A 57671-nucleotide genomic window follows, 5' to 3' on the forward strand; every position below is an offset into this window, starting at 1 on the left:
CAGGTAATGAACGGATGATTCGGGTTGGAGAAAAGCTTGGTATGACAATGGAGGCGCGAATTCGCAAAGTACGCTTATATAATGGTGTTTACTATGACTCCATTCGAATGGGTATTTTAAGAGAAGAATGGGAAAAGACACAAGCAACAATTTTATAGCCCATCATAAAGTACTAAAAAAACACTTGACAGTTATCAGAATTAATTGTAAATTCTCTATAATAAGTTAATGCGATGAAGAGAAAAAGTAAAATGGGTAGATTTCTCCATAGAGAGCTTCGGTAGCTGAAAAGAAGCAGAAAACACCATTTGAACAATGGCCTCTGAGCACTACATTGAACGTGCAGTTAGTTACCTGCGCCTGAGATGCTAGCGGGATTGGTACCCGTTATCCACACCACAGTCTAGGATCCATCTTAATAGGATTCTGCACTAGCTGAGGCTGCTTATGTGAGTAAGTAGTGAATAAAGGTGGTAACACGAGTATCTCGTCCTTTTCAATCCAATGATTGAGGAGGGCGAGTTTTTTAATTCGCTCTCCTCCACAAAAATAATAAGGAGAGTGTTTAAACATGACAGAGGGATTATTAGTATTTCAATCAGATTTTGGTATTAACGACGGGGCAGTAAGCGCTATGCATGGGGTAGCCAATAGCGTGAAGCGTGGGCTGCCGTTATTCGATTTAACTCATCAGATTCCTCAGTACAATATTTGGGAGGCATCCTATCGTCTCCTACAAACCATCAACTATTGGCCAAGTGACACAGTGTTCGTTTCCATAGTAGACCCAGGCGTTGGATCAGATCGAAGAAGTGTAGTTGTGAAAACAGTGAAGGATCAGTATATTGTCACTCCGGACAATGGGACATTAACGCACGTTAACCGATTTATTGGTATTAAAGAAGTAAGAGAAATTGATGAAAGCAAGAATCGCCTACCAAAATCTGGAGAATCACATACATTTCATGGTAGAGATATATTTGCTTATACAGGAGCGCGTTTAGCAGCAGGAGAAATAAGTTTGGAGGATATTGGACCATCTATCCCCCTTTCTCTTATCGTGGAGCTACCACTTAAGGAAACAATTATTGAAGATAACTGCATTACGGGTGTTATTGACGTCATTGATCGACCGTTCGGCAATCTCTGGACCAATATTCGCCGACTTCAATTTAAACAGCTGGACGTTACCTATGGAGATGCCTTTGAAGTTTCTCTCACCATAGACGGAGAACTTGTTTATGAGGGAATAGTCACCTATGGTCGCTCCTTCGCTGCGGCAGGGATCGGAGAAGCTCTCATGTACGTGAATTCTCTGGATAATATCGGAATTGCATTAAACCAAGGTTCCTTTGCCGATACCTACCAAGTTCTCACTGGTTCTAGCACAGAAATAACTATTCGAAAAGCTGCTATTGCAATCAATTAACAAGGATGACTGGTTTAAAAATATAAATACGGGGAGAAATGAAGAATGAAAAAGTCTATCTTTTCAACAAAGACTGTTGTAGCGATAGGTATTGGAACGGCGGTGTTCTTGATACTAGCCAAATTTGCAGCAGTCCCTACAGGAATACCGAACACAACGATTCAAACATCCTATGGTTTTCTAGCACTTATTTCAGCTATTTTTGGACCAATAGCAGGTTTATTTGTCGGGTTATTTGGTCATGCTTTAAACGACCTTACTTCTTACGGTTCTATTTGGTGGAGCTGGGTCATTTCATCCGCAATTGTAGGATTAGGTATCGGGTTATATTTTAAAAGGTTTTCTTTTGAGGATGGAGAATTTGGTAAAAAGCATATTATTTTATTTAATATCGTTCAAATCATAGTTCAGGCTATTGCATGGGCTTTAGTAGCTCCATTACTAGATATTATCATTTATGCAGAGCCTGCAAACAAGGTATTTACACAAGGAATCGTAGCCGCTATTTCTAATATTGGTACTGTTGCAATACTTGGCACACTCTTGCTTACTGCTTATGCAAAGACAAGAACCAAAAAAGGAAGCCTGAGCTACGAGGAATAAGTAGATAAGGAGATTCACATGAAAAAGCCAGTCATCGAGTTTAAACACTTTAGCTTTCAATATAATAGTCAATCCGAGCCTACTTTACATGACATTAATTTAACAATTTATGAAGGAGAAAAAGTAGCAATCGTTGGACCATCTGGCTCCGGAAAGAGCACGCTCGTTCATTGCTTGAACGGGCTTGTTCCTTTTGCTTATAAAGGTGAAATTACAGGAAATCTTACCATTCAAGAAAAAGAAACAAGGGAACTTGATCTATTTACTATCTCGCAGGAAGTAGGGACTGTTCTACAGGACACAGATGGACAGTTTATCGGCCTTACAGTTGGAGAGGATATAGCCTTTGCTTTGGAAAATAATTCAGTTCCTATGCAAAAGATGCATGAACGTGTTCAAAAAGCCGCTGCACTAGTAAAAATGTCTGAGCACTTAAACTCTCGAATTCATGAACTTTCCGGCGGGCAAAAACAGCGCGTGGCTCTTGCTGGTGTTTTAGTAAATGACGTTAATATTCTTTTGTTTGATGAACCTCTTGCCAACCTTGATCCGGCATCTGGAAAGGATGCAATGAAGCTGATTCACCAGCTTCAAGTGGATTCTAATAAAACGATTATTATTGTCGAGCATAGACTAGAGGATGTTTTGTCTGAGCCTATCGACCGGATTATATTAATGAATCACGGTCGTATTATAGCGGATGGTACCCCTAATGAGCTTCTGACAGGGTCATTATTGACGGATAACTGGATACGAGAGCCACTCTATATTAAAGCTTTGAAATATGCCGGCTGTGAACTGAATGATCAGATTAACTTAACTCAGGTAGACTCCATCGTGAATGATTCCTTTCATCAAAAACTAAAAGCATTTAGTGATGCAAGATGCTCGCCTATTCAGTTAGGTTTTAAAAATGAGCCTGTACTGACATTAGATAATATTAGCTTCCACTATGGGAACGGCCTAGACATTATTAAAAATGTTTCCTTTCAATTACATAAAGGTGAAATGATCAGTCTTATTGGAGCAAATGGAACCGGTAAGTCTACACTCTCCTCTCTTATCTGTGGATTTGAACGTCCTACAGAAGGTACTATTTATTTTGAAGGATTCAATGCGATTAACGACTCTATAATGGAACGTGCACATCGCGTAGGCTTTGTTCTGCAAAACCCCAATCATATGTTTTCAAAACAAAATGTCCTTGATGAGGTTGCATTTGGGCTTGCTCAATTCGAGTTATCCGATAAAGAGACGAGAAGACGTGTGGAGGAGACATTAAAAATTTGTGGTTTGTACCCATTGAGAAATTGGCCAATTGCTGCTTTAAGCTATGGGCAGAAAAAACGTTTATCCATTGCCTCTATCCTTGTAATGGAACCTCCAATTATTTTATTGGATGAACCAACTGCGGGGCAGGATTACAAGCATACTACAGAGTTAATGATGTTCTTAGAAAATTTAGCGAAAAATGGTACAGCAATTATACTAATCACCCATGATATGCACCTAATGACGGAATACACAGATCGAGCCATTGTCCTATCAAACGGAAGAATTTTAGTCGATGATTCCCCTGCACATATTTTATCTAACCCTACCTTAATCCAGGAGGCAAACTTAAAAGAATCCTCCTTATACGAAATTGCAAAACAGCTCAAGAGGGAGCATCCCTCTGATTTTGTAGAGCAATTTATACAATACGATCGGGAGGTGCGCTTTAATGGGCAACGAACTGCTAAGCTATCTTGACCGTGATTCTATTATCCATCGCCTGACAGGTTCCACCAAGCTGATATGTTTTCTGCTTTGGTCCACTGCGGCTATGTTAACCTATGACACAAGAGTGTTAATGGTGTTGCTACTTGGGAGCTTTATATTGTTTTATGTATCCGATATTAAATTAAAGGATATCAGCTTTGTCCTCGGTTTCATCTTAGTCTTTTTATTGTTAAACAATATAGCTATATTTTTGTTTGCCCCCCAGCATGGGACAACTATTTACGGCACTTCCCATCCACTCACAGGATCTCTGGGACGTTACTCACTAACGCAGGAGCAATTATTTTATCAGCTTAATATTACATTGAAGTATTTTGCCGTCATCCCTCCCGCTCTTTTGTTCTTAGTCACTACACATCCAAGTGAGTTCGCAGCCTCATTAAACCGAATTGGTGTAAGCTATCGTCTTGCCTACTCTGTTTCTATTGCCCTTCGCTATATCCCAGATATACAAAGGGATTTTAAAACAATTTCTCGTTCGAAGCAGGCACGCGGTGTGGACATGTCTCGCAACGAAAGATTATATACCCGTATTAAAAATGCTGGATCTATTATAATGCCGCTTATTTTCTCTAGCCTAGAGCGAATAGAAACTGTCAGTAACACAATGGATCTGCGAGGTTTTGGGAAATTTAAAACAAGATCATGGTTCAGTTTAAAAGAGTTCAGAAGAAGAGATTTAATAGCTATTCTGTTATCTTTCATGCTATTTTTATTAATGGTTTTATTTATTTTTATAAATAATGGACGATTTTATAATCCATTTATATAAAATCCGATTGAAAAGGGCCACCTCTTAAAGGTAGCCCTTTTCTTTATTATTTTATCTGAAAATAAGTATTGACTGTATATAAAAATTATATTAATATTATAACAATTTAACGGTTTAGAATAACATTTATTTGTTATTCAAATATAATGTATTGCTGTAGTCCATTAAGGACTTTTTATTTTTTCTTTTTCAACAATATATTTCATGCGATATATTATATAATTAGGGGGATTCACTATGAAACAGGCAACTAAGACGTACTTAATCAATCGAATGTATAAAGGCTCACAAGGACTTGCAAATGCCGTACTTGTAACATTAGGAATTGGACTACTTATCGAGACAATTGGTACGTTTACAGGCTGGGATGGTTTTACAGCTATTGGAAAAACAGCTCAATTGATGCTTGCTCCCGCAATAGGGGCAGGTATAGCTTATCAGCTCGGTGGTAATACATTAGTTATTTTTAGTGCTATGGCTTGTAGTACTATAGGGGCCAATGCTTTAATACTCCAAGATGGAATTTGGGTTCTGACAACAGGGCAACCGATTAGTGCAGTATTAGCAGCAATTGTTGCTATATGGGTCGGAAAACGTATTGCAGGGAAAACAAAACTGGATATGCTAGCCATTCCTTTTGCAGCAATTCTTATAGGCGGGGTTGTCGGGGTCGGCTTGGCCGCTGTAACTACTCCTCTTTTAGAACAATTAAGTCGATTTATAGCAAGCTCTGTATCAGGATCACCTCTGGTTGGATCCATTGTTATTGCTCTCGTTTGGAGTATTTTTCTTATGTCGCCTGCTTCCTCCGCAGCAATTGCCATTGCCTTACAGCTGGATCCAGTTTCAAGTGCTGCAGCATTAATAGGATGTACAGCTCAATTTGCAGGATGGACAGCTATGTCCTTTAAAGAAAATGATTTAGGAGCCAACATTGCACAATCATTCCTAACTCCTAAAGTACAAGTTCCAAATTTGGTGAAAAATCCATGCTTAGTAATAGGTCCGTTTCTATCCTCTGTGATTTGCGCTCCAATTGCTATTTTATTATTTAATTTTGAGGTACCTTACACATTAGCTGGACTCGGGCTAAATTCATTTATTGCTCCACTAAATGTTCTAGCAAACCAAGGAATTGGAGTATTGCTGATGTATATAGTATTAGGAGTAATTTTACCTGCAGTTATTTCTTTGACCGCTTATCATTTGTTAAAAGCACGAGGATTAGCTAAAACTGGAGATTTACATATGGAAGTTCAGTAATAGAAAAAGGTCATGACCACTTGTCATGACTTTTTTTATTTATGGTAGGAAAGAAAAATATTTTCGTTAGAAAGTGGTCTCCTCTCTTTCTCCCGTTTTAAGTCATTTTCCTTCTATATGCCTCCTCCATTACGGAGTTTAACTTTTCACTTCTTTTAGAAATATACGTTGTCCAAAATTTTTCCCCTATATTAGCAAGCTCTTCAGGGGTGTAATGATCCTTTTCAAATTTCCCCCAACATCCGTCCGCAGTTAGCTTGTCCCAGAAAATATAATCGGCAAATTTGTTGTTTTCTGTAGGAACGTCCGATCCCATGGATTCTAATTTTACTAACTCAGGACAAAGCCACATGGCTGTACAAACAGATAGCAGACCTCCATGAGTCTCATTAAGTCCTTCTATCCCCGCTTCCTTCAGGGCCTCTTCCCATGCTAAATGTCGATGAGTAGTAATGACGAGCAACTCTGGATATTTAAAATTAATATACTTTACGAATGCTGATTCCCAGTAGGCTCCTCCATGACCATTACAAATCACAAATTTTTTAAAACCTTGTCTATGTAAATTTGTAATTATCTCTTCAATCATAGCTGTCAAAATGTTAGGACTAACAGTAACAGTTCCTATACAGTTGGCATGTTCTTCAGAGGTGTTAAAAGGTATAGTTGGCAACACATACGCCTGTAAAGCTTCTCCAAAGGAATTAGCATAGACTTCTGCTATTAATGTATCTAAGTGCATGGGCAAATATGGACCAAACTGCTCCGTTGCCCCAAGCGATATGATTGCTGTTTCTGTACCGCTGTCCTTGATCTCTTTAGTTGAATTTTTATAACTTAACATGGGTTTCTCCTTTTAATCTATTTTATGTATAAGCAGAGCAACTGATAAACCATGACAAATGACACGATTGCTGTAATGATAGCTTATCAATTACCCCACTGAACGTAAGCCAATAGGAAAATCAATTTATGAAGTATTTTTGTTCTTTTCTATATGTTCATACCTTTTATTTCATTACTTATTTGAGTTGACTAAATTTAACAACATAAACGTATTATACGATTTTTTTAAACTAGAAAAGGAACTAGAGATTAATTGTATTACCACTTGCTATTGCTAGCAGGTATCATCTACAAAAGATTACTGATTATACCTCTATCCGTATAGATCGTTACTGGCGATTCAATTGATTTTTTGTGTGAAAAAAACCACGTTCTTCCTACTGGTCCAAGCAGGATATATGCTCCATCTTCTTGTTCGCCCATGAAGTTCAAATAATCTACCTCGTCTACTATTTTTCCATCTTGGGGAGGTATACCTAAATGTAATATTTGCTCAGCACTATTAAGGATGTTCTTTGTTGTTAAACCAATTTCACTAATTTCAATAACGTTTCGTGTGGAAAAATGTGTGGATTCCGATGATGGGGCAATACCATCTCTTGCTATATATTCTACTATATTCCCTGCAGGATCCTCAAAATAGCAGGATGTCGCTTTAAATCTACCGGCAAATTCTACCTCATCCTCCCCATCCTCTGTCGATAAAGTAACACGTTCTTGAAGCCACGATTTGGCCTTTTGAAACATATTAGCATGGATATTAAATGCAAAGTGGTAGTAATAATTCCTCGCTTCCAAATCCTTTATTAGTTTAAGTACACTATTTCCGACCTGAAATGTAGCCTCTGTCTCATTCCAGGACTTTAAAGGAAGCTCCAATGTATGCTGATAAAAAGCGACTGTTTCTTCATAGTTAGATATCCACAAGTCAATTTGCATTATCTTCATTTCTATCCTCCCTGTAATTTCTACTATCAATATATACAATTCGTAAAAGAGACAACTCGGCCAATAGCATGAATAGGTTAAATTTCAATCAATAGTCTCATAGCTCCTTTTTAACTTTTTCTAGTTGAATATGGTAAAATTAAGTCACATTAAATAATGCAAGATAAGGGGGTATTTCATGAACATTTCCGTTAATTACTCAGAGGACTATCAGGGTCTGGTTTCAGCTGAACTACATGAAAAATTACAGGCTATTCATGAGGGTATTCAAACAAAAACGAGTACGGGATCAGATTTTCTAGGCTGGGTGAATTGGCCAAGCTCCCTAACTCCAGAGTTCCTTCAAGATATTAAAGTAACAGCAGATCGAATACGCTCAAACTCTGAGGTATTAGTTGTAATTGGAATCGGAGGATCCTATCTTGGTTCAAAGGCAGTGCTTGAGGCACTTTCTACTCCCTTCCAAAAGGATGACCATTTAGAGGTCATCTTCGCAGGACAATTGGTAAGTGGGTCTTATTTAAAGCAATTGATTGCCTACCTAGACTCTAAGGAAGTAACTCTAAACGTTATTTCTAAGTCTGGCACAACAACTGAGCCAGCTATAGCTTTCCGTTTTCTCCGCCAATACATGGAGGAACGTTATGGAGAGGAATCAGCATCTCGTATCATTGTGACTACGGATGAGGAAAAAGGCGCTTTATTATCACTTGCTAAGGAAAAGGGCTATAAACGATATGTGGTACCAGGTGACATTGGTGGCCGCTATTCTGTTTTTACAGCGGTTGGTCTACTACCAATCGCAGCAGCTGGGCATGATATTGAGCAATTGATAGCTGGAGCTAAAAAAGCAGAAGAGGAGTTACAAGTATTTGATATTAAATCAAATGCTGCAGTTAAATATGCTGTAATACGAAAGCATTTATATGATAAGGGTTATCCAGTAGAAATCATGGCAACCTTTGATGAAAAGCTGACGTATGTCCAAGAATGGTGGAAGCAGTTATTTGGTGAGAGTGAAGGAAAAGAAGGAAAAGGTATTTTCCCAGCCTCTGTTCTATATTCAACGGATCTGCATTCCTTAGGACAATACATCCAAGATGGTAAACGTATGCTGTTTGAAACGTTTCTAATGGTAGAAAAAGCATCAGATGACCTGACTGTCTTTGAGGCAGAAGATAATCGTGATGAACTAAATTACTTAAGCGGCTTGACTTTACACGACTTCAACAAAGCATGTCACGAAGCAACAGCATCTGCTCATTTAGCCGGAGGCGTTCCTCAAATAACGTTAATGATGGAACAACTGGACGAAAAGCATATCGGTCACTTATTATACTTTTACATGATGGCTTGTGCTTATAGTGCTTACTTGCTAGATATTAATCCTTTTGATCAGCCAGGTGTAGAAGACTATAAACGCAATATCTTTAAAATCCTTAAAAAGCCTGGATATTAAAAATGTAGCCCCTGTTTGGGGCTACATTTTTATTTTTGGGGTCGTGTTGTGCGTTTTTTTCGCTATTCCACCCGAATATTGATACCGATCGATTATTGGGTAAAACCGACTGCTTGTCAATTTTTCACTATAAAGCAAACCGTTTTTATACTACAAGCATTGCAGCTCCAAGCATGCCTGCTTCGTTACCGAAGGCTGCTCGTTTAATTTCTACTGGTTTTATCAATAATGGCTTAACTTTTTCTAGAAGCAAGTCCCACCATTCATCAGCTGATTCCGAAACGCCTCCACCGATCACAATACAATCCATATCTAGAACCGCTTGAAGGGTAGAAATGATAATAGCAAAGTCTGCTAAAAAGCGATCTCTTGCAAGCTTCGCACTTTCTATATTCTGAGAAGCCAACTTAAATAAAGTATGTGGTTTCGCCAATTCACCTGTTGTCGGGTCTACCACATCTTCTTCTTTGATTAACCTCTTTAGTGCAGTTCCCGACACATATTGTTCACTGCAGCCCGGTCTACCACAACCACAAACTAACCCATTTGGATATAAGATCAAATGACCGATTTCTCCTGATCCACCGTTTGCACCATTCATAACTTGTCCATCAAAAACAAAGCCCCCGCCTAACCCGGTGCCTACTGTAATACAGACAACCCTAGAAAATCCCTGTCCTGCGCCAATACGTGCTTCTGCAAGAGCTGCACAATTAGCATCGTTATTCAATTCTACTCGCAGTCCCGTAGCAGCTTCTAATAGAGGTTTGGCAGGTGTACCTTCCCAACCTGGAAGCTCCTTCTCAAACGTCACGGTCCCAGTATCCGCATCTACAATTCCTCTAGTCCCAATACCAACCCCTGTGATGTCTGGAAACTCAGCCTTGACCTTTAAAACTTGTTCCTCTAAATAAGGGTATAATGGCAGCTCGGTTGGTACTGTAATATCTGCTAACACTTCGCCAGCTTCATTGACAACACCCATCCGTATCTTTGTTCCACCAATATCTACTCCAAGTACCTTCTTCACTTTATAATCTCCTCTCAAAAGCTAATACCAATGCCTCATAGGGACGTACATTCATCCCTTGTTCTCCCAATTCTTGAGAGTCATAGTTAGCTATTATTACTTTTCCATCTAGTCCATCCACTTCACAGCTTGTCCATTCAAGCTTCTCCGTATTATCTGAGAAATTCGTGATGACAAGCCATTCTTCCTTCTCAGTTTTTCGCTTATACACAAAAAGGCTTGGATTATTGGGTAATAGCAAATGGAAGCTACCATACGTGATGATGTCGTGTTCTTTTCTCAACTCAATAAGCTTCTGATACGTATAAAAAACAGACGTTTTATCATCTAATGCCTGATCTACATTAATCTCGTTAGTATTTGGGTTCATTTGAATCCAGGGAATCCCCGTTGTAAATCCGCCATCCTTCGTCCACTGTATAGGGGTACGAGCGTTATCTCTTCCTTTTGCATAAATGCCCCTCATAATATCTTTCTCTAAAACTCCCTGTTCTATTTTACTGTTATACATATTAATAGTTTCAATATCCTTGTAATCTTCTATTCTATCAAATTTTACGTTAGTCATACCTAGCTCTTCCCCTTGATAAATATAAGGGGTTCCCTGAAGCATATGGAGACAGATAGCCAACATTTTTGCAGAAGTTACTCGAAATTCCTGATCGTTACCAAAACGAGAAACTATGCGAGGCTGATCATGATTATTCCAATATAAACTATTCCATCCTACCTCATGAAGTGCATGTTGCCACTTTTGGAAGTTTTGCTTCAATGCTACTAAATCTAGTGGCTTCACGTCCCACTTTTCAAAAGGTCCACTATCGATATCCATGTGCTCAAAGGTGAATACCATATTCACCTCTTTGTTCGCTGGATTTGTATAGAGCTGCGCATCCTTTGGTGTAGCTCCTGGCATCTCCCCAACTGTTAGCACATCATAGTTTTGGAGTACTCGTTCATTCATTTCTTTTAAATGAGTATGAATTTTAGGTCCATTTATAAAATATGGACTTCCGTCTCCATACGCCTGACCCGGATTCACTTTTCCATCCGGCAGACCTTCCACTTTGGAAATGAAATTAATTACATCCATTCGGAATCCACCTATTCCTTTATCCAACCAATAGGTCATCATCTCATATATATCGTCACGAAGAGCCTTATTCTCCCAGTTTAAATCTGGTTGTTTTTTTGAAAATAAATGTAAGTAATAAGACTCTGTTACCTCATCCTTTTCCCATGCAGAGCCTGAAAACACAGAGCCCCAGTTATTTGGTGGCTGATCGTTTTTTCCCTCTTTCCAAATATAATAGTCTCGATACTTAGAGTCCTTCGAGGATTTCGATTCCACAAACCAGGCGTGTTCATCGGAGGTATGGTTTACGACAAGATCCATTACGATACGTAATCCTCTTGCATCTGCTTCCTGTATTAATCTATCAAAGTCTTCCATTGTTCCAAACTCATCCAATATAGTACGGTAATCTCTAATGTCATAGCCATTGTCGTCATTCGGAGAATCAAAAACAGGGCTCAACCAAATAACATCTACGCCAAGTCTCTGTAAATAATCTAATTTAGATATAATCCCTGGTAAATCTCCAATCCCATCTCCATTAGAGTCCATAAAACTCCGTGGATAGATTTGGTAGACCACACTTCGTTTCCACCAAGGCTCTTTATTTGTTTTCATGCTTCTCCGACCCCCATCAGAAATATTTGATATATTCATTATAATGCAAACGCTTGCATAAAGTGATATCTTTTTTGAAAAACTTCAATCTATTCTTTCTATCTTTTTTATTAAATATCTTAATAACAACATTTTATAAAGAAAAAACCCTTCCACTTGGAAAGGGTGCAAATCAACTCTTTTTTACAAATTCGGATTTTAACTTCATAGCTCCGAATCCATCAATTTTACAATCAATATTATGGTCTCCGTCTACTAGGCGAATGCTCTTTACCTTGGTACCAATTTTTAATGTAGAGGAGCTTCCTTTTACTTTTAAATCTTTAATAACGGTTACAGAATCTCCATCTTGGAGGATATTGCCGTTAGCATCCTTTACTTCTAACTCGTCTACTACTTCTGCTCTTTCTTCTATCAATGACCATTCATATGCACATTCAGGACAAACTAGAAGAGAGCCATCCTCATATGTATATTCAGAACTACACTTCGGGCAATTCGGCAAAGCTGTCGTCATTATATTACCTCCATTTACTCTTCATTTTAATATAGTAATCTAAGCCATTCAACACATTTCAATATGAGGAAGGTTTATCCAGATTTCTTTGTGGGTAACTAATTATTAACCTTCCTAATTAAAATATATTCAAAAATACGGCGAGAGGAGGAATGGGACATGGATGAAGAAAAACGAGTAGAAGTACATCGTGAAGAACGAACAGATTCTGGGATGGTAGGAGCAACTTTCATCAAGTATGCTGCTTACTTAATAATATTCTTTGGTATCCTTTGGTTCCTAATCTCTTACGTATTTCCAATGTTTTAATTGGTATTAAGATCCACGTCTGACCACATGCGGACGTGGATTTTCCCTTTTAAAAATCCCTTTACCTCTCACCCTTCTTATATTTCAACTACATTTGCCTTACTTAAAAGTTCTATTGCACATTCCACGTTGCCTGCACCTTCACTTTATTTTTAGGAGCTAAAGTTATTTACTTTCATATAAAAAAAGAAGCCCTATTAATAAGGACTTCTTTATACGGTTATTCTGTCTCTAGGAAGAATGCTTGTTCTGTGTATATATCCACCAATGTTGGCCCTTTTGTTTGAAGGGCTTGACTTAGTAACTCTTCTAAATTTTCATCACTCTCAACTCGAAACCCTTTCCATCCACAGGCTTCTGCCACCTGAACAAAATTTGGGTTGGTAAGTTGTGTACCTAGCTCTTCATTGCCGGACGCTTGAATTTTATCACTTTCCATTTGAAGTGCTCCATTATTAAAAACGACTACCGTGATATCTAGCCCATAGCGAGTAGCAGTCAATAGGTCGGCTAACGTCATTTCAAGACCGCCATCACCCACCACAGCTACCACTTGTTTTTCTGGTTGCTCCAGCTTTACAGCCATTGCTGCTGGAAGCCCAAAGCCCATGGAACGCCAATAGCCTGAAAAGAGTACCTTTTGGTTGGTTTGTCGGAAGTTCCTGTTCATCCAGACTGTTACATCTCCTGTATCTAAAGTGATGACCGCATCGTCTGCCACCGTTTGTTCTAGACCTCTAGCTATTCGAGATGGATGGACTGGCGCCCCTTCTATTTGGCCTTCCTGTTCATTTTGATCTGCCCATTTTTCTTTTATTGTCTCTATACGATTAAGCCACTCATCATTTTTTTTGTGTCCATTCACACTTTGTTGCAGTAAAGGAACAACTTGCTCGGCTCTTCCCTTTATCCCAAAATCTGCAGCAACTCTCTTCTTGGCATGCTCTAGATTTAGATCAATGTGAATGATAGTCGCATTTTCAGGAACATATCCCTCTGGCCACCAGGTTGCACCTACTATTAAAACAACATCAGCTTCCTTAAAAACTTTTGGCGCATGAGGATTTCCACCTTCCCCAATTCCCTGAAGAAGATGAGGCGTAGAATCTTTAAAGATTCCTTTACCTCCTAGACTTATTAAAATTCCTGCTCCCCAGGTCATAGCAAGCTCTTCTAAATCCCCAGCAGCCTTTCTTGCTCCTGCACCAGCTAAGATCATTGGCTGACGAGCCTGCTTCATCACCTTGGATACCTCTTCTAAATCGTTCAGTTCAAAGGAGCCTGTCCCCTCTAAAATACGAGGGAGCTGTCGTGCCCTTGCTTTAGTTTCTTTTTCAAATAAATCCTTAGGAACTGATATATGTGTAACGGTACTCTGTTGAAGAGAAATTTCAGCTGCCTTCTGAAGCAAATCTACAATAGCACTTTCACTGTTTAGATTTGCAGAATAGGTCGCGAATGGCTTGAACAACTCCTGCTGATCGACATACTGCTGAAAGTCCGTTCCCATATCTTTTTGAGCAGCCTGTCCAGTTAAGGCTAAGACAGGAGCCTTGTCTGAGTATGCGTCACCTAGCCCATTTAAAAGATTTGCCGCTCCTGGTCCCATTGTGGATGTACATACTGCCAATCTTCCTGTCAATTTTGCTTCCGCCGAAGCCATGAAAGCCGCTACTGATTCATGCTTTACTGCGATAAACTCGATTTTATCCTGTTTGGCCATCGCATCTAACAATCCAATAATGGTATCACCTGTCACACCATAAATGCGCTTAACCCCTAGAAGCGACAGCTGGTCTAATATAACCTCTGCGACGTTTTTACTCATAGAAATCCTCTCCTTTAAAAAAAGTTTGTTACCAATTAAATTCCCTTATACAAATGGGTTAAACAAATTACTTTTAGAAGAGGGAATTATAATACTTACTATTAACATTCTTGTATAGTAAACGTTTGGCAATTACTGAGCAGACAAAGAGGGGTTTTCTAGAAAATATGCTATATTAACTCTATAAAAAGGAAGGTTGGGTGAGATCATGAAAATTGAAGTATGGTCTGATTTTGTTTGTCCATTTTGTTATATAGGAAAGCGTCGTTTAGAGCAAGCTTTAGAGGAATTTGACCACAAAAACAAGGTAGAGGTTAGCTATAAAAGCTTTGAGCTTCAGCCTCATCTACCAAGTGATAAAAATGTAACTATTCATGAAATGCTTGCCAAAAAGATGAATACGACACCTGAGCAGGCTAAAGCGATGAATCAACAAATTATTGCTAGTGCAGCAACAGTAGGGTTAGCTTACCAATTTGACGAGATGAAACAAACAAATACGCTAGATGCACATCGTTTAGTTAAATATGCGGAAACAAAAGGAAAAGGTAGCGAGTTAACAGAACGCCTTTTAAGCGCACATTTCTTGGAATCTCAATTTCTTGGAGAGCAGGAAACTCTTTTAAGCTTAGCTACTGATGTAGGCTTAAATCGTGAGGAAGCAAGCAAAGTACTTTCTGGCTCCGAATATTTAGATGATGTCCGTATGGATCAACAGGAAGGCCAACAGCTTGGTGTTCAAGGTGTACCTTTCTTTGTTTTCAACCGAAAATATGCTATTTCTGGAGCACAACCACATGAAGCTTTTGTCCAAACACTGAAAAAGGTATGGGAAGAAGAGAATCAGTCCTCTCCTCTGCAACATATCCATTCGGATTCGGAAGCAACTTGTACCGACGATGGCTGTGAAATAACCGAGACAAATAAAGAGGCTTAAATCTTGAAAGTTCAAGAATTAGCATAGTAGGATAGAAATCGTTAAAACATGAAAAACCATCAAAAAGGCCATAAGCTGAGTAATACTCAGCTTATGGCCTTTTTTTATTTTATTTCTAATAGAACTTTATAGATTTCACTTATCGTTGGTAGCTTTAGTAATTTTCGTTCACTGTAAATATTAATCAGTTCCTTTTGAATAATCTCCCCAGCAAATTGCTCTCGATTCTCAGCCTTAAACATATTACGTAACAATTTAGGGATTTTGTATTTCGACTTAAATATATCTAAAAGCTTCTGTAGCTCCAACTCATTCAATAAATGATCATAGACGTGCTGCTCCAGCTCTACTTCAAATATATCTAGCATTTCTTTTGCATCATCTTCAATAAAACGATCTAAAATTCTACCGGCAATTTTAGAGGTGAGGATACTACCAATGATTAAACCAACTATACCACCGACCAAAGCGCCCGTGCTTGTGCTTCCCCAAGGAACGAGAACGCCGATGCTGGCACCGATTGCCATACCACCTATACTACCCGCTACATTTGCCGCTGTTTTCGTTATATTCTTAAATAATTGGGTTTTAGACATTTCGCCCTTAACAGCACGTGAAATATCTAATGTTGAAAGCACACCAGTTACAAGCGCTCCCGTAACTACGTTGGCATTGAGCAACAAAATTGTTTTTTTGGCTGCTAGAGAACTGATCATTGCCTTGTGAGTGAACTTCCCCGCAGCTTTCTTTGCTACAACCTTCGCTCCATTTTTTTGAATGGCACCTCTAACCCCACCCCCTAATTCAAAGGCATCATCTAGCTCAATATCCTGCATATCATTTGCCAGTATCTCATCCACTACGGCCTCTCCTACTATATTTAAGCCTGTGTAGACGGCATTTTCTACTGCTTCCTCACGCGTAGCACCATTCCAAGCACTTTGTGCAAAAGCGATAGCAGCACTCATTCCTAAGGACTCATTCTGTAGCTGAACACGTCCGCTTTCCTCCAAGATTAGTCCCTCTATTAAGCCCGCCTCTGCTATATAGCGTACTTGCCTATATGTAAAAGCACCTTGCTTCACGGTATCTTTCGCAAGTTCCGAGTTTTGCAAACGTACTGTTAGCTGAGCCACAACCTCATCGTATTGATCAAAAGGTACCTCTAATTTAATAGCACCCAGTTGGTTAACATATAGTAACTGCTCATCTGACAGACTTGACTCAACCGTTTCTTTCACCGTAGAGCAATAAATATTTTGTAAAAAATGCTCATTCTTAATATATTCAATATTTTCCACTTTCGTCTTGCCTCCACTAGTTTCCTCTAACAAATAAGGAAACCATAGATCGAAGGAGTTGTACAGATAAAAAGAAATAACAACACTAATTTGTCACACGTTTTTGTGAAAGGTTATAGCGATGGGGATAACTTTATATTTGTTGTTTAAGAATGGATAATCTGTGTATAAGTGCATAACTTTTGGAGTAAGATGTTAATTTTACTCTGATGAAGATATTTAGCATGGGATATGTGAGTAACTTTGTGGAGAACACCTAAGTTTAGATGTATTTAATACAATATAAACTTTACACTGGGGAAAAGTTGTTTATAAATATAAATACATAAGATAAGAGCATGGACTGTTCCCATTTACCATATCTAAATTGAAATACCTTCTTGCTCAAAAAAAGAGATACTCTTGTATCTCTCAGACTGTAGACAAACACCATGAATTTTGGCGTTTTGCCTACAGTCTTTTTTTCTTTTAAGAGATAAAGCTAGAAATGCTAATCTCCGCTGCGAGCGGACGCTTTCCGCGGGCACGGCTTCAGCTCGCGCTATTCCCGCTGGAGTCGCCGCTCTCCGCTCTCATCACCAGTGCTTCCTATTAAAGGAATGAGGGGATGGATAATGTAGCTGAGGACTTGCGACACAACTTTTAAGAAATATATGGAAAGAGTATAGAAAACATGGTATGCGATGGACAACCCTAATGGAATAAAAAAATTGTCCATGCAGGCGATGCTTACATTTGCTGACTTAAATCTTAAGAAACTAGCCAGATTAAACCTAGATTAATTGGAAAATGGTTGGAAATCGAAATGGTTTCCAACCATTTTGTCTACACTGTGAGAGATACTCTTGTATCTCTTACAGCATTTTGTTGGTTTGTTGTTTTTTTTGCTTATGTAGAATATGGGCAGTTCCCCATTCATGCATCGCATTTAAAATTGGTTCTAAGCTTTTTCCATATTCGGTAATGGAATACTCTACCTTTGGAGGGACTTGAGGGTATACCTTTCTCGCAATAATATCCTCTTTCTCTAGTTCACGTAACTGGTTGGTTAACATCTTCTGTGTAATACCTGGTACTTTTCGTTTTAAATCACTAAATCTCTGAGTACCTTCCTGTAATAACGTCAATAAGATGATAGGTTTCCATTTTCCTACCAATATCCCAAGTGCATCGTCTACTCTACATAGTTCAGGCTGTAAGTCCATATTGCACACCACCTTAAGTATCTTTAAGTATACTATACCACTTTTAAGTGCGTACTTACCCTAATTTAAAAGATGCGTCATACTCATAATATAAGCTCATCTCTACTTCAAACTTTAAAACAAAGAATAAACACTAAGAGAGGTTGAAGATACATGCAAAACTATAGAATAGACCCAAGCAAAGGCTTAGAATTTGGACTTTATACGCTGGGTGACCACATTCCCAATCCACATACCGGTGAGCGTATTTCCTCTGCTCAACGTATTCAAGAAATAATAGAGATAGCAAAGTTAGCAGAGCAAGCTGGGCTAGACTTTTTTAGTGTAGGAGAAAGTCATCAGGAGTACTTTACAACACAAGCACATTCTGTTGTATTGGCTGCAATTGCACAAGCCACAAGCAAGATTAAAATCGCTAGTTCCTCAACAATAATAAGTACGTCAGATCCAGTACGAGTTTATGAGGATTTTGCAACGATTGACTTAATATCTAAAGGACGCGCAGAGATTATTGCTGGACGAGCTTCTAGAGTTGGTCTTTTCGATTTATTAGGCTACAACGTAAGAGATTATGAGGAGTTATTTGAGGAAAAATTTGAGCTGCTTCTTAAAATCAATGAAGAAGATATAGTGAATTGGAATGGTGAATTTCGTGCACCATTAAGGAACGCCCAGGTTCTGCCGCGTCCTGATAACGGCTTCATCCCAATTTGGCGAGCAGTTGGCGGACCACCAGCAAGTGCTATTAAAGCGGGTTATGCAGGCGTACCAATGTTTATCGCAACGTTAGGCGGTCCTGCAACCAGCTTTAAGATTTCCATAGATGCATACCGAGATGCCGCTAAGGAAAATGGTCATGATCCGGCAACACTTCCAGTTGCAACAGCAGGGTTCTTTTATGCTGCCGAAACGACTCAGCAGGCACAACGAGAAATTTATCCATATTTGAATCAGGGGCTACAGTTGATAAACGGGCATGGGTATCCTAAGCAACAATTTGCACAAGGCGCCGATCCTCGTAATGTGATGAATATTGGTAGCCCTCAACAAATTATTGAGAAAATTCTCTATCAGCATGAAGTTTTCGGACATCAGCGCTATATTGCACAAATGGATTTCGGAGGAGTCCCTTATGAGTATTTAGTGAAAAATATTGAATTAATTGGTAATGAAATCCTGCCTGCCATAAAAAAATATACCTCTAAATAGGAGTGTCTTAAGATGAAAATTGTTGGATTATCTGGATCCAGAGTTGGATCTAAAACCCGAACGGCTATGAATTATACAATTAAAGAAATATCAGAGAAGTATCCTGAGGTAGAGATAACTTTAATCGATTTAGCAGATTATGATATTCAATTTAGTGATGGTCGAAATTTTTTAGAGTATGAAGGGGATACAGGATTCGTAACGACAAAGATTATGGAGGCAGATGCCATCATTATAGGTACGCCTATCTTTCAGGCTTCTATCCCTGCCACTCTTAAGAATATCTTTGACTTACTCCCTGTTAGTGCATTTAGAGATAAAATCGTGAGCATGATTGTTACTGCTGGTTCTGCTAAGCATTACTTAATAGTTGAACAACAATTAAAGCCAATCTTGGCTTATATGAAAGCACAAATAGTTCAGACGTATGTCTTCATAGAAGAAAAAGACTTTCACCGCAAGGAAATTGTAAATGATGATGTGATTTTTCGGATTCAACGTTTAGTAGAAGATACCTTTGTCTTAACAGAGACCTACAAGGCAATCAAAGAGAAGAAGGAGGCAGAATACGACTTTTAACGAATCGTCTATACTACACTTTTAGAAGAATAATGGTTGTGTTTAAAGTCTAAGAGGAGCATCTCAACATATTGAGAGCTCCTCTTTCTGCCATTTATTTTAGCTTTGGCATCCTAACCTCTAGTTGGCCATTTTGGTAATTCACTGACAAGCCTTCCTTAGAAACAGGGCTCGGTAGTGACACGGAACGATGGAAACTGCTCATGTACTGTGCATTTCGATCGATTGTATGTGCAAAATGGTTAATAACACCATTAATCGTTAACATATTATTTATGACATCAATCTTTATATCACTATTTTTCTCCAGACCTGGCATATCACATATGGCGACCACTTCATGTTCTGTTTCTTGGACATTCATACGCAAACTTCCGATTGGCAGTTCTTTAAAAAGAGGAATTTCCGCAAAAAAGCGTTCTATTTCTTTAAATATATTATTTGTTAGCTGATTAAATGGATCAGATGGCAGTAATGACATTGATTTGCCTCCTTATTTATTTCATGGTGATTATTTCGAGCAATTGGTTTGTACAATAACCATAAATAGTCTCACCATTTGTATATGCAAATCCATTACGTCCATCTAGGCGAACCATCTAATCGAATGAAGAGAAGTTATTCTTGCCTCACCCTTCATTCCCCTAATTTCTAGCTCTCATAAACTCTCATTAGAAGAATATTAACAATAGTATACCGACGATGAAGCAATAATAAGTAAAATAATGCAGCCTTCCATTTTTCATAATTCCCATAAACCATCTCATAGCAAAATAGGACATGATAAATGTACTTATAAATGCTGCTAGATAAGGAACTGCCAGATCTGCCTTGTTAGGCTCATTGATAAAATCTGATAGACCAAGCACAACTCCTCCCAAGCTTATCGGAATATAGAGCATAAAGGAGAATCGTAACGCGGTCTCCTGTTTCATCCCAACTGCAATGGAAGAAATAATGGTAGCTCCTGACCTACTAATACCTGGTGTTAAAGCAACAGCTTGGCCAAGACCGACAATCCAAGCATCCTTAGTTGTTAGATCTTTCTCCCCTTTTGTCCCCTTCATATTACGAATGGTCCATAAAGCTAAACCCGTAATGAAAAGCATGATTGCGATTACCGTCATACTGATACTTTCAGCTATCCAATCACTCAATAAAACTCCTAATACGCCTGCGGGAATGGTTCCTATAACGATAAAAAGTACAAATCGAAAATCACTTTTGTAACGTGTGTCTTTCTTTTTTACATAATAAATTGAGTTCGTTGCTAGCCTCATAATATCATGTCTATAAATTAATAGAATGGCTAGCAAAGAGGCTGTATTCGTTAGTATTGCAAAGGTGAAGCCTTGCTCTCCAAGTCCTAATAGCTCACTTGCAATCATCACATGTCCACTGGATGAAACCGGGATTGGCTCTGTAAAGCCTTGAACAAGACCAATAACAATCATTTTTAAAGTAAATAGTAAATCTTCCATTTTACCCCCTATAAAACGTTTTATAATTTATACAGACGCCTTAAAATATAGATTGTTTCCATTGTATGCTAGGTAACACAAGGAAAGTAATATTGATTACAAAATAAAAAACTCTCTAGAAGCTATCTAGAGAGTTTTTATGATTAATAAGCGCTCCAGCCACCATCAGCTGTTACTACAATACCATTGATAAGTGAAGATTCGTCAGAAGCCAGGAACAGAGCAATATTGGATATATCAGTAACCTGCCCAGCTCTAGTCATCATTCCGACACCACGTGTAGATTGCTTCATACCGAATGGGTCGATATTATTCATAGCAGCTGAGAATCCTGTTTCAACGTGACCTGGTGCAATTGCATTAGAACGAATACCAAGTGGACCATAATGAGAAGCTACATTTTTAGTCATTCCCACAACTGCGTGCTTCGCCGCAGTATAAGTTAGACCACCGCGTCCTCCCATTACGCCTGCTAAAGATGCCATATTAACAATCGTACCGCTCCCGTTCTTTTCAAAATGAGGGAGTACTTGTCGTATACAACGCATAACTCCCGTTACATTAATATTCATCACTCGATTCCATACATCGTCCTCAACATTAGCAGCAGCCTGCATATTGTCTCCAACACCTGCATTATTCACTAAAATATCAATGCGTCCAAAATGTTCAATTGTAGAGGAAACCATTTTTTGAACATCTTCCTCGTTAGCAATATTCACTTTTACGCCAAAAGCAGAATAACCCGATTCCGTTAATTCACTTACAGTAGATTGCAGAGCTTCTTCGTTGAAGTCAGCAATCACTACACTAGCTCCTTCTTTTGCATAAGCAGTTGCTATTTCCTTGCCAATTCCTGCTCCGCTTCCTGTAATTATGGCAACTTTGTTCTGTAATCTATTCATCTTTAATCTTCCTTTCTATATTACATTTTTGGTACAGGTTGTCCTGATAACAAATTTACTACATTTCACGTGAGTAGTATATCTAAAAACAGTTACTCCATTATCTCCATTCATTAACTAGCTTTAAACCCAGTAACCTGAATCTGTTTTATATTTATACAAAAAAGTTTTTTGTAGACTGCCTACACAATATAAAAAAATAAAAATAAAGTACTATATATGTTATAATTCGTAATACATTAGTGTATTATATACAGTATAGAAAAAGAGGTGAGTACAATTGGTTAATTTGTTGGATTCATACATGACTGAGCTTAGAAGAGGAACTCTTCCTTTAGCCGTCCTAAGTCAATTGCGAAAGCCCCAGTACGGATATTCTTTAGTTCAAGGATTAGAAAGTGCAGGGGTTTCTATTGAACAAAGTACACTATATCCTTTACTTCGTCGTTTAGAGAAACAAAATCTTTTAACAAGCAGCTGGGATACAACAGAAAGCAGACCAAGAAAGTATTATGTATTAAGTGATTATGGCATAGAAGTTTTTGAACAATTAAAAGGAGAGTGGGAGAAAATGACATTAGAATTGAAGTCACTTCTAGAGGGGGATGAACGCAGTGAATTTGATTGATGCTTATGTATATGAGGTAACACGAAGGCTTCCAAAGAAATCACGAGATGATATTGCAATGGAGCTTAGATTTTCAATTGAAGATATGCTTCCAGAGAACTACACCGAAAAGGAAGTTAAAGAAGCATTAGCTAAAATGGATGACCCTGCTGTTTTAGCAGCAAGCTATCGTGACAAGCCAATGTATTTAATCGGTCCTAAGGTTTACGATGCTTATATAGAGACACTAAAAATGATTTTTCCTTGGGCGATCCTTATATGTATCATCGTAAGTGTTGTTGCAAGCATTGGACTGTTCAATGGAGAAGATGCAGTATTAACGGTAATAATTAATACTTTTACAGACATTATCGTCAATGTCATATACGTTATTTCACAAATATTTATCTGGGTCACTATAGTATTTGTCATTGTAGAAAGAGTTGGTCTATCCAAAAATGACCTACCTTTAACGAAGAAAGGTACTCCTTGGACTCCTGAGGATTTAAAGAATGTTCAAATCATCCCAGCAAAAAAAATTATATCTACCGGAGAAATAGTGTTTAGTATCATGTGGACTGTAATCTGGGCAGTAATTTATTGGAACGCTGATCACCTCGTTGGAATATACAGATCAACTGAAGGTACCGGCTTACAGCTAGTAATGCCTATTTTTGACCATCCGATGTTACTATCCTATTGGCCTTTAGTAGTAGCATTTATTGTGCTGGAGATTGGGTTGGCTCTTTACAAGTGGAACGTTGGTCAATGGACAAAGAATGTTGCTATAGTAAATGGAATCATCCATACGATGAGTATTATTACTTTTATCATCATTACAAGTAATGCTAATTTATATAACGAGGCTACGATTCCTTATATGGCAAAAGTTTTAGAAATGAACATCCCCTCGTTGCTATCTGTAATTGAAATAATATGGATTATCATTGTGGTATCTGTAGTCATTTCTACAATTATGGAGCTAGTAGACAGCTATAAAAAGGCTAAAATTTAAAAATTAATACTCTTCCTCCAAGCAAATAATGTTTGGAGGATTAACTATTTTCTCGAACACTTATACTTTATGACCATTTTAGAAGTATACGTTCTTCTCCTTCCCAAACAAGACCAATTTCCCTCGTTCTGCACACCATTGAACATTCTTATTCAATCTTAAATGTGTCTTAAATGTGAACGCCATGAAATTTAGTAGAAAAAAAACACTTACACCACTCGAAATTATTTTGTTATAGTAACAACTAGACCGGTCGAAGCAAAAGGAAAAATGGTAAAAAGAAATGTTAAAATCGCTTATAGTCGACATATAGTGATTACTTTTTTTATTTGAAGAGGGAATATGAATAGAGCTCTCTAACTATTATTTCAAATTTTTAATACATCGTATAGATAAGAGTATGTGTTGTTTCTAGCTAGCTGTACAGTAATGGTGAATAACATATTTCTCTAAAATGGAACGGAAAGTACAAACAGCGAGTTTCAATAGAATTGCATTTTCATGAATGAATTCGATATAGCTCCTGTCAATTATACTTAAGTTTACAAAACAAAGAAGTATTCCCCTACAGATTATGTCTAGGGGGATTATCTATTTTTAGAGGGAGTTTCAAACAAAGATGAATAAACAGATCAAGACAGGACCGATAATGGCTGCTCTTTTAGTTGCAGGATTTGTCGGGCTTTTTAGTGAAACGGCATTAAATATTGCTTTAGGAGACTTAAGTTCATTATTTGATGTTAAACCAACAACCATCCAATGGTTAGCCACGGGCTACTTTTTAACTTTAGGTATTTTAGTGCCAGTAACGGGTATTCTGATGCAAAAATTCACAACGCGACAAATGTTCCTTACTTCTATTTCTTTATCAATTATCGGAACAATTCTAGCCGCTCTATCACCGACATTTAGCATTTTATTGGTTGGACGTATTATTCAAGCAGCAGGATTAGCGATTAATTTACCACTAACTCAAAATGTAATCTTCACCATCTTCCCTCCTAACAAACGTGGTGCTGCAATGGGTGTTATGGGCTTAGTTATGTTAGCAGGACCAGCTTTAGGGCCAACAATCGCTGGACTTATTTTAGATACATTATCATGGGAGTGGATCTTCTGGGTAACCCTTCCTTTCTTAGTGTTCTCTGCCGTATTCGGCTATCTATTCTTGCCTAACGTTAACGAAATACGTAAAGTTTCTATCGATATTCTATCTGTAATTCTTTCAACTATTGGATTTGGTGGAGTTGTTTATGGAGTGAGTGTCGCTGGAGAGCATGGTTGGACAAGTACAATTGTTATTACCTCGATTATTGTCGGGATTATTGCATTAATACTTTTCTCCATACGTCAAATGAAAATGGAAAATCCAATGCTGAATTTAAAAGCATTTAAATACCCTCTTTTCATCCTTGGAGTAGTAATGAGTTTTATCACATTCTTTAATATGCTGTCATTACTAGTTGTTTTACCGATGTATATGCAAATGGGATTATTAATGCTTGCCTTCACTACTGGCCTTGTTTTATTGCCGGGTAGCTTATTAAATTGTATTTTAGCACCTACAATTGGACGTATGTTTGATAAGTTTGGTCCAAAAGCTGTTATAACACCAGGTACTATTTTTGTTGTCATTGGATATATTCTTTATGCTTCATTTGGTACTGATACGGCTACTTGGTTAATAGTTGTCACACATATTATCATGATGCTTGGTATTGGTATGGTACTAGCTTCTACGCAAACAAATACACTAAATTCTTTACCAAGAGAATATTATCCAGACGGCATTGCATTGACTCAAACTGTTCAGCAGGTAGCGGGGGCAATGGGTATCGCTATTATGGTTTCTCTGTTATCAGCAAAACAAGACAGTTACTTATCAACTGTTAATGATAACTTAGCAGAAGCAACTGCTTCCGGGTCATCATTCGTATTCACGCTTGGGTTGATCTTAGCAATCGTAAACCTTGTTCTTTCTCTATTCATGAAAAAGCCAGGAGAAGTAAAGCTAAAAGCTTAATAGAAAAAGCTGAAAACTCCCGTAAAATGAACTTTTTACGGGAGTTTTTAATATTTATATATAAAATACAGATAATCAAAGTATATATTTTGTCTTTCATTAGAGCTTTTTCATCCATCAAACCATTCTGCTCCCTGTAAGATACTTCCTTCATCTCCGCAGATGATAGATCTACATTCGTTCGGGATTGTCTAATATGTTCTTGGAATACCTAGTCGTATCACATGTCGTATTACGTTATCGCCCAATTTGAAACCAAAGAGGCAGCAGAAACGTTTGCCTTTGCTCAAAAGGACACACAAATGGAGGTCGTCGAAAGAGACCGTCATGACAACCAACACAGATACGAGGACGTACAAGTCGTTGTTGACGCCTATGCGGACTTGACAGATGAACAGCGCAATCAGATTCATGTGGCAAAAATCGTCGAACAGCTATCGGACTTCGATTATTCCGACTACAACGAATACATCGAATCGCTGATTGACACCCAACTTAACCCAAAATATAACGCTTCGGCATAGCGCCGTGGGGGTTCTTTTTTTTATAAACGTGTAGAGAAGGAATAATCGCAAAAAACAGGAGCATACTGAACAGCACAAGATGAAAAATCATCTTGATGATGCACACAAAGGAGACATAAATAATGGCTACCTCTAACTCAAACCAACTCGTTGTTCCCGGTGCAAAGCAAGCGCTAGATAGCATGAAGGCAGAAATTGCATCAGAATTCGGTGTAACACTCGGCGCAGTCGCATCGTCTCGTCAAAACGGCTCTGTGGGTGGAGAAATAACGAAACGTTTAGTGCGTCAAGCACAAACGCAACTACGCGGTAAATAAGAAGACTCACGCCCCGTTTATGACGGGGCTTTTTTTGTTTTTATGTAAATATGTGGTTTAAAAATCCGATACATAGTCTGTGTCCAAGTGATTAAGACCTACTTTTTTTAAAAGTGGAGTGGTTTTTTTCTCCCACCTAAAGATGACCTGATGCGATACTTTGTACCGCCATGTCCGATAAAAGGCATGAATATAAATAAACCAAAAATTAAAAGATGAATGAGGACGATAAAAATGATGGGATTATCGAGAGTATTATTTACCAGTATTTTAGCAATTATTATGGTGCTGACTATTGGTGTCAGTGCAGATGTGAAAGTGAACGCGGAATCCCATGATATCAATACGTTAGGAAAAGAAATATCAGAAAAGGCTAAACTTGGACTTGAACTTGGCATTTCAGATAGTAATAAAGACAAAGTTGTACTTGTAGAAACTGCGGATGAGATTGAAAGACTACAAGATGCATTGAACCTCGGAGCCGGTAAAATTGTTGTATTACCATATGGTAGTTCGTTTAAGGTGAGCGGATTAAAAGTTCCTGATAATACAACTATTATTGGTTATGGTTCTAAAATTTATAATGATAAAAAGCACACGACACTGCTAACGATAGGTAGCGGGGTGAAGATATACGGTTTAGAAATACAGGGCGCAGGCAACAAAGATGCTGGTGTAAAGGGTATCGGAATAAACATTAATGGCGCGAATTCAGCGAATTATGCTAAAAATATTGTTATTCATGATAGCTTTATTCATGACATCGGTTTTTATGGCATTAAAGCCGAATTTGCAGACAATGTGACTGTTACAAATACAAACATTGAGGACATCGGCTATGCAGGCATTGGCGGATTCTCTGTTAGTAATTTCAACGTAGATAAGAGCCATGTTAAAGCTATTGCTCCGGGAACCAACGGAAATGCATATGGTGTGTTCTTTTCTAGGCGAGGTTCTAAGAGTGACCTGATACAATATCCACGAAGCAAAGACAGCTCGGTAACAAATAGCACCATAGAAGATATCCCATTATGGGAAGCGTTAGACACGCATGGTGGAGAAAATATTACGTTTAACCATAATAAAATAAGAAACGCGAAAGTCGGTATAGCGTTTGTTAATGCGACAGGTGATGGCAAAAAAGGAATATTTGGTACACAGCGCTCAACGGCAAAAGGTAACCAAATCGAAGGAATCGGCAAAGGTTGTGGCATTATTGTTGCCGGATCAACGTCAGATTATGCCAGTGGTTTTACGATAAGCGGTAACCAATTAACAAATGCAGGGAAAGAAGGAAGCAGTATCTCGGGTGCAATCTGTGCCAAGTTTACGAAAGATTTAATAATAAAAGAAAATACCTTGAAGAATAGCTTCGCTAATGGTATTAGTATCAACACCCATAATAATCAGTTTTTAATTACTAAAAATAAAATTCAGGATGTACAGGACAAGAAGTACGTAGTACCTGCTGCTATTGCAATACGCTCTACTAATAACGAAGGAACCATCTCACAAAACGTCCTAACTGGTGATGGTAAGTTATCAAACAAATATGTATCTGTCCGTGGGATTAACATATCCACTAAAATTAATGTAAAGCTGAAAATTGGCACGAATACAAATACCTTTAAACTACCTATTGCTGGTGGAACTGGTAGTCATGTTACGTATGTAAAATAATAAAACAAATAGCCAATTGATACATGAAGGTTTCACCGAAGAACAAGAGACGCACAGTGCAAATAGCGTCGGACTATAATAAACCAAAAATTAAAAGGTAAAAGAGGTGAATACAATGATGCTTAACCTAAATATCAGAGACATCAAATTAGAGAACAAAAAGAACAATCGCCACACAAAACATAGACGTGTTGCGCGTCCGGGACTCAAAATGGGAGTCAATTTTCAAACAAGTATTCCGATGATCGTGTGGACTTTCATCCGAAACAGCGTGTGGCACATGACGCCTGCACTATTCCTTCACGGCTTACTGTTCGTTATCCACAGCATTGCGAAAGAGTTAATCGACGGTTACACGGTTCCAAACCGTGGCATTCTATTGCTATTCACCGTCTACGCCATCTGTTTATTCTTCACTATACGCAAAATCAGTGACCATATGGCATACTTCAACGTCAAAACATTGGTGACGCACTACAATATCAACCAGAAGACAATTGCTATTATCAATCTATCGGCGAACCCGAAGCATGACAAAGCATTCATCATGATGGATCACTACCGTACACGAGTCAACCGATTCAGCCTGTTCCCTAGCGTGAAAGAGCTGGCAGTTGAGGACCAAATGTACAAAAATGCATACAAATCAGGCAGCCAAGCCATGAAAACCAATGCAGAGGCGCGCAGACTTCGTTTAGACCTAGAAGCAAAGCACGCGGAGCATATCGCTGCGAAACGAATTGCAGACTGGAAACAGTCCGAGTTCGGCGGCTTAAACGAGTACTATGAACTGGTGAAAAAGTACAGCCATCGCACGATTCCAGCAGTAAGAGACATCATCAGCGATGTGAAAAATTAAGTCATCGCACACAAAAAACCTCACTATTCGATATAGTGAGGTTTTACATATTAATGCTTTGCATGATCCACTGCCTGGTGTAGTAAATTCATCACATGATCATCATCACTTGAATAATACAAGGTAGTCCCCTCACGTCTAAATTTTACTAAGCGTAAATTTTTTAAAAATCGTAGCTGGTGAGAAACGGTTGTTTGCCCTAAATTTAATGCCTCTGCGATTTCGTTTACTGAATGTTCCTCACAGCATAAAAAATTTAATATACGAATACGAGTGGGATCACTTAATGCTTTAAAAGTCTGAGATACGACGAATAGCGTTTCATCGTCTAACTCATGCTGTAATTTTTCCTCCATTTCATACCCTCCTATTTATGATTAATGATGATGGTGGTGATGTGCACCTGTGTCCTCAGCTTTAGTTGTACAAAGAATGGAACAATCATGCTTATGGAATTCTGTTTCCAATTGAATAGTGACATGCTGTATATTTTGATGGGCTAGATCATGCTCTATTTTCTGCAGTAGTTTTTCACCCTCAGCAACTGTCATGTCTTCACTAACTACCGCATGGCAAGAAAGTGCATTCAGTCCACTAGTAATGGACCAAGTGTGTAAATCATGAACCCCTTTTATCTCAGAGTTTTGCTCAATCGTTTGAACAATAACATTCATATCTACGTTTTGTGGCGTTCCTTCCATTAGAACATGAAGAGAAGCTTTTGTTACAAAGTATCCACTTCTTAAAACAAGTGCTGCTACAATCACACTTGCTAATGGATCAGCCCATCCCCAACCAAAGAACATGATAAGTAAGGCAGCTATAATAGCACCGACCGAGCCTAGCATATCGCTGATAACATGTAGAAATGCTCCTCGCATATTTAAGTTGTCTTCCGTGTCACCGCCTCGCATCATAAACCATGCTACAAAAATATTAACTGCTAATCCAATACAACTAATAATTAGCATTCCGGTTGTAGCTACCTCCGGAGGATTGGCAAATCTAACAATTGCCTCGTAAAAGATAAAGAATGCGATTGCCATTAGAGTAATGCCGTTTAACACAGCTGCTAAAATCTCAAAACGCTTATAGCCATACGTTTTGTTCATATTTGCTGCTTTTTCTCCAAAAGTAAAAGCTAATAAAGCAATAGCCAAAGAAACTGCATCGCTTAGCATATGTCCCGCATCCGACAGCAGGGCCAAGCTATTGGTCAGATATCCTCCTACTGCCTCAATAATCATATAGGTGAAGATAACAAAGAATGAAATGAGCAATACCTTTTTGTTGGAACTATGTGTGTGATTATGTTGATCGGCCATAATAAATCCTCTCCTTCCCCTTAATATAAACAATAAAACTAATATATGATTATATATTCATATATACATAGTATACTATCTTCAATATTTTGTAAACGGGTTGAATTAATCAAAGAAGAAAATTTAATTATGGGATAAATCTCCTTTCTAGAGTGACGCATTCGTAGGGTGAGCCATAAACCATCACCGTTGCTGAAGCCAAATAAAACCAAGGAGTTGCCAAAAAAAAGAAACCTTTACTAATGAAGTATCTGCTCCTTTGCTTTATCGGTATTTCATTTTGCGCCTATATTGGCCTCTCCCTTTTGTTATCAAATATCTGCTCAGCAAAAAAAGTAATAGAGAATATAAGGTTACACCGGCTATAAACAATAAGGCAGGTGCATTGAGGCTGACTTCCTTCAACCCACTATGTTCGTTCCTATGTGCTTCTTCTGCTTTAAACATTGACCATACACATGAAATAGTAAAGTTGTATAGCACAAATAATAACGTATTCTTAAGGGTTATACTTGTTAAAGCGTTGTTGCGTCTCTTATTTTTTGTACTGAAAACTGTCGATAAATATATAAATAAACCGCCATAAACTAAAGAAATAATCAGTATTTCTGAAATACTCATAAGGAAATCTCCAATTTAGTTTGTAATTTCTTTATTATTGTTTTTAATAACGAATGTAAGTGAAATAACAACAGCTAAGATACCTAATAATAAAGAGGTATTAAAAAGCATTTTTAAACCCGTCGTTGGTGAACCTGATACTAAACTACACAGGACCAAGGACATAATCCCAACACAAGCTAAAAAATAATAAAATGGCCGAGTATTACCCTTAAATAAAACGAAACCAATAAGGATAAGTAAGTACGTTCCACTTACAAGCATAGCCAAAGGGTAGGCAGGAGCGAATTTAGCAGCATATATAAAATAATCTATTGTCAAAATATCATTCGCATGGTTTACAGATCCATTGATCCACTTCGAAAAAATAGCAGTATGCTTCCATTCCCATGTAGAGTGTATAAGCGTACTCCCTTCATACCAAGCTGCGATTGTAGAAAATACTAAAACCATTATAGCTAAACCTGCTTGAATCAATTGTTTCAAAAACTTCTCACCTCCATTTTAATCTATATTAACATTATTTCCCTTATAATGAATAAAAAAACTGCCCAATAAGTCTAAACAGCTTTTTATCCAAGTATTATAAAATTTTTGGCTTACTAATCACTACTTCTTGTTAGTTGCGATATACCAACCACAATTGCTAAAATTACAAAACCAACTAGAACAACCGTATTTGTTATTGGTTCGGTAATCCTTGGAATAGAGTCTTGAAAAATCTTTAAAAGTATTACAAATAATATCACTATGGAATAAATAAAGCCATTCTTCTCCAATTCATACGCCCGCTTAGTTGTAATAACGCTAATGTCTAAATCCTTTGCAAGCTGTCGCATAGAAGGTAGGGACTGCCCTTTCTTTAATTCACCTGTAAGGATTAGTTTTTTAATCTGCAAGTAAATTTGCTCGTAAATTGGTTCCTTTGAATTGTTTGAAATAATAATTTGTATGCAAAAAACCATAAATGTATTTCATAAGAAAAAGGGTTATTCAGCCATTTCCATAGCTGAATAACCCTTATTTTATATTTCATTTCTTTCAATTCTTTTAATTAACTCCTCGAGCCAATACGTAGTATGCTCTTTTTTACTTGAAAAATATTCTCCAAGATACTTTACTAAATGCTCTTTTTCTTCCGATAACTGTACTTTAATTTCCAAATCCTTAATATGAGCCCAATGTTCTTTGATTCTAGCTAGTTTTTGATAAAGTAACTCAATCACTTTTTCTCGATCCACGTATTCAATGTTCGCTAACGCAATAACCATTCCGCTAATTGTATCGGCATTCCCAAATAATTGATAAATCTTTTGTGGTAAGGCTTCTCTACCTTTATCAGTAATAGCAAATACTTGTTTATCTGGTCGATGTTCTTCCTTAATAATTTCTACTGGCTCTATTAGCCCTTGCTTTACTAACGATTCAAAGTGATAGTACAGTTTGCTTTCTGTAACTCCGCCTAATTGGTCAAAGGGGATAGGCTCTGAAAGCTCTTTTTTTAATTTATATGGATAGTTATTATCCTGCATTAATTTACCCAAAATATATATTTGAATTGCCATATAGTACCGCTCCTTTGGCAAGAATTATATTCATTGTAGCAAAATCATACAGTAATTTCAGTATTATTTATAACATCCTTTGTATCCTCTACCAAAGAAGCTTCTAATGGAACTTTTTTATGGACGAAGGCAACAAGCAAAATATTAATTAGCATTGCTCCTAAACCTACTGCAATCATACCCCATACAAAAGGCGCTGGACTAATACTACTATACATATTAGCAAAGTATGCTTGGACAGAGTAATACATAGGCGAAATATAACTTACCCATTCATACGGACCATACATCATGTCTCTTGTAATTGTAGCGCCATTAGCAATTGTTTGTACAAGAAGCACTGGTATGTTGAGAATCATACCACCCTCTCCAACAAGGAATATAAACATTGCTGTAAAGTTGAAGGCAACCATGTAGTTTAAAACTTGCTGTCCGAAAAGACTTAAGAATAGTTCTCCACTTGGTTCATTTACTAGATAAGCAATACCCATTGATGCTAATCCTGCTAATACTGCGATTATTAACGCAGTCAATTGCACATATACGAATAAACGAGTTTTACTCGCTTTCCCACGACTTTCGTTAAAGGAAGCTACTAATTGCATTGCTGCAATCATTGCCCCTACATAACCAGCCATCGTTAAGAACATAGGCAACATATTGTTATGCATACCATCTGGAATGTCATTTATAGTCACTACGTTTCCAACATAAGAAGTTTCAATCATTTTTGCCATATCAGCAGCTTGCTCCTCCGGCACATTAAAGTTCATTAATACTCCCTGTGCTGTTTGCTGAGAAAACTGAGCGCTTAACTGATTGTTTATTTGCGTAATAATAGATGTCATAGAGGATGAAACAACCGTTGCTCCTGCTTCATTTACAGTGAAATCAATACTGGATGATACTTCACCGTTTTCCATATCTGCTGAAAATGTTTTTGGAATGTGCACTACTAGAGTAATTTCATTCTCTTCTAATTGTTCTAATGCTCTTTTATTGGTTAAATCTGTTTTAACCTCTTCAAAAGGTAAATTTTCTTTTAGCTGATCGGCAATCATCGTACCGTATTCCCCAGCATCATCATTAACGATCGCTATAGGTAGTTTATCGATATTACCTGGAATAGCCGTATACCCAGGTAAAAAGATACCTAGCATTGCAACTGCATAAAATATCCCCATAAAAATAGAAGCAATAGCTCCCTTTGTTTTCAAAAATTGTGTAAACTTCATGTGTTTAATTTTCCTTCTTTCAAATAAAATTAATTTCTTATATACTTTAAATAAAGTACTTTAATTAGAGTACTTTGTTTATATAACTTTGTTAGTATAATCCTTTATTTTTAGATAGGCAAATGAAAAAGCTCTCTTTTACATATTCTTGCGATAAACTTGTCCAAAATAAGACGAAATCAACATATCACAGCATAATGTAGATAATGTCTTAAATTAAATTAACTATATAAAGAGCTGAAGGATAATCGTTCTTAGTAGTAAGACCCCAGTTTCTCAACTCCGGGTTATGCCTCCAATAGCTGAATGGTGTATCAAAGATATAAAAAAAATAAGAGCCCTGCCTGAACAAAATTTGTTCAGGCAGGGCTCTCTCTATTTTCGTATTAATTAGGCACTTACTACTTTATTTGCTTTGTTTTGATGCATTTTTTTCATAACAAATCTTGCAATAGGCTGTGCAACAATCAATTCAATCCAAAATGCGATAGCGAAGTTTCTCGGCCAAATATGAAGAAAGTTTTTAAAAGGATCTAGAGTAACTTCACCCATGCCAATCCATGTGCCGATTATAGATAAACAGATAGACAAAACGGTTACATTTAATACAGTATTCAATAAAATACGAGCATTAAAGCCATCAGTTTGTCCAACAAACTTTGGCATTATTTTACCTACAAGTGGTCCTGCAACTAGTCTAACTAATAATACTACGACGACCCACATAATAGGAATAATCTTTAGTGTATCTATATAAACTTCTTTGCTAAATTCACGTTCCAACCCCATAATAATTGGAGCAATCGTGTTGACGGAAATAATTGAAATGATTAATAAAAACAAAATACCTTCTTTTGCATTTTGAGGTAGACGATTCTCTCTGTATTGCATAAATTTCATCTCCATACTGTAATATTTCAGATGGCAGATACCTGCAAACAAAAAAAATTGTGCAAAAACGGCACAAAAAAAGCAAGACCATACAGATGGCCCTACTTATTGCTGCACACTGATATTTAAATTATAACACAATTCTTAAAGCTAAGGAGAACTATTTATCCTTTTTTTAACAAATTAAATGATTCAGTTAATATGAGTTATAAAATAGTTGATGGTAAAGTATATTTTCTTTCTTCTTATAATAGTTCCATTAAAAGTCTAATTCTATAAAGCATACTGCCATATATTATAGATAGGTTACTCTGTTAGGAGGTGAGCATATGCCACTTTTTTCACCAGTTCCGGGAAGATCTTTTCCCCCAAGAAATAGACAAGTATTTGGCCCTCCATATCAGGGGCAACAGTTTGGCGGCCCTTATCAGGGACAACAGTTTGGTCCTCCTTATCAGGGACAACAGTTTGGTCCTCCTTATCAAGGACAACAATTTGGCCCCCCTTATCAAGGGCAACAGTTTGGTCCTCCTTATCAAGGACAACAGTTTGGAGCCCCTTATCAAGGACAGCAGTTTGGCCCTCCTTATAATAATAGAGGGAACCAATCTTCTCCAGGTGTTTTAGGAAACCTACCAAATCACATCAACACACTTATGGGTCATGCAGGTACGATACGGAATGGTTATACTATGATGAGACAATTAGGGTCTGTTATAGGTTTGTTTAGATAGTGAAAAGCCGATGTTCTTTTACATATGGGACATCGGCTTTTTCTAATAATACTACTCCCATGCAAAAATTATGAGAGGCTAGTAAAGTAAACCAATAAAATTTGATTAGTTTAAAAATGATTGAGAATACAGAGATCGGATTAATTTGGCCTCAATCGTTACATTCACTGTTGTCTGATTTCTCCTCTAATAGAGCTTGGTAGACTTATGTTCTGGTTAATAAAATCTAGTAATTTTACTGTATAAGGCTTACAATTTTCACCTACTCCAAACGTGATGCTTAAATCTTGTGGGGAATAGATAACTGTGTGTAATGTACCAAAATATTGTTTGTAATAATTAAAAAAGAGTGGAGATTTTCCGTCATTAAATTGATGGTACAACTGATTTTTAGATAGTGTTTTTGTTAATAGTTCATTTAAGTACGTTTTACGCAAAATAGAACTCTGTATATCTTTTCTATTTTTTTCTTTTAATCTATGCGCTTCAAAATGATTAGTACAAGTGATTTGTTTATCTATATTGATATGTATGTTGTTAGAAGCAGCTTCTACAACAACCCCTTTTCCACTACTATCTGTCATTGAATAATTATAACAATAGGCATGAGGAATTTTTTCTATCAGTTCAATTGCTTCCTCTACGTTTTTACAGTTATCCAAGAGAATACGGACTATTGTAGTGGCCATAAAACCTTCTTTACGTTCTTCATTGTTTACAAAATGTAATCCTACAACTAGACCTTTTTCATTCATCCCATCGAGCCTACCAATGATTTGTTGACTAAAACCAACGGATGCATACCCACCTTTTGGTTTCATAAAAACTAATCTTGAGTCATAAAAGTCTGGACTAAAATCGTAATTCCGTACGTACATGCCATTACTAACAAAAGACGTGCAGCCCATTGTTGGGAATTCCATATCATATCCACTATATAATCGAATTGCATGAGGAATATTCATTCGAGCACCTTTTGCAAGTCCTTTGATTTCTTCTAAAATACTTGGGGAGATTTGCTCCAGCCATTTTTCACTTTTCTCGTATTTTGAATGTGCTGTCATCTTCTTTAACATTTCTTGATTTTCAGATGCTACCGAAGTAAGTAATTCCTCACCTTGCTGTACACCAATTTCGAAATAGCTTCCTTGCAATTTTACTAACTTCAATATTAGCTCTTCATTGGACAATTACTTCCTCTCCTCTTCCTCTAAATGAAATACAGGCAAAATAATTTCCATTTCCATAAAATCATTTCCGTAATAGCATTCCATTATAGAACCAACTGGAATCCACTCATTTTCATTTGCGTATTCCAATAATTTCAAATACCCATATTTAACCATCTTAATAGACTCTTTAAATGGAAGTGCAAGTACAATACAAGGCTGCATAATTTCTATTGTAAAAGGTCTCTCTATTTGCTCTAAATCTACTTTGGAGTCTATTACAAAACCAATCCTTACCTTTAAAAAATGATCTCCAGATAAATACCTTAAATAACAATTCTCAAATGTAATGTTCCTCCTTTTTAACAGCTTTGCCTTCGCTTTAATATGCTCACCAAATTCACCAACTTCGCCCTCACTATCAAACCAAATAATTACTTCTTCAGATTTTTCCTTTAAATAAATTGGCTCATTTAAGGAATTGCTATCTAAAAAACGATAGCTAACATCTAATAATTTTCTTTGCTTCTCAAGATTGCTCTTCCATACAGTTACCATCTCGTGCTTTCGAAAATTATCTTTTTCTAGGAGATATCTTTGAATATCTTTTAGAGGCACATTTATAAGTCGCAAGCTGGCTATTAACTTTAACATTTCTATCTGATCATCTTCATATACTCTGTAGCCGCTCATATTTCTATTGGAACGAATTAAATCTTTTGTTTCATAAAATCTGATTGCGCTTGGGGAAATACCGGTCTTTTTAGATAATTCTTTAATAGTAATAGAATGCTTCAAATAATTACCTCCTTAAATACATCATAAACCTTAAAGTAACTTGAACCTCAAGAAAAATAAATGACAGAATTCCTCGTAATTCACATCTTACAATCCTTTACATTTTTCTAATTAATTCAAGTATAAAAGAAATGAAAGATGACACGCATTTTTATGTATTTAAATTTTTGCATATGCTAACTTTTATTGTAGATGCTAAAAAAAATCGACTAGCTCACTTAAGAGGAAGTCGACTTTTTTAGAAAAGAGATACAAAATGGGAATGTATCATTATAACCTAATTGATTCTTTTTTTTTCTTTTTAAAGATCGTGTAGAAAACTGACAAATAAAATGACCCACGACCAAAAGTCGTGTAGTCAAAGCTGAAACACTACCTTATTCTCCACCATGCTTAATAAATAAAGCTTGCTCCTACAATAATAAGTAGGATAAACAGTACTACAAGCAAAACGAAGCCCGATCCACTATTACCGTAACCGCCGCCACCTTGACCTTCATATCCAGACATCATATATACCCCCTTTCCTACTGATACTTACAGAATATGAAAAAGTAAGCATGTGGATAAGGTAATATAACACGTATCAAATAAATAATTTATTGAGCACTGATAATAAATTGTTTATTGCCCGTTAGCAATAGGTAAGCTTTTGAAGCTATCTTGGATTTTAACTGGCTCTTTCTTTTTTTATATGCACATTTATTTTTCCTTCTTTTTATTTTGGAAATAAAAAACAAGGTTTAGATAAAATTACCCAACGGAGTAAAACCAGTTAACCTTTTCAATATCAATTTGTGATGACTTGTCTGTCTCACTCATCCCACAAGAGGCGCAATTGCTTTACTTTTTGATTTAAAGGAAGGAGCCGCCATTATATGTTCCCTATTTGTTTCCATAGATAGGGAACATTTTGCATTTGAAAGGACAATATAAAAAGTAGCGAACACTCAAGTTCTATACATAAGATTGATTTGATCAGCAATATATGCTGAATCTAAATGTAAGCCATATTTTAACCACCACATAATGACGCCGACAATAGAAGCAGTTTTAATATCTTTGTCTACAAAGGTTTTTCTTCCTATATTTTTAGATTGATTTCTCCGGGTTACAATCAAATCCTTCATCAAAAAAAGTAAATGTTTTTCAACTTGTTCAAACTGCACTAACGCAAGTATATGATTTCTTTGCTCACGCAGATAATCCAATAGCTGTATTAAGTTCTCTTTTCTATTCCTATCAAAAACGGCAGTCAAATTTTCTATTTTGTCTGTTAGCACTTGTAAAATGTCATATGTTAAATGTTCCTTTAATTCATTAATATTTTGATAGTGTAAATAAAAGGTGGTTCGGTTTAAATTTGCTCTCTTCGTTAATTCTTGAATAGAAATTTGGTGTAGAGAGTGACCTTCTTGTAACAGTTCAAGTAGGGTAGCTTTAAGCATTTCCTGTGTACGAATGGCACGAGGATCTTCTTTAAAAGACATTTAAATCATTCCTTTTATATATTAAATTTCTACTAATCGACAGAAATGACTTGATTGTATATGGACGTTTTAATTCTTCTGCTATGATATTTTTCAGACACTATGTCGATAATATGTATTATATGGGAAGGAAATTAATATGCAAAATGAAATATCAAATAGTACTAAAAAGTTACTAATTATTATAATGATAACTGGAACCTTTTTTTCTACATTAAATCAAACATTGTTAAATGTTGCATTTAGTGATTTAATGGTTGTTTTTGATGTAAGCACGGCAACGATTCAATGGTTAGCAACAGGATTTATGCTTGTAAATGGTGTGTTAGTACCTATCACAGCTTACTTAATGAAACGTTTTTCCACACGTCAGTTATTTATTAGCTCAATGCTATTTTTACTAATAGGCTCTATTATCTCAGCATGTGCAAATAATTTCGGCATACTATTAACAGGTAGAATGGTTCAAGCAGTAGGTGCTGGAATTATCATTCCTTTAATGATGACTGTAATTGTTTATTTATATCCGGCTGAAAAACGCGGAGCAATGATGGGGAAGATTGGCTTTGCAATTATTTTTGCACCAGCAATTGCACCAACATTAGCAGGCTTTATTTTAGAGTACTTATCTTGGCGATGGTTATTTATCATCATGGTTCCATTCGCAGCATTGATTATTATTCTAGCAAGTAAATATTTAATTAATGTAGCTGAAACATCAAAAGTAAAGCTCGACATAATCAGTGTTATATATTCAACTGTTGGCTTTGGACTTGTACTTTTTGGCTTTAGTAGTGCAGGCAGCAAAGGATGGGATGATCTTATCGTCATTACATCAATTATTGCCGGTTTGCTTGTAACAATATTATTCTGTCATCGACAAATAAAGGCTACTGAACCTTTATTGAATTTAAATGTATTCAGATTTAAAATTTTTACGATGACGTCGATAGTCAATATTGCGATTACAATATTAATGTATGCCGATTTAATATTACTGCCGATTTATTTGCAAGATGGCCGAGGTTTTACAGCACTTGAAGCAGGATTATTATTATTACCTGGCGCCATTATCAATGCTATGCTTTCCCCAGTAACCGGTAAGCTATTCGATAAATTTGGAGCAAAACCTTTATTCATTCTAGGAACAGGTTTAATCGCTTTATCCATGCTTGCAGTGATTGATTTATCACCAGAAACAACAACAGCATATATTTTAGTTCGTACAATTTTATTACGTATAGGTTTGGCGTTTATTACGATGCCATTAAACACAGCCGCGTTAAATTCATTACCAAAAGAATTAGCCTCTCACGGATCTGCGATCAATAATACAGTTCGCCAACTGGCTGGAGCGATTGGTACAGCAGTTATCATGACAATTTATTCTATTCAATTATTGAATGTCTCTTTAGAATCTACGACAGGTTATATTGGTGCAACAAGTAACACATACTTATATATGTTTGTTATCTCTATGATAGCGTTCATTATCACATGGTTTACCCCGAAAAAGACAAATTAAAATAATTTTAATACACTTCGATAGAGGCTGGGACAAAACCCACCTTAGAAAACCAAAAGCCCCGAAAATTTTACGACATGTAAAATTACCGGGGCTTTTTTGTCTTCTCCAAGGTCTTTGTTCTCCGCTATGACGGACGGGGCACGGGTCGAGCCTGTAGTCTCTCCCCCGTGCTTGTCCCCTAGGAGTCGCCGCCTTCGCTCCGAACAAATAGAAGGAGCCTATTTTGAGAAAACTCAATAAAAAAGGCTCCTAATACTTATTGTATAATAATATCTATATCTTAATATTACATCTCTAAATCTGTGAATGCGTAAGGTAATAATTCTCTTAAGGTCAATTCTAATATATCTTTCTTTTCATTAGTTAAATAAACTGGCATTTCAGGTAAACAAAATTCAGCTAAAACTTGTCTGCAAATGCTACATGGTGGAAGAAAATCAACCGTATCGCCTGCTACAGCTATAGCTTGGAAATCACCTTTTTTATAACCATTCGCTACTGCAGTATATATAGCTGTTCTCTCAGCACAATTAGTTGCACCTAATGAAACGTTTTCCACGTTTACTCCATTAATTACAGTACCATCTTTTAATAATAATGCTACTCCAACCGGGAATTTGGAATACGGTACATATGCTTTTACTTTCATGTTACGTGCACTTTCCATTAACATTTCTTTATTCATTTTATCCATCCTCTTTCAAATAAGAATGAACTTTTCACAGTCCCCTTTACGCCAACGTTTGTTGGCAGGACTTCTAATATAATATTTCTACAATGTTTTTGTCAATGTCGTTAGTTATTATAGTAATCATATATCTATGAAACTGGAAATTTAAATGTATTTTTTTCTATATAAACTGTGTCATTAGAATTTTTGATAATGATATCAAAATGCTTACTGTACGGATGCATAAACACTTCGTACTGAATTCTTCTTTCATCATGAGATTGTGTTAAGTAATTCAGATCGGCACCCCTTTCAACAATATCACGGCCCGACCTTCTCATTAATTCTGTTTCACCATCTGTATAGAAGTAAATTTTTAAATCAAATAAATCTGGATTAATAAATCCTACACTCATTCCTTCTACAATCGTAATTTTGTTTTTCGAAGATATTAGCTCGCTTTTCATATAATCTGTATCAATCGTATATAAATCTAAACCATCTCTAACCATTTGAATATCTCTTTCTAAAGAAATTAAATGATGAGCTGATGGATGGCATGCCGTCATTTTATACCGATGATTTTCGTTTTGGTATGTATAGTCGATAATGGCATGTTTTCGAATGTTTGAGGTAATAATATATGGATCTGTATTAATATAATTCACTTCATTTTCATTTAGTAGGCTTATTAATCTATTGGCAAACGTTGTTTTTCCCGCAGCACCATGTCCTGAAACACCAATAATAATTTGTTCATTCGTCATTCTAACCCAATATATAATTTCTTGTAATAGCTTATCCATCATTATCTCCTTTTATTAATGAGCTGTATTTCACAACGATCTGCTCACCTTAGGAAAGTAAATCTCAGTCATTCCTTTTGGCTGTAAAGAATCATTAAATGTTTCGAGCCTAGCTTTTCCTATATCGAGATCGTATTTCTTTTGATTATCCTGGGAACTAAAATACCGCCAGAAAGAACAAATATGTTTTTCTTCAAATCTAAAAACTACATATTCTTCCGCGGACAGGCTTAAAGATACCATCCCTTCCGGTACTTCTTCGATTTTATTAACCATTAATCCTACAGTCATTTTTGATCCATTGTCATGTATCACCATAAAGGTGTTACTAGTCAATGTTTGTTCCATTATTTCGTTTTTTCTCGCTTCAACTCTTGCAAAGAGTTCCTGTTCTTCTTCATAAGACTGTGGTAATTGTTTTTGTAGTCCAATTAAAAATATTTTTTTGAATTGCTCCGTACGAATTGTCCAAAGTGCTTCCATGTCTATAGTATTTTGTTCCATCGTACACATCACCTTTCTTCTATTTTTCTCTACTTTTATTTGTTTGTTACTGTTTTAATACGGCATGGCAATATAAAAAAATCGTTCGCTTATATGAATTATAAGCAAGCGAGTTTAACATTTCCATATTTAAACATTAATTTATAAACTTAATCTTTGCTAAAAACTTAAACAAAATGAATATGATTGGATAGGTTATCAACTATAAGTTGTTCTCATTATGAGTTATATTTTTAGTCCTATTGAAGTTATACTACCGGCTATCCTAGTTTAAGATTAGTTTTTGAAAGAGGTTTTTAGGGTAAATTCAATTGAAGAAGATAAACAAAAAAGAAGAGAGGGATTACGCTGAAAAAGCTAATAATACTACCTTTTATTTTTGTAATGATGACTGCTTGTGGAAATGAAGATAATAAAGCTTTACAAAAGGATGATCCTGAACAAATAGTAGACGATGTTGAAATAAATAATGGTCAGTCAGAAGAGCTAGGAACAGAATATAAAGAACCAGTTAAATCGAATGAAAACGTAACAAGTGATAGTAATGCTAGAAATACAAATTTCGAAAGTATTATCCCGAGTGACTGGGACATTCAGTTACCAACAGATTTCCCTGTGACAAAAGGAAAACATTTAACGGCTATTGCTTCTTCAAAACAGAATGTTGTAACTTTTGAATTTTATCAAACAGACAAACAACTAGAGATGAACGATCCTAAGATAAAAGAAAGTGGGCAATTAGTTGGGCAGTTAGTAATTACTAAACATGCCACGGCAAAATCCGCAGGTGAAGAAATAGATAAAACGGTTTTCAGTGATGGGGAAGCTGTTGATTTAGGGCATGGTATAACTGGGTATCAAGATGCAGGAGCAGGCTCAATATTTACAAGTTGGAATGAAGGGCGCTGGGCCATTATTGCACGTTCAACAACAGAAAAATCAGAGGAAAGCTTAACGATAGCAAAAGAAACTGTGGAATTTTTGGAAACACATATGATGCCAATTCCAGAGCAATATGGCCATCTGCATATTGATGCAAATGATCAAGGTAGCCTTGCAACATGGCAAAAAGAAAAATTTGTCTATACGCTAACAAATTTTGGTGACAACACGCTTAATTGGCTTATAACTTTTGAATAAATACAACAGAAATCCTAGTTGGTTGAAAGATTCACTTTTTCGGTATAAATACACTAGAATCCACCACAAGGCATGGGTTATATGGGGAAGAAGAAAGTGATTACAACGATTTTCATCAATAAAAAGAACTCATTCTTCTCAATATTAATCCTTCTTTTAGGACAAGCCACTCATTAGAAAAAACCTGTTCAGTTACAACATAGTTGCTAACTCCAAAATTCAATATTCTCTCTCTTAATATGTCTGAAGAGTGCTTCACCTTCTGAATTGCCGATATTCACCTAACAACTAAAAAAGCCAAGGAAGCTGTGATTTCCTTGGCTAACCATTACATTTATTTCCTTAACAGCTAAATATTCTGGAACATTATAGCTGTTATAGTAATTCCAAACGGATTCTGCATCCTCTTTGAAGTCTGCTTCACAATTTGTCACACTGGAAATACGATAAGACCCTGAAGATAGAGCCTATATAATTAGGGCGTTTGATCATTTATGTGAGAGCAACGCATCAAGATATTTTTCTCTAGTTGTTCTGGATCCTCGCTTTCAACCACTATTTTGTCAAATTCAAATCCTTTCAAACCAAGGATAGCTACTTTATTTGCGTCATGATAGGATAAGAAATATTTCTTTTTATCAATAATGAAAATCCCAGCTTTATAGCCAATTGTAGTAATACCTGTTCTTTTTACAGCTGTCAAAGGAAACTTGAAATTACTAATTTGTACTTCTTCAACCGAATTGTAAGGAATTTCTATCTTTTTTCTTAATGTAGTAACCATTGTCTTGCCTGATATATTCAATATTAAAGAAGTATCACCAAATTCAATTTGAACACTCACCTTTTATCACCTCCTTTACAATGTCAGAATCGTTTCTCCACACATCTTTAAAGTTCAATATGTCAAAATATTTTAATAATACATACGATTTAATAACCACTTGGTTTCATCATACTGTTCCGTTGGTTCAAGTGAAAATTTTTGCAATCAGCTATTTTAATATAATTATCCAATAAAAAAACACCACTCAGTAAACTAGAGAGGTGATTTAAATATCAGTTGCCAACTATGATCTAACTGGATGTCCAGTTACATTATAGTCGGTATCTCAAAAATTCAATAACAGCAACAAAATACGGGTTTTTCGTAATATTTAATTTTAGTTGGTAACCCATCTAATTGCACCATAAGGTTTTTACATTATAGTTAGTAACTCAATGTTATGGTTTTAACTTTAAAGTACGCATTAATATTATTAATTATTTCGGCTAGCGAATATTTAACTAAGCACCCGTTAGTTGAAGAGTGCTTATTTGACTTTCTTGGCAATATACATAATATGTTCTGCTAAACCCAGCATATCTTCGCGTTCGCATACTTGCTCTGCTAAGTCTAGCCACGCAGACACCACTTCAGGCGGTCGGCTAAGGAGTTCTGCCTCACGTAGATATAAAAAACTTTCGAATTAAGCAAATGTAGTTTTTCAAGACTAAACTGTTCGAAAAATGGAAGTACATCTTTAGGACGAATAAAGAAATTATCGGTAAACCCGTGACCTTTAAAATTCACATCATCCAGCATGATATTTAGTTGTGATTTTTGCTCGTCAGATGGGGAGAAAATCACCAATAGCGAGTCAAATAGCAACCGATTTTGCATATGTTTTAGACATTGATTAACAATAAAATAAGCTAGAAAAAACGCACAGATTTTTGTGCCTGTGCGTTTTATTACTTACCATATTTCTTAATAAATCACGTATCACTTGTTCAACCATCGTGCCCGTTTGTAGCACGATAAATCGCTTCTAATTTGTAGTGTTTATTAATGCTCCCATTAATTCAGTGAGGTTGCGTAGGTAGCTAACAACACGGAAACTATTAAGGGCAAGAATTAATAATGAGATGGCGATTATAAACTTTAATACCTTTTCCATATGATACTCCTTTTGAAAATAAAAATGTTAAAGAAATCCTCTGCAAAATGGCTGTAGGTTTGAAATAAAGTTTGATTAAAAGTATGCTTCAACCATTGATTTTTTTAAAGAAGAAACTCACTCATTTTGAAAAAAGATTGATCAAATGAGTGGGTTTGGTTTTGCAGGGAATTTAGTTTTTATAAAAAAGATTGATTAAAATCACATCCAAATAGCCTGACCTATTACACTTTTAATCCTTCCAAGCCAATAATAGCTTATTCCTTCTAATTTTAAAATTTCATTATCATTAGCATTGAATAAATCTTTTACCGATTCATACCCAGCATTTTTTAATATTGATATTTTATAATCTGTTAATCCGTATGGATAGGCATTAGACTTCTCTAAAATTTTAATATCTGACGATAAGATACCTAACTCTTTAAACTCATCTAATTCCGGCAATTCCACTTCATCTAATTTACTTTTTTTGAAAATTTGAGTGTACTCTTTCTCATGAGTTAACCACTTTTTAAGAAGATCATTTGTTAATCTCCCATGAGGAATAACCTCTAATAAATTACATAGATTGAGTGTATATCGAGCTCCTCTTCCACCACTTTTCATAGCCCTTGAAGATTCTCGTTTAACTATAAAGCCCGCATATTCTAATATCTCAATTTCTAACAAGTACTATATAACATTTAAATAAAAGAAAAAGGATTAAAACGAACGGGTAAACATTACGTATTCCAGTTTTCATCATTAGTAGTGGTGTATAGTTGACTAAAAATTATAGTAAAGTCATTAATTATCTCTTTTCGTTTTAACATTCTATAATACCCTTCAAATGTACCTACAATATCTATACGTCCTTTTACTGTTAATTTAACGATGAAATCCTCAACCTCAATTGTTTCGGTAAGTATACTACCTAATAAATATTTATTATCAAAGCCAAATTCACTTTGTCTATCTAAATAAGTCAATATATCCTGCTTAGATTTAAAGATAATTGTACAAGACAATTCTCTAGTTTTATTACTTAGCTTTTGACTTCTTTTGGCTTGCTTTATTTGCTTTCTTTTCAAATCAAGTTGAGAAAAGTCGTAAACTTCTTCAATCTTTATCGTAACAAATTCTACGTAATTAAGTACCAGTTCTAACGAAGCTATAAAATAGTCTTCTTGAACGGTTAAGCGTTTTCCAACACTCTCACTTCCACCTTGTATAAAATTATCAAAATAAATTCCATCAATGATGCCACCAGCATGTACAAGGAGATTCCTTCTCGAGTATAACTCCTTTATTTCTGTTTCGTCTAAGTTGGAGTTGGCTGTATTTATGTTTAATTTCGTCCTTAAAAACTTATTTATTTCTTTGTAACCACCTAATACAACATTTCTTACTTTATTTTGAATAATTTCGTTTTGGATTTCCTTTATATCACTAATGTTGAGTAAATCAACGACTTTATATTCCTTAGTGCCCTCTGTTTTAAAAGGGTTTAATGTTATTTCACCTAATTCTAGCAAAACATCATTGAAATATAATTCCATAATTGATATAAGCCTTACAAACAATGATTCTCTTAACATATTTGCATATCTATCTGATAAATTCCTTGTTAATTCACTCGGAGACCTAGATATTAGTTCATTTTTATAGTGAAATTTATTGTTATTAGAAATTAATTTTGTTTCCAATTCATCATTTACTCTTGAGATTGTTTCCTCATAGGAAAAAATCGTAACGTAATATATTTTCTTTACCCTACTCCATTCAGTTCTGAAATTTTGAAATGCTCTAATCTTAGTTTTGTATTCCAATTTTAATCTCCCTTTATGTTAATTTTTAATAAGAATTACCTACCATAAGGTAATTTTAATTATCAAATATTGTTTTAGAGATTAGCAAATCTCTACGTTTTTTTATGTATTGCTTTAAGTTAATATCTCACTTTCCAGTTCCAATATTATCCTTTCCACTAGTATATCACCGCTACTTATTAAGCGGGAAATTTAACGTTGCGGAAAAAACAAATGCTATAGCATTTTAATCATATTACGATACCACAATCGATTAGGAAGTTAGGAAGTCTCTTTATTGGTTAATCTTATGTTACTTTCTCCTTTAAATTATTCAATTTTTTAAACAATAAATATTGAAACAGGGAGGGGAAATTATTTAAAAAAAAAACGAGGATGATAAAGTAACCTATTGCTATAGTTGCCGCAAAAAGAGCCTATTCACACGGAGAGATGTGAGTAATAATAGTGGAGGATTAGTAAATAATAATAAAAAAAATTCCTATTTCAAATTTCATACAATAACAGCTTTGATAGCTTAATTTATTTTATTCTTTTCTGTTACAATTAAGTATAAATAACACCGCTCAATTTATGAGCGGTGTTGTTTTTTAAGTTCTAATTTAAATTAGCTAAGGACTCTATTCTCTATTACTTAATACTTCTATAGCCTTCAAAAAAATGGAATAACTGTCTTTTTCATATACATCATTATTATTTTTAAAAAAGTTAGGCTATGTTAAAGGCTAGGGTGATTTAGTTTGTGAAATGTTACACTTAAACTAAAGGGGCATTTTAGTTGAAGAGTGTTGTTTAATTTTTGTTCAACAAGCGGGCCATATTCTTGAAAATTAATTTACAAGTTATTATTGATGTTAATAATAGCTTAAATATGCAAGGAAGAATCCAGTTTTCCAAAAGAACATTCAACCATTAGTAGCGCACCATTTGGGGTGAATGTAATTCGGGTAGCTATGTCATATTTGCCATTTGCCATACAGAGTTTGGAAATTTATAAATCTGATGATCTTATTATTACTAACTATTTTGTTTGGTTATCTATTTATAACTTCAATGGAAATAAATAATAAAACTAAATTTTATAAAGTGAGAGCTATTCCGCAATCGGGCGCGATTGTTCAATAAGTGTCTCTGTTCTTATTACTAACGGTGCTTTAGTGAAACAAGACCATCATTTTAGATGGTCTATTTTGTCTATTATAATCTTAAGTTGTGGTGTGTTAGTAAATGAATTTAAATTCCTGTTTTTATTCCAAAACCAATTAAAATTAAACCCGTTGATTTTTGGAATGCCTGCTGGAATTTGGAGTTGTCCAACCATTTTTTTGCATAATCAATTATATAAACAAGGGCTAGAAACCAACAAACAGCGAGTAAAGTAAGGATTAAGGCTAACATAAACAATTGCTGATTTACATTGTCGTTCAAATCGATAAATTGAGGCATGATAGTTATATAAACCAAAACAGTCTTTGGATTAAGAATATTACTAAGTAATGCTTGCATAAAGGAACTTTTATTATGCTGATTTGAACATTTAGTAGGTGTATTTGCTTGTGTTTGAATCTCTTTTAAAGAAAACATACTCTTAGTAAAAAAACTTTTTATCCCTAAATAAATTAAGTAGGCGGCTCCCATATATTTGATGATACTGAAAAGAACAACGGACTTTGCTATGACAACAGATAAACCAAGAATGGCAATAAGCGTCCAAAAAGAAAGTCCCGTTGCCATTCCGAGTACCGTAAATCGTCCAGCTTTCGGACCATAGGCGAGCGTATTTTTCACTAGCAACATCGTATCTACACCAGGTATGATAACCATCATTGCAGCAATTGAAATATATATTAGTAAGCTATCCATGTTGTTTCTCCCTTCCCCTTCTGATAGTGGCTACCAAAGTAACTACTATCAAACAAAAGTATATCAGAATATTTCAGAAAAAATCAATAGACTTTGTTAAACTATTAGTTACAAATAAATTTGTGTTGGAGGATTTATGAAAGAAAACATTTTAGATACATTAAAAAATTTGAATTTTACCGAATATGAAGCAAAAGCATATCTAACCTTATTACAAGAATCGCCATTAACTGGTTATGCAGTTGCAAAACAATCAGGTGTACCCCGATCAAAAATTTATGAAGTTCTAGAGAGTCTTGCCATGCAAGGAGACATTCTAATCAGTCCAGGAAACACACCACTGTATACTCCTATTCCTGCAAAGGAGCTAATTAAAAATCGTCGGATGAAAGCGGAAGAGCATTTCGAACTTGCAGAAAAATCATTAGAGGATTTTAAAAATTCAGTAAATGACCGTGAAAATATCTGGAATATCACGGGATGCAATGAAATAATTGATAAGGTAAAAGCTTGTATAATATCTGCTAAAAAAAGAATTCTCTTAGAGGTTTGGGAAGAGGAATTCGAAGAATTGGAGTTTGAACTAAGCAAGGCAGCAAAAAGAGGAGTCAACGTAACGATAATTGCTTATGGGGAAATCACCTCTGATTTTGCAAATGTTTACCTCCATTATATGGGTCATGAAATTACAGAAGAGTATGGTGGACGGTGGATTGTCATCAGTAGAGATGATTCGGAAGTAGTAGCAGGTATTGTCTCACTGGGTAAAGATAGCCGTGCTGCATGGACAATGCATGTAGGTTTAGTCATGCCAATTACAGAGGTCATGATTCATGATTTGTATCTAATGGAAATCATGGAAAAACATAAAGAACTGTTGGAGGTGAGTTTTGGGAAAAACCTCGTCAATTTACGTCGTAAATTTTCCATCCATCCAGATTTTAAAAAACATTATGTGAAATAGATTTGTACGATACTCTCATTTATACAACAGAATAAGAACAGCATTACTTCTTAATAAAGTAATGCTGTTCTTATTCAAAAAACGGGTGCTTTACTTGAAGATCACTTAGCTGGTAAGACGGCTCTTTTCTTATTAAACTAAAAATACAGGTTAGTTCAAAAGAGATTTAGAGGTTGAACGATAGTTTTAAATAGTACAGAAACTGGAGAATAAATTAGTACCCTTATAATATGAAAAAGAAGCGTTCTATTGTCTTCGACTATTTCGATAAATATACCTTCCCTTTATAAAGTAAATGTAGTTAGATTTCTTGGTTTGTGGTATATATGTAAGTAGTTACTAGGCCATTTAAGCCACTACTGTGCACTAGATACCGAAAGGAAGAGAAGATATGGAAGTTGTACAGCAAGGTACACAAATTAGATTTGATAATCATGTACATTTCCACAAAATACAAGCGTGGATACAAGATAGCAGACCTTATGCGAACTTAGGGAAATGTGCTAACTACATACCAGCTTTAGAAAGAGCAAATCCTTCGCAGTTAGGTATTTGTATCATTGGTTCAGACGGTACGATGGTAAAGACAGGTGATTTTGATACCGCTTTTACCTTACAAAGTATATCGAAGGTAATTGGCTTTATAGCTGCATGTATAGATTATGGCATTTCATATGTGTTAGAAAGGGTGGACGTCGAACCAACCGGGGATGCTTTTAACTCGATTATTCGTCTAGAAGTTCATAAACCTGGAAGACCTTTCAATCCGATGATAAATGCTGGAGCAATCACTGTTGCCTCATTATTAGGGAGAAGAAATTCAGTTGAAAAAGTGGAATCTATATGCCTCTTAATAGATAGAATGGTAGGAAGACACCCAATTATCAATGAAGAAGTATTTCAATCTGAGTGGCAAACGGCTCATCGAAATCGTGCTTTAGCTTATTATCTAAAAGAAATGGGATTCTTAGATTGTTCTGTAGAAGAAGCAATAGAGGTATACTTAAAGCAATGTTCAATTGAAGTAACTACAGAAGATGTAGCCATGATTGGCTTAGTCCTGGCAAATGACGGATATCATCCTATCCGTAAGGAGCAAATCTTCTCTAAGGAAGTGGCTAGGTTAACAAAAGCGTTGATGGTGACATGTGGTATGTACAATGCTTCTGGTAAATTTGCTGCATCTGTAGGTATTCCTGCAAAAAGTGGAGTATCGGGCGGGATATTGGCAGTAATTCCTCCTCGAGCTAGATCCGATGATTCCCCATTTATGGATGGCTGTGGAATAGGGGTTTATGGTCCTGCCATTGACGAATTTGGAAATAGTGTTGCAGGTGTTATGCTGTTACAGCAAATATCTAGAGAATGGGATTTTAATATTTTTTAAATGTGGTGTCCTATCACAACATTGGAATAACAAATCCAAAAGAAAATGAGGCTAAGCGTTAACTTATTCTTCAACTAACGGTGCAGTTTAGTTAGGACTTCTGTAGATTGTAGAAGGCCTTCTAACTGGTTATAATACATAGCTAGCATATCAGCCCATCCTAACTGGATGGGCGTTTTTTTTACATTTACTCCAACTGTTCCTTAATAACTTGATCGACCCCGAGCAAAATCAACTTCAAACCAAATTCAAATGCTCTGTCAGTCCCCATCAGCTCAAATAATCCGTTCTTGAACATCCTCCGAAACAGTCCCACATCCGTCTCATTCATAGAGTCTAAAAGGCAAATCATTTCTTCTCTTGGAAGCATTTCCTTGGCCTGAAGGATAGCGGAGACATTACGTTGATGTTGTTCATCATCTAGAACAAAGTAATAGACATAGTTAACGAGTGTAGTAACCACTTGCATTTTCTGCACTTGCTCAAGCGGTGTTGATTCCACGCATAGCAGCATCCGGTTGGTGAATCGGATGATATCTGGTTCGTGGGGCAGTGTCATCATCATAATCTGCGTAGAGCATGGATAGCGGCTGAGCACACTTTTTACCGTTACCGCAAGCTCAGTCAACTGTTCCTTCCAATCCCCTTCGGAGTGGAATTCCTCCAAAATTATTTTAGATACCTGGTTGGCTAGCCGCTGGTAGAGATTTTGTTTGCTCTTGAAGTACCAATACAAAGAGGGCGCCTGAATCCCAAGTCTGTGTGCCAATCGTCTCATAGTGAGTTTCTCGATACCCTCCTCTCCAAGAAGCTCCCATGAGGCTTCTAAAATCTTATCCTCCGAAATCTGAGGCTGCTGTTTTTTCATTGGTATCCTCCATTTCATCTAACACTGTAAGTTTATGCTTTACAGATTCATAAGTTAATGTTAACATCTAACACTGTAAGATTCAAACTAACACCGTTAGATAAATGTTTAAAAGAAAGAAGTGATCCACTTGGATGCAGAAAACCTCTATTACTTTGAAAAAGCACCGGTCGCAAAGGCTGTAGCTCACTTTGCTGTACCGATGATGCTAGGCACATCAATGAGTGTCATTTATTCCATCTTGAATGCCTATTTCCTTGGTATGCTAAATGATACTGCCATGTTAACAGCACTCGCATTAACCTTGCCGTTATTCGCGATCATTATGGCGCTAGGAAATTTGATTGGCATGGGGAGTGGTACACTCATCTCACGTTTGCTAGGAGAGAAAAAATATGATGATGTAAAGCATGTGTCTTCATTCGCCTTTTACAGCAGCTTAGTTCTCGGTCTTGTCGCAATAGGTGTAAGCTTCCCATTGATTGAGCAAATCGTATATGGCCTTGGGGCAACGTCTGACTCCTTCGAATTTACAAAAGACTATGTCACAATTATGATCATAGGCTCTCCATTTGTCATATTGTTCTTCACACTGGAGAATATCGTGCGCTCAGAAGGTGCGGCAATCACATCTATGATTGGTATGATTATCAGCGTTGTCGTGAATATTATTCTAGATGCACTATTCATTTTTGTCTTCCATTGGAGCGTAACTGGGGTTGCGACAGCTACGGTAACTTCAAACGTTGTTGCCAGTGCATTTTACGCTTTTCATATAAGATATAAAAGCAAATTCCTAACCGTTTCAGCCAAATGGTTCAAGGCTACTAAAGAGATTCTGAGTAATGTATTTAAGATCGGATTTCCAATCTTTATTATGAGTATCTTTTTGGGTGCAATGTCGCTCATCTTAAACCACTTTCTTATAGAATATGGGGATCAGGCAGTAGCTGCTTACGGGATATCATCACGTTTATTGCAATTTCCTGAGTTTATCCTGATGGGCTTATGTGAGGGAGTAGTGCCGCTTATCGCCTTTTCTTTTACAGCGAATAAAATGCGCATGAAGCATACAATCGGATTTACAATTAAAACAATTGTGGTGTTAGCCTTTGTATTCGGCGTTATCGTTTACCTGATATCTGATAACCTAATTAGTTTATTTACGAATGACCCACATTTAATTGAAGTAGGAAGTTACATTCTGCATGTAACGTTCTTATGCTTGTTTATTACCGGAATGACCACGTTGTTTACAGGTATATTTCAAGCAACAGCACAGGGAACTGTTGCGCTTATTATGTCAATTATTCAAGGAATTACACTAATTCCTATGTTGTTTATCGCCAATCATATGTACGGATTCCACGGAGTAATCTGGTCGCTTGTTATTGTAGATGCCGTCTCATTCCTAGTGGGTGCTATCATGCTGTATGTTTTACGGAACAAATTGCAGCCGAATTTAGATAGTTTAGTACAGTAGAAAGATAAAACTTAGCTTCTTGCTCTATAAAACATATTTGTTTTACGTTCCGGAGAAGGCAGGTTCGATACGTCATAAAGACTCGGTTGGGCAAGTAGGAGAAGTATCTGCCAGTAATATTATGAGGATGAACGCAGTTAAAAGCTTTTATCATAAAGAAACGTCAGAGGCAAGAGAAGCACTACAAATTTTAATCCGTCCAGAACAAGAGGATTTGGATAGTGGCATACAGTTTTTTTTGCGAGATGTGGAGCTATTAGAAGGCTGGCAACTACTCGGTGTACCGAAAGAAATGGATGCACCACTTGTCATTCGCAATCAAGTAGCGATTAATGACGCCAAATTCTTTGCAGGGGAATTGTGACAACTACCAAAGCATCATGGCTTTACACCGTGCCTCTATGTGATGGATAGGGAACTTCAAGTGAACTAAACCATTTTATCTAAAGGTGATACGATAGCAGGATTTGAACTGTATGACGATACGATAAAAACAAGTACAAATACAACGATTGTACTGTTCTTAGCAAATGAGCAAGTTAAATAGAATGGAGTAGATGAACGAATGAATAAACTTTATACAATTGTCCGATTTCTGTTAGGTTTCATGATGATTGGTTCAGGTATCTTTATGTTCGTAGCAGGGGGATTTACAACTGAATACGAAAACGAAACAGCACAGCTTTATATGAATGCCATGGAGGAAACAGGTTTCTTTATACCGATGCTAGCAATTGTAAAAATTATTTGTGGGTTATCATTTGTAACAAAACGCTTTATGCCATTGGCGTTACTGATTTTTATGTCACTTGCAGTAAATATGGTTGTATTCCACATTTTCTTAGAGCCATTCACAGGCTTCCCAGCATACTTTATTTTCATTATGACGGTGTTCTTAATGGTGAGGAATTTTCCAGACTACCGAAATTTATTACAAGCAAAAGCGATTGTTTAATGGTTGATAGAAGTATGTGGTAATAGCATTTCATAACTCAAACAGGTAGGTCAGTCTCTAAGGATACCGACATACCTGTTTTTAATGTTTGATTGGCGATATGCTTCTTAGCCGAAGTCGGTACGGATGTCGAGAAGCAATTCCCCAGTTCGGCGCTTTAGAGTTACCAACTATGTTGTAACTTTACATTATAGTTGGTAATTTAACATTAAAAGCAGGTAACTGATATTTTAAACGAACGTTAAAATCACCTCTCTAGTTTAATGAGAGGTGATTTTTTGTTGGGTACCTATGTTAAAATAGCTATAAATTGTGAAGGGTTTCACTTAAACTAATGGTGCAGCATTCCTGTTTGAAACTTATTCGAGGTCTTGCAGAAAAAAGAGTCCTCTAGTATGATGCTGAGTGTCAACGCACATTGACCCATCATCTACAAGGAAGTTTTCAGCCGGGGGGATTTATACTTTACACCATTGACTTACTTAGGATGTTACATAAGTTTCCTCATGTTCTAACATAAGAACTGCAACTTCAGAAGTTCGTCAGTTCCGTTAAGTAAGAACTATTGAACGTTGTTCTAGGACTGTCATCCGAAATACGTTCGCAAATCTAAATTTTTCTATTTTTGTATTCCTTATTTCTCTTTGTTTCATTTACATTGAAGGTTTAATTACCAGCTCACTTACATCGACCTGAACAGGCTGTTCAAGAGCATAGACGATCGCACGGGCAATAGCAGTAGTTGGCAGAGCGTTACGTCGGTATTCCTTCATGAATTCTCTAGCCTGGTTGTCGGTAATGCTATCAGCTAGTTCTGATTCCGTTACTCCTGGCGATACAAGGGTCACACGGATCCCTTGACCCACAGTCTCTTGCCGCAAACCGTCCGTTATTGCACGTACGGCATATTTGGTCGCGCAGTAGACAGTTGCTGTCGGGGTCACTTCGTACGCGCCGATGGATGCGATGTTGATAAAATGTCCAAAACCTTGTTTTTTCATGACCGGAAGACCTGTGGCAATGCCATGAAGCACCCCGCGAATGTTGACATCAATCATCCGGTTCCATTCTTCAATTTTTAATGCTTCCAGCGAAGAGAGCGGCATCACGCCTGCGTTGTTAATAATAGCGTCAACTCTTCCAAAACGACTCTGGGCTGCACCGATAATCGCCTGCATCTGTTCTAGTTTTGTCACATCGAGCTGTTGAATGAGTACGGAACCTCCATCCCCTTGAATGTCAGATGCCAATGACTCTAGTCTTTCCATACGTCTTGCCCCGATTACAACATGTGCGCCCAGGCTTGCGAGCAGTCGGGCTGTTGTTTCACCAATTCCGCTGCTTGCCCCTGTAATCACAACCACTTTCCCATTAAGTTCGGACACTATTCCTTGCTCCCTTCCTCCAGATATAGCACCATACCTGCATGATAAAGTACCCCGTTGATAAAATCACCATTGGCAGTAAAGCCTGTATCATCGACATATTCAATATGATTCTCTGTGACGATATAGTTTCCTTGATATGCGCTTTCACGGTTGCCGCGGGCTTCATCGTATCGGCCATTTGAAAGTAGTTCGTGCCGAATATAGCCGTCCGTGGTTACCCACATTCCCACATAGGGATGAGAATTATTTATAAGTTCTTTTTCCATGTATATTCTCCTCTCATGTTTACAAGATGGATGGCACTCAAATTTTGGTAGAAAGTGATTTTAAAACAGAAATTTGAACACCCATACCTAATTGAAGTATCTGACCATAAACTCATTATGAACTTGTAAACCAAAAAGGGGGTAGTCGGAAAATATACAATTCTTGCCTAATACTCCAATAAATTATAGTATAATGGCAAGATATCCATATATGAAACTGGAGAGGAGGAATGTTTCATGGAGCAAATTAAGGAATTAGCGGAGTTAATTGAGAGAAATGTAGCGGTGGATGGAACGCATGATACGTCTATATCCGGATTGCGATTTGTTCGTACCACCCAGATTTCTGAACCCGTTTACTCTGTTTATGAACCTTCCCTATGTGTTGTGGCCCAGGGATCAAAATTAGTCATGCTTGGGGAAGAAAGCTATCAGTACGACTCTGCCAGTTATCTGACTGCTTCCGTCCATTTGCCAATTACAGGACAAATCATAAAGGCTTCTCCTAATAACCCTTATTTATGCGTTCAATTGCAGCTTGATATGAACCAGATTTTCGAAATCGTTCAGTCAACGAATCAAGTAATTTCAAATGACTCCCCGGGACGAGGTCTGGTAATCAGCCAAATAAATGACTCTCTCCTTGAAGCGGTAATACGACTTATTAGGCTACTGGAGACTCCACAGGATATACCAATCCTTGCCGATGGTATCAAACGTGAAATCATTTACCGGATTCTACAGAATGACCGGAATGATTCCATGAAGTATTTTGCACTTATAGGGAGTCAGGCACAACGGATTGCAAAGGTGATCGGGGTGTTAAACCGTGAATTTGCACAGCCCTTATTGGTAAACAGATTAGCGAAAGAAGCCAGAATGAGCTCTTCATCCTTGTACAGCCATTTTAAGGAAGTCACGGGTATGAGCCCAATCCAGTTTCAGAAACAGCTTCGGTTGCAGGAAGCACGCCGATTGCTTTTAACGGAAAATCTGGAAGCTGCTGAGGCAGCGTTTCAGGTAGGTTATGAAAGCCCCTCTCATTTTAGCCGGGAATACAGCCGTAAATTTGGTCTGTCCCCATTGAAAGATGTACGACGACTGCGGGAAATGTTGTAATAAAAGAAGCATACGTTTATCGAGACTTAA

At 36.6% G+C, this 57671-nt stretch carries 60 protein-coding genes and 1 other annotated feature (1 of these 61 cut by a window edge); of the genes, 27 read left to right on the plus strand and 33 right to left on the minus strand.

Annotated features, from left to right (window positions below; translation table 11 throughout):
- From H9650_RS14930 to H9650_RS14955, 6 genes are all read left to right on the plus strand, one after another.
- Positions 1-158, plus strand: the end of a protein-coding gene (locus H9650_RS14930; protein ID WP_144539209.1) for a GNAT family N-acetyltransferase. Its footprint begins 391 nt before the window's first position; the window shows 158 of its 549 coding nt (coding positions 392-549); the start codon falls outside the window, past its left edge; the stop codon is at positions 156-158.
- Between the two features lie 66 nt (positions 159-224).
- Positions 225-498: a binding site (T-box leader), on the plus strand.
- Positions 499-571: 73 nt separating this feature from the next.
- Positions 572-1429, plus strand: a complete 858-nt coding sequence (locus H9650_RS14935) for an SAM hydrolase/SAM-dependent halogenase family protein (RefSeq protein WP_154312108.1) — start codon at positions 572-574, stop codon at positions 1427-1429.
- Positions 1430-1474: 45 nt separating this feature from the next.
- Positions 1475-2032, plus strand: a complete 558-nt coding sequence (locus H9650_RS14940) for an ECF-type riboflavin transporter substrate-binding protein (protein WP_144539205.1) — start codon at positions 1475-1477, stop codon at positions 2030-2032.
- A gap of 18 nt (positions 2033-2050) precedes the next feature.
- A complete protein-coding gene (locus tag H9650_RS14945; protein WP_191697551.1) occupies positions 2051-3784 on the plus strand; it encodes an ABC transporter ATP-binding protein in 1734 nt (577 codons plus the stop codon).
- Positions 3756-4586 carry an energy-coupling factor transporter transmembrane component T family protein gene (locus tag H9650_RS14950; RefSeq protein WP_144539201.1) on the plus strand — a complete coding sequence of 277 codons (831 nt, stop codon included), beginning with the start codon at positions 3756-3758 and terminating at the stop codon, positions 4584-4586. Before H9650_RS14945 ends, H9650_RS14950 begins: the two co-directional genes overlap by 29 nt.
- Before the next feature lie 237 nt (positions 4587-4823).
- Positions 4824-5849 carry a PTS transporter subunit IIC gene (locus H9650_RS14955; protein ID WP_144539199.1) on the plus strand — a complete coding sequence of 342 codons (1026 nt, stop codon included), beginning with the start codon at positions 4824-4826 and terminating at the stop codon, positions 5847-5849.
- 97 nt (positions 5850-5946) lie between these two features.
- Here H9650_RS14955 and H9650_RS14960 read toward each other — a convergent pair whose 3' ends face one another.
- Entirely contained in the window at positions 5947-6693 is a 747-nt protein-coding gene (locus tag H9650_RS14960) for a creatininase family protein (protein WP_191697552.1), read from the minus strand.
- Positions 6694-6983: 290 nt separating this feature from the next.
- Positions 6984-7643, minus strand: a complete 660-nt coding sequence (locus H9650_RS14965) for a hypothetical protein (RefSeq protein ID WP_144539197.1) — start codon at positions 7641-7643, stop codon at positions 6984-6986.
- 178 nt (positions 7644-7821) lie between these two features.
- On the opposite strand from H9650_RS14965, the gene H9650_RS14970 reads away from it, so the two are divergent.
- The gene (locus H9650_RS14970) at positions 7822-9102 is read left to right on the plus strand and encodes a glucose-6-phosphate isomerase (protein ID WP_144539195.1); all 1281 of its coding nucleotides are present in this window, start codon (positions 7822-7824) and stop codon (positions 9100-9102) included.
- A gap of 145 nt (positions 9103-9247) precedes the next feature.
- Here H9650_RS14970 and H9650_RS14975 read toward each other — a convergent pair whose 3' ends face one another.
- The 3 genes from H9650_RS14975 to H9650_RS14985 all read right to left on the minus strand — a co-directional run bounded on the left by H9650_RS14975 (position 9248) and on the right by H9650_RS14985 (position 12342).
- On the minus strand, positions 9248-10132 hold the full coding sequence (locus H9650_RS14975; RefSeq protein WP_151112225.1) for an ROK family protein: 885 nt from the start codon (positions 10130-10132) through the stop codon (positions 9248-9250).
- A 1-nt stretch (position 10133) separates the two neighbouring features.
- Positions 10134-11825, minus strand: a complete 1692-nt coding sequence (locus tag H9650_RS14980; protein WP_191697553.1) for a glycoside hydrolase family 13 protein — start codon at positions 11823-11825, stop codon at positions 10134-10136.
- A gap of 172 nt (positions 11826-11997) precedes the next feature.
- Positions 11998-12342, minus strand: coding sequence for a zinc ribbon domain-containing protein YjdM (locus H9650_RS14985; protein ID WP_191697554.1), 345 nt, complete (start codon positions 12340-12342; stop codon positions 11998-12000).
- A gap of 159 nt (positions 12343-12501) precedes the next feature.
- Here H9650_RS14985 and H9650_RS14990 point away from each other — a divergent pair, with 159 nt between their 5' ends.
- Complete coding sequence (locus tag H9650_RS14990; RefSeq protein ID WP_186318196.1) at positions 12502-12651, plus strand: hypothetical protein; 150 nt, start codon at positions 12502-12504, stop codon at positions 12649-12651.
- A gap of 220 nt (positions 12652-12871) precedes the next feature.
- Here H9650_RS14990 and H9650_RS14995 read toward each other — a convergent pair whose 3' ends face one another.
- A complete protein-coding gene (locus H9650_RS14995) occupies positions 12872-14479 on the minus strand; it encodes a thiamine pyrophosphate-binding protein (protein WP_191697555.1) in 1608 nt (535 codons plus the stop codon).
- A 208-nt stretch (positions 14480-14687) separates the two neighbouring features.
- Between H9650_RS14995 and H9650_RS15000 the strand changes: the two genes are divergently transcribed.
- On the plus strand, positions 14688-15416 hold the full coding sequence (locus H9650_RS15000) for a DsbA family oxidoreductase (RefSeq protein ID WP_144539188.1): 729 nt from the start codon (positions 14688-14690) through the stop codon (positions 15414-15416).
- 104 nt (positions 15417-15520) lie between these two features.
- Here the strand turns inward: H9650_RS15000 and H9650_RS15005 are convergent, their stop codons facing one another.
- Positions 15521-16717: a hypothetical protein gene (locus H9650_RS15005; RefSeq protein WP_154312105.1), complete on the minus strand. Its 1197-nt coding sequence runs from the start codon at positions 16715-16717 to the stop codon at positions 15521-15523.
- 854 nt (positions 16718-17571) lie between these two features.
- On the minus strand, positions 17572-17922 hold the full coding sequence (locus H9650_RS15010; protein WP_144541184.1) for a winged helix-turn-helix transcriptional regulator: 351 nt from the start codon (positions 17920-17922) through the stop codon (positions 17572-17574).
- Between the two features lie 153 nt (positions 17923-18075).
- On the opposite strand from H9650_RS15010, the gene H9650_RS15015 reads away from it, so the two are divergent.
- On the plus strand, positions 18076-19131 hold the full coding sequence (locus tag H9650_RS15015; RefSeq protein WP_154312104.1) for an LLM class flavin-dependent oxidoreductase: 1056 nt from the start codon (positions 18076-18078) through the stop codon (positions 19129-19131).
- Positions 19132-19143: 12 nt separating this feature from the next.
- On the plus strand, positions 19144-19710 hold the full coding sequence (locus H9650_RS15020; protein ID WP_154312103.1) for an NADPH-dependent FMN reductase: 567 nt from the start codon (positions 19144-19146) through the stop codon (positions 19708-19710).
- Positions 19711-19804: 94 nt separating this feature from the next.
- Here H9650_RS15020 and H9650_RS15025 read toward each other — a convergent pair whose 3' ends face one another.
- The 3 genes from H9650_RS15025 to H9650_RS15035 form a co-directional block, all read right to left on the minus strand.
- Positions 19805-20191, minus strand: coding sequence for an Hsp20/alpha crystallin family protein (locus H9650_RS15025; protein ID WP_191697556.1), 387 nt, complete (start codon positions 20189-20191; stop codon positions 19805-19807).
- 190 nt (positions 20192-20381) lie between these two features.
- On the minus strand, positions 20382-21191 hold the full coding sequence (locus H9650_RS15030) for an undecaprenyl-diphosphate phosphatase (protein ID WP_191697557.1): 810 nt from the start codon (positions 21189-21191) through the stop codon (positions 20382-20384).
- A gap of 143 nt (positions 21192-21334) precedes the next feature.
- The gene (locus tag H9650_RS15035) at positions 21335-22096 is read right to left on the minus strand and encodes a glucose 1-dehydrogenase (RefSeq protein ID WP_144541176.1); all 762 of its coding nucleotides are present in this window, start codon (positions 22094-22096) and stop codon (positions 21335-21337) included.
- A gap of 280 nt (positions 22097-22376) precedes the next feature.
- Here H9650_RS15035 and H9650_RS15040 point away from each other — a divergent pair, with 280 nt between their 5' ends.
- The 7 genes from H9650_RS15040 (at position 22377) to H9650_RS15070 (ending at position 29121) form a co-directional block, all read left to right on the plus strand.
- The gene (locus tag H9650_RS15040; RefSeq protein WP_144541174.1) at positions 22377-22724 is read left to right on the plus strand and encodes a PadR family transcriptional regulator; all 348 of its coding nucleotides are present in this window, start codon (positions 22377-22379) and stop codon (positions 22722-22724) included.
- Complete coding sequence (locus H9650_RS15045) at positions 22711-23718, plus strand: HAAS signaling domain-containing protein (protein WP_191697558.1); 1008 nt, start codon at positions 22711-22713, stop codon at positions 23716-23718. Before H9650_RS15040 ends, H9650_RS15045 begins: the two co-directional genes overlap by 14 nt.
- A 619-nt stretch (positions 23719-24337) precedes the next feature.
- Complete coding sequence (locus H9650_RS15050) at positions 24338-25741, plus strand: DHA2 family efflux MFS transporter permease subunit (RefSeq protein ID WP_144541171.1); 1404 nt, start codon at positions 24338-24340, stop codon at positions 25739-25741.
- A 224-nt stretch (positions 25742-25965) separates the two neighbouring features.
- A complete protein-coding gene (locus tag H9650_RS15055) occupies positions 25966-26265 on the plus strand; it encodes a hypothetical protein (RefSeq protein ID WP_154312100.1) in 300 nt (99 codons plus the stop codon).
- Between the two features lie 122 nt (positions 26266-26387).
- Positions 26388-26582 (plus strand): alpha/beta-type small acid-soluble spore protein, encoded by a 195-nt coding sequence (locus H9650_RS15060; protein WP_154312099.1) that lies wholly within the window; start codon positions 26388-26390, stop codon positions 26580-26582.
- A 312-nt stretch (positions 26583-26894) separates the two neighbouring features.
- Positions 26895-28262, plus strand: a complete 1368-nt coding sequence (locus tag H9650_RS15065; RefSeq protein WP_191697559.1) for a right-handed parallel beta-helix repeat-containing protein — start codon at positions 26895-26897, stop codon at positions 28260-28262.
- A gap of 115 nt (positions 28263-28377) precedes the next feature.
- A complete protein-coding gene (locus tag H9650_RS15070; protein WP_191697560.1) occupies positions 28378-29121 on the plus strand; it encodes a hypothetical protein in 744 nt (247 codons plus the stop codon).
- A gap of 50 nt (positions 29122-29171) precedes the next feature.
- Here the strand turns inward: H9650_RS15070 and H9650_RS15075 are convergent, their stop codons facing one another.
- The 8 genes from H9650_RS15075 to H9650_RS15110 form a co-directional block, all read right to left on the minus strand.
- Complete coding sequence (locus H9650_RS15075; RefSeq protein WP_144541161.1) at positions 29172-29477, minus strand: ArsR/SmtB family transcription factor; 306 nt, start codon at positions 29475-29477, stop codon at positions 29172-29174.
- Positions 29478-29498: 21 nt separating this feature from the next.
- The gene (locus H9650_RS15080) at positions 29499-30446 is read right to left on the minus strand and encodes a cation diffusion facilitator family transporter (RefSeq protein ID WP_144541159.1); all 948 of its coding nucleotides are present in this window, start codon (positions 30444-30446) and stop codon (positions 29499-29501) included.
- A gap of 264 nt (positions 30447-30710) precedes the next feature.
- Positions 30711-31067 (minus strand): peptide ABC transporter permease, encoded by a 357-nt coding sequence (locus H9650_RS15085; RefSeq protein WP_191697561.1) that lies wholly within the window; start codon positions 31065-31067, stop codon positions 30711-30713.
- A 15-nt stretch (positions 31068-31082) separates the two neighbouring features.
- A complete protein-coding gene (locus H9650_RS15090) occupies positions 31083-31553 on the minus strand; it encodes a YjdJ family protein (RefSeq protein WP_144541155.1) in 471 nt (156 codons plus the stop codon).
- Positions 31554-31669: 116 nt separating this feature from the next.
- Positions 31670-32020 carry a GntR family transcriptional regulator gene (locus tag H9650_RS15095; RefSeq protein WP_151113825.1) on the minus strand — a complete coding sequence of 117 codons (351 nt, stop codon included), beginning with the start codon at positions 32018-32020 and terminating at the stop codon, positions 31670-31672.
- 72 nt (positions 32021-32092) lie between these two features.
- On the minus strand, positions 32093-32632 hold the full coding sequence (locus tag H9650_RS15100; RefSeq protein ID WP_151112185.1) for a PadR family transcriptional regulator: 540 nt from the start codon (positions 32630-32632) through the stop codon (positions 32093-32095).
- A gap of 44 nt (positions 32633-32676) precedes the next feature.
- Positions 32677-33867 carry a YhgE/Pip domain-containing protein gene (locus H9650_RS15105; RefSeq protein ID WP_191697562.1) on the minus strand — a complete coding sequence of 397 codons (1191 nt, stop codon included), beginning with the start codon at positions 33865-33867 and terminating at the stop codon, positions 32677-32679.
- 390 nt (positions 33868-34257) lie between these two features.
- On the minus strand, positions 34258-34758 hold the full coding sequence (locus tag H9650_RS15110) for a hypothetical protein (protein WP_151112182.1): 501 nt from the start codon (positions 34756-34758) through the stop codon (positions 34258-34260).
- Positions 34759-35087: 329 nt separating this feature from the next.
- Here H9650_RS15110 and H9650_RS15115 point away from each other — a divergent pair, with 329 nt between their 5' ends.
- Positions 35088-35492, plus strand: a complete 405-nt coding sequence (locus tag H9650_RS15115; RefSeq protein WP_151112180.1) for a hypothetical protein — start codon at positions 35088-35090, stop codon at positions 35490-35492.
- A 164-nt stretch (positions 35493-35656) separates the two neighbouring features.
- Here H9650_RS15115 and H9650_RS15120 read toward each other — a convergent pair whose 3' ends face one another.
- The 4 genes from H9650_RS15120 to H9650_RS15135 all read right to left on the minus strand — a co-directional run bounded on the left by H9650_RS15120 (position 35657) and on the right by H9650_RS15135 (position 38949).
- The gene (locus H9650_RS15120; RefSeq protein ID WP_151112177.1) at positions 35657-36682 is read right to left on the minus strand and encodes a C45 family autoproteolytic acyltransferase/hydolase; all 1026 of its coding nucleotides are present in this window, start codon (positions 36680-36682) and stop codon (positions 35657-35659) included.
- Positions 36683-37459, minus strand: a complete 777-nt coding sequence (locus tag H9650_RS15125) for a MerR family transcriptional regulator (protein WP_144541144.1) — start codon at positions 37457-37459, stop codon at positions 36683-36685.
- A 393-nt stretch (positions 37460-37852) separates the two neighbouring features.
- Entirely contained in the window at positions 37853-37969 is a 117-nt protein-coding gene (locus tag H9650_RS15130) for a YjcZ family sporulation protein (RefSeq protein WP_144541142.1), read from the minus strand.
- 440 nt (positions 37970-38409) lie between these two features.
- A complete protein-coding gene (locus tag H9650_RS15135; RefSeq protein ID WP_144541140.1) occupies positions 38410-38949 on the minus strand; it encodes a TetR/AcrR family transcriptional regulator in 540 nt (179 codons plus the stop codon).
- 139 nt (positions 38950-39088) lie between these two features.
- Between H9650_RS15135 and H9650_RS15140 the strand changes: the two genes are divergently transcribed.
- On the plus strand, positions 39089-40474 hold the full coding sequence (locus tag H9650_RS15140; protein WP_144541138.1) for a DHA2 family efflux MFS transporter permease subunit: 1386 nt from the start codon (positions 39089-39091) through the stop codon (positions 40472-40474).
- 289 nt (positions 40475-40763) lie between these two features.
- Here the strand turns inward: H9650_RS15140 and H9650_RS15145 are convergent, their stop codons facing one another.
- The 3 genes from H9650_RS15145 to H9650_RS15155 form a co-directional block, all read right to left on the minus strand.
- Entirely contained in the window at positions 40764-41162 is a 399-nt protein-coding gene (locus tag H9650_RS15145; protein WP_144541136.1) for a cytidine deaminase, read from the minus strand.
- A gap of 134 nt (positions 41163-41296) precedes the next feature.
- Entirely contained in the window at positions 41297-41953 is a 657-nt protein-coding gene (locus tag H9650_RS15150) for a uridine kinase family protein (protein ID WP_154312091.1), read from the minus strand.
- 30 nt (positions 41954-41983) lie between these two features.
- Positions 41984-42457, minus strand: a complete 474-nt coding sequence (locus H9650_RS15155) for a GyrI-like domain-containing protein (protein WP_144541132.1) — start codon at positions 42455-42457, stop codon at positions 41984-41986.
- A 384-nt stretch (positions 42458-42841) separates the two neighbouring features.
- Here H9650_RS15155 and H9650_RS15160 point away from each other — a divergent pair, with 384 nt between their 5' ends.
- Positions 42842-43597, plus strand: a complete 756-nt coding sequence (locus H9650_RS15160; protein ID WP_144541130.1) for a hypothetical protein — start codon at positions 42842-42844, stop codon at positions 43595-43597.
- A 475-nt stretch (positions 43598-44072) separates the two neighbouring features.
- Here H9650_RS15160 and H9650_RS15165 read toward each other — a convergent pair whose 3' ends face one another.
- From H9650_RS15165 to H9650_RS15180, 4 genes are all read right to left on the minus strand, one after another.
- Positions 44073-44441: a PH domain-containing protein gene (locus H9650_RS15165; RefSeq protein WP_144541128.1), complete on the minus strand. Its 369-nt coding sequence runs from the start codon at positions 44439-44441 to the stop codon at positions 44073-44075.
- Positions 44442-45738: 1297 nt separating this feature from the next.
- Positions 45739-46209, minus strand: a complete 471-nt coding sequence (locus H9650_RS15170; protein WP_144541126.1) for a hypothetical protein — start codon at positions 46207-46209, stop codon at positions 45739-45741.
- 53 nt (positions 46210-46262) lie between these two features.
- Entirely contained in the window at positions 46263-47348 is a 1086-nt protein-coding gene (locus H9650_RS15175; protein WP_144541124.1) for a hypothetical protein, read from the minus strand.
- Positions 47349-48581: 1233 nt separating this feature from the next.
- A complete protein-coding gene (locus tag H9650_RS15180; protein ID WP_144541123.1) occupies positions 48582-49211 on the minus strand; it encodes a homoserine/threonine efflux transporter in 630 nt (209 codons plus the stop codon).
- Positions 49212-49347: 136 nt separating this feature from the next.
- On the opposite strand from H9650_RS15180, the gene H9650_RS15185 reads away from it, so the two are divergent.
- Entirely contained in the window at positions 49348-50175 is an 828-nt protein-coding gene (locus tag H9650_RS15185; RefSeq protein WP_144541121.1) for a TrmB family transcriptional regulator, read from the plus strand.
- A 391-nt stretch (positions 50176-50566) separates the two neighbouring features.
- Positions 50567-51562, plus strand: coding sequence for a glutaminase (locus H9650_RS15190; RefSeq protein ID WP_191697563.1), 996 nt, complete (start codon positions 50567-50569; stop codon positions 51560-51562).
- A gap of 187 nt (positions 51563-51749) precedes the next feature.
- Here H9650_RS15190 and H9650_RS15195 read toward each other — a convergent pair whose 3' ends face one another.
- Entirely contained in the window at positions 51750-52430 is a 681-nt protein-coding gene (locus H9650_RS15195; RefSeq protein ID WP_144541117.1) for a TetR/AcrR family transcriptional regulator, read from the minus strand.
- A 130-nt stretch (positions 52431-52560) separates the two neighbouring features.
- Between H9650_RS15195 and H9650_RS15200 the strand changes: the two genes are divergently transcribed.
- The 3 genes from H9650_RS15200 to H9650_RS15210 all read left to right on the plus strand — a co-directional run bounded on the left by H9650_RS15200 (position 52561) and on the right by H9650_RS15210 (position 54868).
- The gene (locus tag H9650_RS15200) at positions 52561-53913 is read left to right on the plus strand and encodes an MATE family efflux transporter (protein WP_191697564.1); all 1353 of its coding nucleotides are present in this window, start codon (positions 52561-52563) and stop codon (positions 53911-53913) included.
- Between the two features lie 127 nt (positions 53914-54040).
- Positions 54041-54277 (plus strand): hypothetical protein, encoded by a 237-nt coding sequence (locus tag H9650_RS15205; RefSeq protein ID WP_151112174.1) that lies wholly within the window; start codon positions 54041-54043, stop codon positions 54275-54277.
- A 201-nt stretch (positions 54278-54478) separates the two neighbouring features.
- On the plus strand, positions 54479-54868 hold the full coding sequence (locus tag H9650_RS15210; RefSeq protein WP_144541111.1) for a DUF3185 domain-containing protein: 390 nt from the start codon (positions 54479-54481) through the stop codon (positions 54866-54868).
- A 653-nt stretch (positions 54869-55521) separates the two neighbouring features.
- Here H9650_RS15210 and H9650_RS15215 read toward each other — a convergent pair.
- Together H9650_RS15215 and H9650_RS15220 are read right to left on the minus strand one after the other, a co-directional pair.
- Positions 55522-56253 (minus strand): SDR family oxidoreductase, encoded by a 732-nt coding sequence (locus H9650_RS15215; RefSeq protein WP_144541108.1) that lies wholly within the window; start codon positions 56251-56253, stop codon positions 55522-55524.
- Positions 56253-56522: an Atu4866 domain-containing protein gene (locus H9650_RS15220; protein ID WP_144541107.1), complete on the minus strand. Its 270-nt coding sequence runs from the start codon at positions 56520-56522 to the stop codon at positions 56253-56255. Before H9650_RS15220 ends, H9650_RS15215 begins: the two co-directional genes overlap by 1 nt.
- Before the next feature lie 237 nt (positions 56523-56759).
- Between H9650_RS15220 and H9650_RS15225 the strand changes: the two genes are divergently transcribed.
- A complete protein-coding gene (locus H9650_RS15225; protein WP_144541105.1) occupies positions 56760-57641 on the plus strand; it encodes an AraC family transcriptional regulator in 882 nt (293 codons plus the stop codon).
- Positions 57642-57671: the final 30 nt, after the last annotated feature.

It is taken from the genome of Psychrobacillus faecigallinarum, assembly GCF_014836595.1.
Classification (GTDB): Bacteria; Bacillota; Bacilli; order Bacillales_A; family Planococcaceae; genus Psychrobacillus; species Psychrobacillus faecigallinarum.

What these genes read in the sequence shown, in the direction of transcription:
- H9650_RS14935 (WP_154312108.1), top strand. Translation starts at nt 572, where the DNA reads ATGACAGAGGGATTATTAGTATTTCAATCAGATTTTGGTATTAACGAC.
- H9650_RS14940 (WP_144539205.1), top strand. Translation starts at nt 1,475, where the DNA reads ATGAAAAAGTCTATCTTTTCAACAAAGACTGTTGTAGCGATAGGTATT.
- H9650_RS14945 (WP_191697551.1), top strand. Translation starts at nt 2,051, where the DNA reads ATGAAAAAGCCAGTCATCGAGTTTAAACACTTTAGCTTTCAATATAAT.
- H9650_RS14950 (WP_144539201.1), top strand. Translation starts at nt 3,756, where the DNA reads ATGGGCAACGAACTGCTAAGCTATCTTGACCGTGATTCTATTATCCAT.
- H9650_RS14955 (WP_144539199.1), top strand. Translation starts at nt 4,824, where the DNA reads ATGAAACAGGCAACTAAGACGTACTTAATCAATCGAATGTATAAAGGC.
- H9650_RS14960 (WP_191697552.1), bottom strand. Translation starts at nt 6,693, where the DNA reads ATGTTAAGTTATAAAAATTCAACTAAAGAGATCAAGGACAGCGGTACA.
- H9650_RS14965 (WP_144539197.1), bottom strand. Translation starts at nt 7,643, where the DNA reads ATGAAGATAATGCAAATTGACTTGTGGATATCTAACTATGAAGAAACA.
- H9650_RS14970 (WP_144539195.1), top strand. Translation starts at nt 7,822, where the DNA reads ATGAACATTTCCGTTAATTACTCAGAGGACTATCAGGGTCTGGTTTCA.
- H9650_RS14980 (WP_191697553.1), bottom strand. Translation starts at nt 11,825, where the DNA reads ATGAAAACAAATAAAGAGCCTTGGTGGAAACGAAGTGTGGTCTACCAA.
- H9650_RS14985 (WP_191697554.1), bottom strand. Translation starts at nt 12,342, where the DNA reads ATGACGACAGCTTTGCCGAATTGCCCGAAGTGTAGTTCTGAATATACA.
- H9650_RS14990 (WP_186318196.1), top strand. Translation starts at nt 12,502, where the DNA reads ATGGATGAAGAAAAACGAGTAGAAGTACATCGTGAAGAACGAACAGAT.
- H9650_RS14995 (WP_191697555.1), bottom strand. Translation starts at nt 14,479, where the DNA reads ATGAGTAAAAACGTCGCAGAGGTTATATTAGACCAGCTGTCGCTTCTA.
- H9650_RS15000 (WP_144539188.1), top strand. Translation starts at nt 14,688, where the DNA reads ATGAAAATTGAAGTATGGTCTGATTTTGTTTGTCCATTTTGTTATATA.
- H9650_RS15010 (WP_144541184.1), bottom strand. Translation starts at nt 17,922, where the DNA reads ATGGACTTACAGCCTGAACTATGTAGAGTAGACGATGCACTTGGGATA.
- H9650_RS15015 (WP_154312104.1), top strand. Translation starts at nt 18,076, where the DNA reads ATGCAAAACTATAGAATAGACCCAAGCAAAGGCTTAGAATTTGGACTT.
- H9650_RS15020 (WP_154312103.1), top strand. Translation starts at nt 19,144, where the DNA reads ATGAAAATTGTTGGATTATCTGGATCCAGAGTTGGATCTAAAACCCGA.
- H9650_RS15025 (WP_191697556.1), bottom strand. Translation starts at nt 20,191, where the DNA reads ATGTCATTACTGCCATCTGATCCATTTAATCAGCTAACAAATAATATA.
- H9650_RS15030 (WP_191697557.1), bottom strand. Translation starts at nt 21,191, where the DNA reads ATGGAAGATTTACTATTTACTTTAAAAATGATTGTTATTGGTCTTGTT.
- H9650_RS15035 (WP_144541176.1), bottom strand. Translation starts at nt 22,096, where the DNA reads ATGAATAGATTACAGAACAAAGTTGCCATAATTACAGGAAGCGGAGCA.
- H9650_RS15050 (WP_144541171.1), top strand. Translation starts at nt 24,338, where the DNA reads ATGAATAAACAGATCAAGACAGGACCGATAATGGCTGCTCTTTTAGTT.
- H9650_RS15055 (WP_154312100.1), top strand. Translation starts at nt 25,966, where the DNA reads ATGTCGTATTACGTTATCGCCCAATTTGAAACCAAAGAGGCAGCAGAA.
- H9650_RS15060 (WP_154312099.1), top strand. Translation starts at nt 26,388, where the DNA reads ATGGCTACCTCTAACTCAAACCAACTCGTTGTTCCCGGTGCAAAGCAA.
- H9650_RS15070 (WP_191697560.1), top strand. Translation starts at nt 28,378, where the DNA reads ATGATGCTTAACCTAAATATCAGAGACATCAAATTAGAGAACAAAAAG.
- H9650_RS15075 (WP_144541161.1), bottom strand. Translation starts at nt 29,477, where the DNA reads ATGGAGGAAAAATTACAGCATGAGTTAGACGATGAAACGCTATTCGTC.
- H9650_RS15080 (WP_144541159.1), bottom strand. Translation starts at nt 30,446, where the DNA reads ATGGCCGATCAACATAATCACACACATAGTTCCAACAAAAAGGTATTG.
- H9650_RS15085 (WP_191697561.1), bottom strand. Translation starts at nt 31,067, where the DNA reads ATGAGTATTTCAGAAATACTGATTATTTCTTTAGTTTATGGCGGTTTA.
- H9650_RS15100 (WP_151112185.1), bottom strand. Translation starts at nt 32,632, where the DNA reads ATGGCAATTCAAATATATATTTTGGGTAAATTAATGCAGGATAATAAC.
- H9650_RS15105 (WP_191697562.1), bottom strand. Translation starts at nt 33,867, where the DNA reads ATGAAGTTTACACAATTTTTGAAAACAAAGGGAGCTATTGCTTCTATT.
- H9650_RS15110 (WP_151112182.1), bottom strand. Translation starts at nt 34,758, where the DNA reads ATGCAATACAGAGAGAATCGTCTACCTCAAAATGCAAAAGAAGGTATT.
- H9650_RS15115 (WP_151112180.1), top strand. Translation starts at nt 35,088, where the DNA reads ATGCCACTTTTTTCACCAGTTCCGGGAAGATCTTTTCCCCCAAGAAAT.
- H9650_RS15130 (WP_144541142.1), bottom strand. Translation starts at nt 37,969, where the DNA reads ATGTCTGGATATGAAGGTCAAGGTGGCGGCGGTTACGGTAATAGTGGA.
- H9650_RS15135 (WP_144541140.1), bottom strand. Translation starts at nt 38,949, where the DNA reads ATGTCTTTTAAAGAAGATCCTCGTGCCATTCGTACACAGGAAATGCTT.
- H9650_RS15140 (WP_144541138.1), top strand. Translation starts at nt 39,089, where the DNA reads ATGCAAAATGAAATATCAAATAGTACTAAAAAGTTACTAATTATTATA.
- H9650_RS15145 (WP_144541136.1), bottom strand. Translation starts at nt 41,162, where the DNA reads ATGAATAAAGAAATGTTAATGGAAAGTGCACGTAACATGAAAGTAAAA.
- H9650_RS15150 (WP_154312091.1), bottom strand. Translation starts at nt 41,953, where the DNA reads ATGGATAAGCTATTACAAGAAATTATATATTGGGTTAGAATGACGAAT.
- H9650_RS15155 (WP_144541132.1), bottom strand. Translation starts at nt 42,457, where the DNA reads ATGGAACAAAATACTATAGACATGGAAGCACTTTGGACAATTCGTACG.
- H9650_RS15160 (WP_144541130.1), top strand. Translation starts at nt 42,842, where the DNA reads ATGATGACTGCTTGTGGAAATGAAGATAATAAAGCTTTACAAAAGGAT.
- H9650_RS15180 (WP_144541123.1), bottom strand. Translation starts at nt 49,211, where the DNA reads ATGGATAGCTTACTAATATATATTTCAATTGCTGCAATGATGGTTATC.
- H9650_RS15185 (WP_144541121.1), top strand. Translation starts at nt 49,348, where the DNA reads ATGAAAGAAAACATTTTAGATACATTAAAAAATTTGAATTTTACCGAA.
- H9650_RS15190 (WP_191697563.1), top strand. Translation starts at nt 50,567, where the DNA reads ATGGAAGTTGTACAGCAAGGTACACAAATTAGATTTGATAATCATGTA.
- H9650_RS15195 (WP_144541117.1), bottom strand. Translation starts at nt 52,430, where the DNA reads ATGAAAAAACAGCAGCCTCAGATTTCGGAGGATAAGATTTTAGAAGCC.
- H9650_RS15205 (WP_151112174.1), top strand. Translation starts at nt 54,041, where the DNA reads ATGAACGCAGTTAAAAGCTTTTATCATAAAGAAACGTCAGAGGCAAGA.
- H9650_RS15210 (WP_144541111.1), top strand. Translation starts at nt 54,479, where the DNA reads ATGAATAAACTTTATACAATTGTCCGATTTCTGTTAGGTTTCATGATG.
- H9650_RS15220 (WP_144541107.1), bottom strand. Translation starts at nt 56,522, where the DNA reads ATGGAAAAAGAACTTATAAATAATTCTCATCCCTATGTGGGAATGTGG.
- H9650_RS15225 (WP_144541105.1), top strand. Translation starts at nt 56,760, where the DNA reads ATGGAGCAAATTAAGGAATTAGCGGAGTTAATTGAGAGAAATGTAGCG.